Genomic DNA, 55,786 nt, shown 5'->3' with positions numbered 1-55,786 from the left:
GAGCAGGCTTCGCGTGCGCTTCGCAGGGCGTCGGGTTCGCTCGGAGCTGACCATTCGATGGCGGCGATCGTTGGTTGATAGGACACCGCGGCGTTGCAGTACATCGTCTTCAGCTTGGCGTTGGACCAGTGGTCCGTCGGGTTGTTGTTCAGACGTCCGCAGGCCTCCCGGAACCAGTTCCGAGCCGCCTCGGTGCAGCCCGAATAGCGTGTGAGGTCCTGTCGGAGGTCGGCGCAGACGGTGTCATCCAGGATCTTCCACAGGCGATGCTGAAAGGTGATGGAATACCCTTCATGCTCCACGACGTGAGCTTGCACATCGTAATTGTTTTGGGCCTGCATCGAGTCGGTCACGGTCGTGGAAAAGGTGTTGAGATAGGCCGCGAAGGCGGCGGAAAGCGGATCCATCGGCTTCTCCGTGTTGGATGGTCGGGGTGCAGTCGACGCACCTCGCGCCCGAGCAGTTTACCAACCTCGCCGTGTCGTCGAGGTCGGAGTCGTCGGTATCTCGCGCCTGTTTTTCCTGTCGAGTCTGTCCCCAAGCTCGCATGACGGTCGAGCATAGCTTACACTTGCGGTGCTCGCGCAACCGCATACTCCCACCAAGAAACCCACGGTCATGGATCCGACGCTCGTCCTCGCGCCACTCTTGAACGCCCTCTGGTGGCTGATTCCGCTCGCGCTCCTCGGTGCGCTGCTGAAGTCACCGCGGGTGAAAGGCATCTTGGGCGAGCAACTCGTTCGGTTTGCACTCCGGCTTCGGCTGGATCGCGCGACCTATCGTACCGTCCACGATCTCACCCTGCCGACACCCGACGGCACGACTCAAATCGATCATGTCGTCGTCTCGCCCTACGGGATCTTCGCGATCGAGACCAAGAACATGAAGGGCTGGATCTTCGGCGGCGAGCGCCAGGCGCAGTGGACGCAGAAGATCTACCGACACACGATCCGGTTTCAGAATCCGCTGTTGCAGAACTACAAGCATGTGAAAGCCTTGCAGGCGCTGCTCGACGTGCCTCCCGAGACGATCCACTCGGTCGTGACCTTCGTCGGGGCCAGCACCTTCAAGACCCCGATGCCGGAGAACGTGACGCAAGGGGGCCGCTTCATTCGCTACATCAGGTCGTTCCGCGAACCGGTGTTCAGCGCGGCGGCGGTGGAGGCCGTCCTGCGGCGCATCGCCATGACCGGTTGAAGCCGGGGGCGGCAACGAATCGAGCACACGTGCGCAGTCTTCAAACGCGCGCGGATCCGCTGGCGCAGCGCCGCTGTCCGAAGTGCGGCAGCGCGCTCGTCCTGCGCACCGTGAAGAAGGGGTCGAAGACTGGCGATCGGTTTTGGGGATGCTCGACGTATCCGCAGTGCCGGGTGATGCAGCCGCTCGGGTGAAAGGGGCTGCGGTCTGGTTGTTCTGCCTGCAATCGGCGCGCTCTGCTAGAGTGCCCGGCCGCCGCGCTGTAAAGTCGACCCGCCCCGATGCCCCGTCGCCCGTCTCCGAAACGCCCTCCACCGCGCCAATCTCCGCGGCTCTCGGGGCTCGCCCGTCTCGTTCCGGTCCTTCACGGCAGTCTGCACGGACTGCGAAATCTCGGTATCGGGCTGGCCCTCATCGGTTCGGTCTCGTTCCTGCCCGAGTCGCTGGTCCAGACCTGGCCCGAGCATGGCCAGCGCGCGATCCAGATCACGCGCGACATCCGCACGCTGCTGTTGGATGTCGTGCGTGATACGACCGCCGGCGTCGGCTCTTGGCTGTCCGATCTGGACGGGGTGGACATCCATGCGCTTGGTCGCGTCGTGGCCGAGCAGGTGCCGGAATGGTTGCCTCGCGATCTCTGGCCGTTCGACCTGCCCGGCGCATCGAACACCGATCAGACGGGAATTGCGCCCAGCTTTAGTGCGGCGAGAACAGCGCTCTACGACACCGTTTACAGCGGCCACCGGGTCACCTTCTACTGTGGCTGCGGGTACGATCGCGATGGTCGAACCGATCTCGATGGATGCGGGCTCCGCACCTTGGACGGCAGCAGCCGCGCGCAACGGGTCGAGGCCGAGCACGTCTTCCCGGCATCTCAGTTCGGCAATTTTCGGCGCTGTTGGCGTGAGCCCGCCGCCTTCTCCAAGTGCCGAGGCGACGACGGCAACACCCTTTCGGGACGCGCCTGCTGCGAGCGGGTCGACCCGACGTTCGTCACGGCCCACAACGATCTGCACAACCTCGTTCCGGCGGTCGGTGCGATCAACGCGGCGCGCTCCGATTTCAACTGGAGCGAGCTGCGCTCCGGGCAGCGTTTGGGCGACTGCGCGATCCGCTTCGATCCGATCCTGCGCCGCGTCCAACCCCCCGATGCGGTGCGTGGCGAGATTGCCCGGACCATGTTCTACATGCGCGATACCTACGGCTTTCGTCTGAGTCGGCAGGACGAGAAGCTCTATGCGGTCTGGAACAACGCCGATCCGCCCGATGCGTGGGAGATCGAGCGCAACCGGCGGATCCGGCGTTTGCAGGGCAAGGGAAACCGCTATGTGGAGGACTATCGAACGTTGTGACGGGTTTGATGAATCGGATGGTTCGAGCACTCCGTCGCCGAGGATCGGGGGCGTGCTCCTCTCAACCTGCCCAGGATTCATGCGCGATACGCGGCTCGATCAGAGCACTCCGGTACGGCTCGGCAAACAACGCCGGCTGCCCTCCGGTGTGCCAGAACAGGATGCGTGCATCGCTCGGGAAGAAGTCCCGACGGATGAGATCCAGCAGACCACCGGCCGCGCGCCCGGTGTAGACCGGATCCAGCAGGATGCCTTCGGTGCGGGCGAAGATCCCGATCGCCTCGCGCTCCAGATCGGTCAGCACCCCGTAGCCGGCTCCGCAGTAGCGATCATCGACGTGCACGTCCGCAGCATCGAAGGCGATGCGTGGGCCCAGCGCCCCGCTTGCGTCGCTCGCCAGGGCGGCGACGTGTGACGTCAGCGCGGATGCCGGTTCGTCGATGCTGACCCCGAGCAGTGTCCCGCCGTACCCGAAGACACGCTGCCCCAGGACCAGTCCGGCCTGGGTGCCGCCGCTGGAGGTGGCGAAGGCCATCCAGTCCACATCGCTCCCCTGCGCGAGGACCTCCTGCATCGCAAAGGCATAGCCCAACGCTCCGGTCGGGTTGCTGCCGCCGTAGGGCACCAGATACGGGGCTCGGCCCTGCGCTGCGGCGGTCTCGACGGTCTCCGCGAGGAGACGATCGCGGTCGCCGCGATCGGGTGTCGCGACGATCCGCGCACCCAGCAGGTGATCGAGAAGCAGATTCCCGGTTGCCTCGGCGGGACGATCGCCGGTCAACACCAGGATGCAGTCCATCCCGCACCGGGCCGCCGCGGCGGCGGTCTGGCGACAGTGGTTGGACTGCCAGGCACCCGCGGTGACGAGGGTCCGGGCACGCTGCGCCTGCGCTTCGGCCACCAGGAACTCCAGCTTGCGGGTCTTGTTGCCGCCAAGCGCGAGGCCGGTCTGGTCGTCGCGCTTGATGAAGAGCCGAGGACCGCCGAGCAGGTCCGACAGCCGCGGCAGCGGCTCGATGGGCGTGGGCAGGTGGGCCAGGTTCAGGCGGGGAATGCATGGGGCTGTCATCGGGGACTTCTCCGAAGAATGAGAGGGTGATCGCGGTCCGCTCCGATGTGCTGCCGGTCTGCGGCGCGATCCTGACCAGCTGGTATCCGAATCGGGTCAGGTCCCGCGAGGCGCACGCCCGGCGCGACTGGCCAGATTTGCAAGGCGTCGATGCTCTGGATTAAGACGTATACCGACTCACCGATGCGCGTGAGGGCGGGTGTTGCCCGAAGCATCCGTCCGGTCGTGCGACGAGGTTCCGAGCTGACAGTGGCTCGGCCGGATCCCGCGGGCGCATGGATGATCTGGGAGTGCTGGGAGCGCTGGGAGCGGCGGCGTTCAGCGACACTCCGCGGCGGCGGCCCGCAATTCCACCGACGGGAGTAGTAGAATGTCTGCTCCACCTGATCGCTTATCGTCAGGGTCATTCGCCCGAGCCGAGGTCATGATGCAGTCATTCATTTCAGGTCTGGCGATGACAATCGTCATCATGTTGAGTGCTCGAAGCGCTTTTGCGTTGCCCAACGGTGCGCGGATGATTGCAGAAGCACCGTTATCCGATGAGCTCGTCGTGCAGTTTGTCCTGCGTACACCGAAGGAGCGGCAACTCGAGCAAGTCGCGCTGGACGCGGGCGATCCGGACTCCAACCACTATGGCCGCTACCTGTCCATGGAAGCGGTGCTCGACAGCTTTGGCCCCTCGCCTGACGCCGCGCAACAGGTCATCCGTTATCTGGCCCAACAGGGCGTGGACTCGCGACTGGATCCAACCGAGCTCTATGTTGAGGCGCGCCTGCGCGTCGAGGAGGCCGAACGCCTGGCCGGTGTGACCCTGTCCCGGTACGAAACGGCCGATGGTCGCCAACACTTTCTCGCGCCGACGTCGCCCGCTCAGGTTCCTGAAGCGCTCGCACCGTACGTCGAAGCCCTCATCGGTCTAGATCAGACCCCTCTCCGGGTAGCGGCCGAGTCCGCGAGCCAAGCCGTCTTTGGCGCAGAGATCTCGCCGAAACGCTCCCTGACTCCAACGCTCATCCCGATGCCACATGATTCGGGGCCTTACAACTCCGCCCTTTCCAATGCGGGGTCTCCGGAAGGCTGCCCCGAGGGGGTGAGCGGAAATGGGCGCAACCCCTACACGCCAAACCAATGGCTTCACGCCTACGGCCTCGATCAGGCACACGCGCTGAGCTTCGATGGTCGGGGCGAGCGTCTAGCCCTGATCGAGATCGATGGCTTTTCCCAAACCGACCTCGATGGATTCACGGACTGTTTCGGGTTGCCCAGGCAAACGCCCCGCGTGATTCCGGTGCCGGGCGGGCCGCCGCTGCCGGGGCCGGGTCAAGAGACCATCTTGGATTTACAGGTACTGGCAGCCGCAGCCCCGGGGCTCGACGAGATTCAGGTGTTTCAAAGTACGAACGGACAAGGTGAAGCGGCCACGGACGGCGCAAGTCTGGGGCGAACCCTGCTGGCTGCTATCGCTCAAACGTCGGCTCAGCGCCCGAGCGTCGTCTCCATCTCGCTAGGAGGATGTGAAGCCGAAGGCAATCTGGCCGAAAACATCTTGTCGGAACGGGCACTACTCAGGGCCGCCGCCACCGGGATCTCGGTCTTTGTGGCCAGCGGCGATTCCGGGGTGACTGCCTGCCGTTTCGAGCAAGGGCAGATCCTGACCAACGCCGCCGGCGCCGTCAGTGCGGGGTATCCGGCCACATCGCCCTGGGTCACGGCCGTCGGCGGCACCAACCTTTGGTTCGACCTGGACAACTCGGTGCGCATGGAAGTCGTTTGGAACGATTGGCAGAAGCTCGCCGAACTGTCGCTCTTTGGGCAAACCGTCGATATGATCAGTATGGGCGCCGGAACCGGCGGCTTGAGCGCCTGGTTCGCACAGCCCAGATGGCAGCGTGCAACCGCAATCGCGGGCGACGCCTTTGGTCCGTTCAAACATGCGCGGGCTGTTCCCGATGTGGCACTGCTGGCCGATTCCGTCCCTGGTTATGCCTACTTGAACGATGGTGCATGGGGTGCGATCGGAGGCACCAGCGCTGCCGCGCCGCTTATGGCCGGTGCGGTGGCCGTCATGAATCAGGCGCTACGGACGATCGATAGAAGGCGTCTGGGGTTCTTGAGCCCCTTGCTCTACAGATTCGGAAACGACGAGCAGGTCCGCAGCCAGGTGTACCGCGACGTCACCTACGGCGACAACGATACCACTTGGCAGGTCTTTCCCTGGGGCAGCCAGCCCCCGAGCTTCAGCGCCGAAGCGAAACCCGGCTACGATCTGGCAACCGGTTGGGGATCACCGAGATTCCCGCAGTTCTTCATGCAGATCAGAAAACAGCGCAATAACCTCCCCTCCGAGGACATCGGCGCGTCGAGATAGCAACCCGAATGCCATCTTGACGTCTTGGCCCGTTTCCGCGCGGGACTCCGATGGGCAGGAGTCGGCGGGTACGCGCCGGATTCCGGGAGATTCCTTGAGACTCGGCGGGGGGCGCCAGGCTGTCAGTGGACGCGGACGTCACGCGTGAGGCCTCGATGTTTCAGGACGTCCCGACGATTGCCATCCGCTTGGCTGCCGAGAAGTCTGTCTTGCCGCTGCCCCTGCTGCGTCGGCCTCGAACGTCCGCTCCCCGGCCCGCTGTCTCTGGTCAATGTTGCAGGTACGACTTTTGAGTCGATGCCGCTAACCTGCCCCAAGTGAGGCCCCGACATGCGCATCATCGCCTTCGTCACCGATGCCGCACCCATCGACCGGATTCTCGACCATATCGGCGAGCCGGTCCGATCTTGTACCCGCAACGCAGAAAAGGAGAGTCCATCGCCACCGGGATAAGGAACCGTTCGATGGCCGGTCTGCGATGCATACATAGTCGCCGATGGCAGTCGAAGGCGAGATGCCTCTTAATGGCCGATTGCTGCCGTTAGGGTCGCCTGAGCCGCCCCAAGACCAGCTAGACCGCACAGCCGCAAAAGCGGCGGACGAATCCGGCAGGGTCAGCGCGGATTACTCTGAGGAATTCCAGTTGAATCGAGTGACCGACAACACCCGCGGAGCGGGCGAAGACCCAGATGACCTCGCTTATGAGGTTGGTCAGCACAAGGATGCAGTCCATCCCGCAGCGGGCCGCAGCCGCGGCTGTCTGGCGACAGTGGTTGGACTGCCAGGCACCCGCGGTGACGAGGGTCCGGGCCCCCTTCGCCTGCGCTTCGCCCACCAGGAACGCCAGCTTGCGGGTCTTGATGCCGCGCAGTGCAAGGCAGGTTTGGTCGTCGCGCTTGATGAAGAGCCGAGGACCGCCGAGCAGGTCCGACAGCCGCGGCAGCGGCTCGATGGGCGTGGGTAGGTGGGCCAGGTTCAGGCGGGGAATGGTTGGGGCCGTCATCGGGGACTTCTCCGAAGAATGAGAGGGTGATCGCGGTCTGCTCCGATGATGCAATGGCGCGGCCGGGGCATGCTAGGCCGTGCCGGGGGTTCCTCTTCCCGGCCGGTCGGCGACCGCCGAGCCGATCTAAACCACCATGCGCCGTGTTGATAGAATGTGCAGTCACTAGGCTATACACACGACATGGAATTTCCGGGATGTCTTTCTTCAGACTCTTGCTCGCTTTTAGCCCCTGGCTGGCGTTCATGGTGATCGCCCACGAGGGTTTGTTCCGTCTTCAATTAGGCCTGGGCGTCGCCTTGGCCATCTCCGTGATCCTCGGTCTGACCGGGATTCACCGCGGGGTCATCCTCTGGGCGGGCCTGGTCTTCTTCTCGCTCGCGGGCATCGCCGTCATCGGCTTCCAAGACCTCTGGACCATTCGTCACATGGGGGTGCTCGCCGCCGGGATGCTCGCGACCGCCACCTGGTTCAGCGTGCTGATCCGCAAGCCCTTCACGCTGGACTATGCCCGCGCCCACACGGACCCGTCGCTCTGGAACGATCCGGTGTTTCTGCGCACGAACTTTATCCTCACCTCGGCCTGGGGCACGATCTTCACGCTCAACGCGCTGCTGGCCTTCGGCAAGATGGAATCCGTCCTGCTCCAGCCCTGGCAGTACGAGACCATCAGCTATGTGCTGCTGGTCTGTGGCGTGATCCTGACCACCTGGTATCCGAATCGGGTCAGGTCCCGCGCGGCGCCCACCGCGCCAGTGCGGGGGAGCGAGGAGTCCGTTCGATGAACAACGCGGATCTCGCCGACCCGGCGAGCGGCCCGCTCGAAGCGCTCTCGCTCGCGGGTTGGCGGCGCTGGCTGGACGGTCACTTCGGGTAATCGCAGGCGATGGTCTCCCCGGGGCTCAGATCCTCGGCATCCGGATCCAGACCATCGGTCGCCGGCACGAACTTGGCCTTGGCCCGTGCCGTCGTCGGGCTGGCCTTGAGCGCATCCAGTATCTTGTTGGCCTCGCCCACCGCTCGGGATCGGGTCTCGCTCCATGGCAGGCGTATGAGGTCAGTCATCCTTTCTTCGACATTGAGCACGGCAAGAGCACCTGGGCACGCCGCACGCCCGTCGGGCGTGACGCCTTGCCATTTGGAGATGAGGTCCTCCGGGGACATACGTGGATCATCCTTGAGTCGACGCTCGGCCAGTTGGTCGATCCGCGGGCGTTGCCCGATCTTGTGCGAGGCTGCCGACGAGGCGAGCATTCCAGGCGCAGCTTTCGAACAACGGAAGAAACAGGCCTGCGTCTAGTCGGCAGACCGGACCACATGACGCCGCTCAAGGAGCGACCAAGAAGGGCAACGGATAAGTTGGATCAGAAGGTGGACAGGGGTAAGACTTGACTGGAATTTTCTTTCTAGTGTAGCTACTTAAAAAATAGTGGCGGAGAGAGAGGGATTCGAACCCTCGATAGGGGATTAGCCTATACTCCCTTAGCAGGGGAGCGCCTTCAGCCACTCGGCCATCTCTCCGACGAACGCGTAGTTTATCCTGCCTACGCGTCCTTGGCTACAGACTCAGTCGAGGCGAGTTCCGGGCGGAACCGCTCCGGCGATCGGGCCACCTTCGGCTTGCTCACGTTTGATGCGCTCGTAAATCTCCTCCCGATGCACGGCGACATCACGAGGTGCATTGACCCCGATCCGCACCTGGTTTCCTTTGACACCGAGGACAGTCACCGTGACCTCGTCGCCGATCATGAGGGTTTCGCCAACCCGGCGGGTCAGAATCAACATCGCTTAATCTCCCTTACGTTCCCTTTTCCGATTGAATGATATTACCCGAACCGTCAACCCAACGTTTCGGGGGGGGTCGGTTGTCTTAAAGGCACTGCCGGCCACCGATTGGGTGTAAGAAACCAAGCCCCGTTGGAGGATTTTAGCACCTGCGAGCAAGAACCCAAACGTTTCGCGCGCTCCGCAAGGATAATTGTCCTCGAAAATGCAATTCCAAGTGAACGCGGCAGATTCGAGCCGACCGACGGTCGATGCTCGACTCGACCAGGCTCAAGAGGATGCCTGCCCGCCCAGACCGAACGCATCATGCAGGGACCGCACTCCCAGCTCGAGATACTTCTCGTCGACCACGACCGAGATCTTGATCTCGGAGGTCGATATCATGCGGATATTGATTCCTTCCTTTGCCAGGGTCGAGAACATGAGGCTTGCGATTCCGGCATGACTGCGCATCCCGACGCCGACCAGCGAGATCTTCACGATCCGGCTGTCGCCGAGCACTTGACGCGCTCCCAACTCCTTCGCCGTTCGATCGAGAATTTCCAGCGCGCGCGGGAAATCGTTGCGGTGAACCGTAAAGGTGAAGTCGGTCGTCGCCTCTTGGGCGGCGATGTTCTGGATGATCATGTCGACTTCGATGTTGGCGTCGGCAATCGGGCCGAGGATCCTGTAGGCCACACCGGGCTGGTCCGGGACGCCGAGCACGGTCAGTTTGGCCTCGTCTCGGCTGAAGGCGATTCCGGAGATCTTGGCGTCTTCCACGATGTCTTCCTCGAACGTAATGAGCGTGCCCTCGCCTTCCTCGAAGCTGGAAAGCACGCGCAGTGGCACCCTGTATTTGCCGGCAAACTCGACCGAGCGTATCTGCAGCACCTTGGACCCGAGACTCGCCATCTCGAGCATCTCCTCGAACGTGATGCGATCGAGCTTGCGCGCGTTGGGCTCGACACGCGGGTCCGTGGTATAGACGCCGTCCACATCGGTGTAGATCTGGCATTCGTCGGCCTTCAGGGCCGCCGCGATTGCTACGGCGGAGGTGTCGGAACCGCCGCGCCCGAGCGTGGTGATATTGCCTTCGGCGTCGACACCCTGGAAACCGGCGACGACCACGACCCGACCGGCTTCGAGATCGGCACCGACCCGAGCGCCGTCGATGTCGTGGATGCGGGCCTTATTGTGGACGCTGTCGGTGAGGATGTGGACCTGCCCTCCCGTGTAGGAGCGGGCGGCACAGCCCATCGCGTCGAGCGCCATGCTCAGCAAGGCGATGGTCACCTGCTCCCCGGTGGACAGAAGCACGTCGAGCTCCCGCGGGAGGGGGCGCTCCTGGATCTGCTTGGCGAGCCCGACCAGTCGATCGGTCTCGCCGGACATGGCCGAGACCACGACCACGACCCGATGACCCTCGTCACGCCAGCGCTTGACGCGCTCGGCAACCGCCTTGATCCGCTCGGCATTGGCCACGGATGTGCCGCCGTACTTCTGGACGATCAGCCCCATCGCATTCTCCCGGCACCCACGTCTCGATCTCTCCCGGTGTATTAGCTCCGATGAACCGTAAAGGCGCAAAGGACGTAAAGTAAACGTTTTTCAATGGTCCCGATGCCTCGCCGCGCGAACCCACGCAACCCCGGGCACGTCGGGATCGGCCGGATCCACGCCTGCGTCACTTGACATGCAGACTAGACCCGCTGCCGCACCCAGCCGTCCACGAGCGCCAAGGCTGCGGGCAGACCCGCCGGGTCGTTGCCGCCGGCTTGGGCCATGTCGGGACGTCCTCCGCCCTTGCCGCCGACCTTCTCCGCAAGCTCTCGGATCAGATCGCCGGCCTTGAGACGGTCGGTCAGATCCTTGGTGACGCCGGCAATCAGGCTGACCTTCCCGTCGCCCTCGGTCGCGAGGACGACGACAGCCGAGCCGAGCTTGTCCTTGAGCTGATCGAGCGTGACGCGCAGGGCCTTGGAGTCGGCCCCCTCGAGACGCGCGGCGAGCACCTTGATGCCGTCGATCACGACCGCCTGCGACGCCAGATCCTGACCGGCGGAACTGGCGAGCTTAGCCTTGAGCTGCTCGAGCTCCTTTTCGAGCCGGCGGCTGCGCTCGAGCAGCTGGAGTACCCGCTGGTCGACGTCTTCGCGTCCGCCCTTGAGCAGCCCCGCGGTGCGGATGAGACGGTCCTCGTCCGCCTCGATCCAGTCGAGCGCGCCCGCACCCGTGACGGCCTCGATGCGCCGCACCCCGGAAGCGATGCCGCTCTCGCCGATGATCTTCACCAGGCCGATATCGCCGACGGCCTTCACATGGGTGCCTCCGCACAGCTCGGTGGAGAAGTCCCCCATGCGCAGCACGCGGACCTGATCGGAATACTTCTCGCCGAAGAGCGCCATGGCACCGGATGCCTTGGCATCGTCGAGGCTCATGATACGGGTCTCGACGAGATGATTCTCGCGAACCTCGCGGTTCACCATCCGCTCGATCTCCAATACCTGCTCGCGCGAAACCGCCTCGTAATGGGAAAAGTCGAAGCGTAGTCGTTCCGGACCGACGAGCGAGCCCTTCTGCTGCACATGCTCGCCCAGAACTCGGCGCAAGGCCGCATGCAGCAGGTGGGTCGCGGAATGATTCAGGGCGGTGGCGCGCCGCCGCGAGCCGTCGACACGGGCCTCGACCCGATCGCCGACCGCCAGGATACCCTCGGCGACACGCCCGAGATGACCGACGGCACCCTCGCCTTTCTTCTGGGTATCCAACACCTCGAACCGGCCGCCCTCGCCGAGGAGCCAGCCGCGATCGCCGACCTGGCCGCCGGACTCCGCGTAGAAGGGCGTCAGATCCAAGACGACCAGACCCTCCTCTCCTGCGGCGAGCTGGTCGCAGGAGCCGCGCGCGGAGTAGAGGGCGACGACCGTCACCTCCTCGTGAAGCCGCTCGTAGCCGCAAAACTCGGTCTCGCCCTTGACGTCGATCTCGAGACCGGCCGGGCCTCCGAACTGACTGGCGGCACGTGCGCGCTCGCGCTGCTGCGCCATGGCCTGCTCGAATCCGTCCATATCCAGCGCCAAGCCACGCTCGCGGGCGATATCGGCGGTCAGGTCGGTCGGGAAGCCATAGGTATCGTAAAGCTTGAAGACGGTCTCGCCCGGAATGCGCGTATCGCCGAGGCCCGCGATCGCCTCGTCGAGCAGACGCATACCGTGCTCGAGGGTCTCGGCAAAGCGCTCTTCTTCGAGCAGGATGATGCGCTCGACATGCTCGTGAGACGCGACCAGCTCGGGGTAGGCGGCTCCCATCTCGGCAACGAGCGCCGGCACCAATCGATGAAAGAATGGCGTGGTGCAACCGAGCTGGTAGCCGTGCCGAATGGCCCGGCGCATGATGCGACGCAGGACATAACCCCTGCCCTCGTTGCCCGGCGTTACCCCGTCGGTGATGAGGAAGGCCGCGGAGCGGATGTGGTCGGCAATGACCCGCAGGGATTTGTTCTCGCGATCCGCACAGCCGGTCGCGCGCGCCGCCGCGTCGATGAGCCGCACGAACAGATCGATCTCGTAGTTGCTGTGCACGCCCTGCATGACGGCTGCAAGCCGCTCCAGACCCATGCCCGTATCGACCGATGGACGGGGCAGCGGGGTCAGGTTGCCCTCGGCATCGCGGTTGTACTGCATGAAGACCAGATTCCAGATCTCCACGTAACGGTCACCGTCCTCGTCCGGCGAGCCGGGCGGCCCCCCGGGGATCTCGGGGCCGTGGTCATAGAAGATCTCGGAACAGGGACCGCACGGACCCGTCTCGCCCATCGACCAGAAGTTGTCTTTCGCCCCGCAACGCGAGAAGCGCGAGGCATCGGCGCCGATCTCCTTCAGCCAGATGTCGGCCGCCTCGTCGTCTTCGGTATAGACGGTGATCCAGAGCCGCTCGGGCGGCAGGGCCAAGACGCGGGTCAGATAGTCCCAGGCAAAGGCGATCGCCTCGCGCTTGAAATAATCGCCGAAGCTGAAGTTGCCGAGCATCTCGAAAAAGGTGTGATGCCGGGCCGTGTAGCCGACGTTCTCCAGGTCGTTGTGCTTGCCGCCGGCGCGCACGCACCGCTGCGAGCTGACCGCACGGTTGTAGGCGCGCCGCTCGCGCCCGAGGAAAACCTCTTTGAATTGCACCATCCCGGCATTGGTGAAGAGCAGGGTCGGGTCGTTGGCCGGCACCAGCGGGCTGGACGGCACGCGTTCGTGATCGCGTTGCGCGAAATAGTCGAGAAAACTCGCTCGAAGCTCTGCACTCGTGGTCATGGGTATGCTCGGTTGGACTGCGGACGCCGGCCGATCAATCGGGCCGGCGCAGGAAGCGGCGGATCATCTCGGAGGGAAACCCACGTTGTTCGAGAAAACGACCGCGCCGCGCGTACTCGGTGCGGTCGGACGGCGGCTCGGTCCCGAATCGGCGATCGTAGATCTCTGCCATATAGGCGACCCAGTCATCCCGCATGGTGTCGAGATGAGGGTCGACGAGGGTATCGGGTAGGCCCTTTTCATACAACTCGGCGCGAATTCGCAAGGGTCCGAACCCTTTGGCTGCGCGCTCGGCGACATACTGCTCGACCATACGGTCTTCATCGAGCGCGCCCTCGACCACCAGACGGTCGATTGCCTGCGCTATCCCTGCGTCATCGAACCCACGCGAGCGCAGCTTACGCGTCAGCTCCAAGCGCGAATGCTCGCGGATGGCGAGGAGCCGGCGGGCGCGATCGACGATCTCCGTTAAGGGGTCCGGTTCTGCCATCGCTCGAGGGGGCTTCGGCCTAAATCTCCGCGGGCGCCTCGGCGATCGGCTCGACACCGGCGCCGTGCAGGGCATCACCCACCCTGGGGAGAAGCTTGTCGCGGATCTTCGTCTCGATCGCCTTGGCGATTTCCGGGTTCTCGCACAGGTAGACACGCGCGTTGTCCTTGCCTTGTCCGATGCGATTGCCCTCGTAGCTGTACCAGGCGCCTGACTTTTCGATGAAGCCCTCGTTCACCCCCAGGCTGATGATCTCGCCTTCGCGCGAGATGCCTTGCCCGTAGAGGATGTCGAACTCGGCCTGTCTGAAAGGCGGCGCCACCTTGTTCTTCACGACCTTGACCTTGGTCTCGTTGCCGATGACCTCGTCACCCTTCTTGATGCTGCCGATGCGGCGGATATCGAGCCGGACCGAGGCGTAGAACTTGAGCGCGTTGCCGCCGGTCGTGGTCTCGGGCGAGCCGAACATCACGCCGATCTTCATCCGGATCTGATTGATGAAGATGACGAGGCAGTTCGACCGTTTGATGTTGCCGGTGAGCTTGCGCAGCGCTTGAGACATCAAACGCGCCTGCAGACCGACGTGGGAGTCGCCCATCTCGCCTTCGATCTCCGCCTTCGGGGTCAGCGCGGCGACCGAGTCGACAACCACGACGTCGACCGCGCCGGAGCGCACCAGCATATCGGTGATCTCGAGCGCCTGCTCCCCGGTGTCGGGTTGGGAAACCAGCAGATCGTTCATGTTCACGCCGAGCTTCTCGGCGTATCCCGGATCCAGGGCATGCTCGGCATCGACGAAGGCAGCGGTACCGCCGGCCTTTTGGGCCTCGGCGATGATGTGCAGCGTGAGCGTCGTCTTACCCGAGGACTCGGGTCCGTAGATCTCGACCACGCGCCCCTTAGGCACGCCGCCGATCCCGAGCGCGAGATCCAGGCCGAGCGACCCGGTCGAAATGGCCTCGACCTCACGAATGACGCCGGTGTCGCCCATGCGCATCACCGAACCTTTGCCGAACTGTTTTTCGATCTGGGTCAGCGCGGCGGCCAGTGCCTTTTTGCGGTTGTCGTCCATTGGGTCTCCGTTGAACCTGATCGGCTTGATCATTCGTAGGGGCTTCTGCTGCAACGTCCGGATCCGACACGAGCGACGTCGGAACCGCAACCGGCGAGCTACCGGCATCCACCGAGGATTCCGTCGCCCGGCGCGGCAAGTTGCGGATTATCGCATAGCGAATCGGCAAACGTCACAAGGCATAGCGCCCATCGGGGCGTGCAAGGCATTCAAATTGCGCACATCGCACGCGCGCCGCGCTTGTGCGGAGTGCGGCCGGCGGCACGCTAGATCAACGCCCATCGACGACGCACCCGATAACGCGGCCCGGGACCACCGGTTCCGGCCGCCAACACGAGCTCGCGGACCGACCAATGTATCGCTGCGGACCACTCCGACACCGGAGGCGCCACCGCCTTGCGTGCGAGCGTAATGTGCGGCCGATACGGACGCGGATCGGCGACAAGACCGCATGTGGAGAGCTGCTGCCGAACCTCCGACACCAGCGCAGACAAAGACGCGGGCGGCGATGCGGGCCCGCACCACAGCACGCGCGCCCGAGCGAAATGACCGACCCGATCGAGCTCGAGATCGAATCCAGGGGCTCGAATCCGATCCGCAACCCGCTCCGCACATGCGAGCACGTCGGGTGCGAGCGGGCCGAGGAAGGCGAGCGTCAGATGAAAATCGCTCGGGTGGGTTGCCCGTGCGCCGACGCACAAGAGCTCGGGGACGCGTACAGCCAAGGCATCGCGGACCGCGGCATCCGGCCAAAGGGCGAAAAACCAGCGCTCAGCCAAGGTTGCCGAGCCGCTCGACCAAACCGTCGATCGCCGCCTGCACCGAGCACCGCCGCACGGAATCACGATCACCGTCGAAATGGAACCGTCGAGTCGCGACTTGGCCCTCCGGCCAAGCCCAGGCCAGGCAGACGGTCCCGACCGGCTTCTCGGGACTACCGCCGCCGGGACCGGCAACGCCGCTGATGGCAACCGCGACCTCGGCTTGGCTGTGCCTGAGCGCGCCCAAGGCCATCTCGGCAACCACCGCCTCGCTCACGGCACCCTGCGCGACAAGCGTCTCGGCTCGTACGCCGAGCATCTCTTGCTTGGCCGCGTTGCTGTAGGTGACAAAACCGCGATCGAGCCAGGCGCTGCTCCCGGCGAGATCCGTCGCGACCTTCGCCAACCAACCGCCGGTACAGGACTCCGCGACAGCAAGCCGCAGACCCGAGCGCAGCATCAACTCGGCAAGCCGTGCAGCGCTCGGCTCTTGATCGCAGGGGGGGCAGGGGTCATTCATGGCCGAATCAAATCGCAAAGGCGCGGAAGACGCAAAGGTTTTTCGGGCACCAGGGCGGACGGCGGCCCGCCGATCGGTCTCTCGGGTGGAAAATCCAACGGAATCGCTCCACAATGCCGACGCATCAAAGCGAGACCCGCCGATCGCGGCGGCCGACCCCGGAGCCGATGGATGACCGACCTTGAGATTTACTGCGAGCATAAACCATCCCCCGCCAAGCTGGATGTCCTCGGCGTCGAGGACTGGGCGGTCTGGAAGAAAGAGCCCTCGACCTTTCCCTGGCGTTACGATCGTGCCGAGACCTGCTATGTGGTACGCGGGCGTTTTCATGTCACCCCGGCCGGCGGCGAGCCTCAGACCTTCAGCCGCGGCGACCTCATCACATTCCCGGCCGGCATGGAGTGCACCTGGGAGGTCGTCGAGCCGGTCGAGAAGCACTACCGATTCGATTGAGCACAAGAACAATTCATTCACCGGAGAGATGCGACAATGAGAAAGATCCTGCTGTCCCTGCTGATCGCCCTGCTGCCCTTGACCTTCCTCGCCTCGCAATCCCATGCCGAAGGCATGACGATCGCCGATACGGTGCTCAAGATGCCGCTGGCCGAAGACGTCTCGATGGACGACGCCGTCGAATCGATGAAGCTTCGTGCCAACTCGCTGAACTTCAAACTCGTCGCTCACCTGCCGCTCTACAAGGAGTTGGAATCGATGGGGGTCGAGACCAAACGCATCGAGATCTTCCAGTTCTGCGACGCACGGATCGCCAACGAGATGATCAAGGAGAACATCGACTTCTCTGCGTATCTGCCCTGTCGAATCACCCTGATCGAGGATCAGGACGGCAAGGCGTGGCTGACGACGCTCGATCTCGACAAGGTCATCGGGATGGCCGACCTGCCGCCGAACCTGATGGAGCATGCCGTGAAGGTGCGCGACACCATCGAAGAGATCATGACCGCGGGCGCCACCGGGGATCTCTAACACACGGCCACGCCGCCGATTCGGAGCGCTCGGGTAGACAGGCGGAAGGCTGGACAAGCGCTGTAGGGTGAACAAGCGCAGCGCAGTCCACCAACGCCGGCGCTGGTCTGGGTGGACTTCGCTCTCGCTCGTCCACCCTACGTGCCGGCATTGTAACCACCTGCGCTACCCCGAGCGCCTAAGCCTTTCCACCGTGGCCGCTCACGAAGGCGTGCAAGGGCTGAGTCTCCTCGAACAGACGCGCCTGCTCCTTGGTCGCCTCCTGTTGATAGCGGGTCTTCCACTCCGCGTACGGCATCCCGTAGATCGCCTCGCGCGCCTGGTCGTAGGACATCTCGATGCCGCGCTCTGCAGCGGCATTCATGTACCACTTCGAAAGGCAGTTTCGGCAGAAGCCGGCCAGGTTCATGAGGTCGATGTTCTGCACGTCGGTGCGGCGTTGCAGGTGCTCGATCAGACCGCGGAACGCGGCGGCCTCGATCTGGACCTTGGTGTTGTCGTCCACGTCGTCTCTCCTTACGAAGGGCGGGTTGAGCCGATGGATTGAAGTCGCACCCTAAGGCGCGGATACTCGTGGATCTAGGATATCAGGGCAGCAAGGCGGTTTTGCGCCCTCGACCCGCGTCAACGCCTTGCGTAGAACAACCCGACCTGCCGGCCACATCGGAGACTCACGCCCGTGGACTACCTGAGCCTGTCCCGCGCCGCCCGCCTGGCCGGCGTCAGCCGCGCCGAGCTGCAGCGGCGCATCAGACGCGGCGAGATCGCCACTTTCGAGGGATCGGTCGCGGTCAGCGACCTCCTGCGCGCCTTTCCGTCCGTCAGCCTCACGGATGACGCGGCGCTCGAACGGGTCGAGCGCATCAAGTCCGATGCGCTTCCCAAGACCGAGGGGCACGACTCAGCGCTGCCCAGCCCGCAGGTCCTGGTCGCACGGCTACGGGCGATGAGCCAGACGCTCGTCGAGCGCATGTCGGCCTTGAGCGCCGCGGAAGACCTCTTGGACCGGGTCGGCGAGCGCCTTCAGACGCTCGCCGATTCCGCCCCTCCCGGCAGCCGGGAACAGGCATACGAGACACGCGACTGGTTCCTCGGCGCCCGCGCGTCGCTGAACGCCGGCGCGGCGACGGACGAACGTGCACGACTCTTCGCCAAAGACACCTTTCTTCGGATCATGGCAGCCAACGTCAAACTCATCCCGAGTGGTCACGACTACTTCGTCGAGGGCAACGAGTCGATTCTCGACGCCTCCGTCCGCGCCGGAATCAACCTCAATTACGGTTGCGCGAGCGGTAACTGCGGCGCCTGCAAGGCGCGCTTGATCGGCGGGGAGACGCGCCGAATTCGCGAGCACGATTATGTCTTGAGCGAGCGCGAGAAGGCGATGGGCTATCTCCTGACCTGCTCCCACACCGCCGTGACCGACGTGATGATCGAAGCCGCCGAGGCGCTCTGCGTGACCGATCTCCCGCATCAGGAGATCAGAGCCAGCCTACGCAAGCTCGAGCAGATCTCGGAGGACTTGGTCGCGCTGAACGTCCAGACCCCGCGGACTCAGACGCTGAGGTTCATGTCTGGGCAGCGCGTGCGCCTTACGCTCGAAGACGGCGCGAGCCGCGAGCTGCCGATCGCAAGCTGTCCCTGCAACGCCCGAAATCTCTGGTTTTACGTCAGACTGGGTGGCGATACCTTCTCCGAGGCGGTCTTCAAACCACTGCGTCCCGGCCATCTGATCACGGTCGAGGGGCCGTACGGGCGATTCGTCTTGACCGAGGACGCGCCGGAGCCGGCGGTCTTCATCGCCTTCGGCGACGGCATCGCGCCGGCGAAGAGCCTGATCGAGCACGCCGTCTCGATCGACGTCATAGAGTCCTTCCACCTCTACTGGGACACGCAGTATCCGGAGGGGCACCACCAAGGACGTTGGGGGCGCGCCCTCGCCGATGCCCTGGACAACTTCCATCTAACCCCGCTGATGAGCGGCCGGGCGGACGATGTCTTCGCGGTGATCCGCGCCGATCATCCGGATCTGCGCGGCCTGCGTTTCTATCTGGCCGGTCCGGAAGCGCCTATCGGACGGCTGGCGGAATTGCTCCGCGGCGAGGGAGCTCCCGATGACCGGATCGCGTGCGAGATCACCGAGACTTAAACCGCGCCTGACGGCGGTATGCGATGTTCTTGGACGGGATCGACCCCGGCAGATTTAACAACCGTCGGAGAAGGCGCGGTTTAAGATATTAAAAAATGGATAATTTTAAACCGCGTGTCCGCTAAGGGCCGTGGATGCAGCAAACGTCGAGCTCACTCGAAACGTAGCATCTCGCTCTGGACGCGGTTTAAACCTCGAGCAGCCCTGCCATGGTCCGATAGAACCCGTCGAGCCAAGGATCGGGCTGGTCGAACTGCCACAGCAGAGGTCTCGATCCGTTGGTCTCGCGCGAGCTCACATAGGTGATATTGCCGTCCCAGCTCTCGCGCACCTCGAAGGAACAAAGACCGCCGGGAACATGCAGCATGATGCCGCAGGGGTGGGCTTCTCCGCCGAGGACAGCTGCCACTAAGCCGTGAACCCGGTCGGGTCGCCGATCGTAGTCCCGAGGCCAGATGCGTTTGAGCACATCGATCTTGACGAAGTTGTCCTGAACGTCGGCGAACGCCTTCAGCAAGGGCAGCGCCGCTTCGTGTCGACGCTGTGCCTTCTCCAGCGACGTCTCCTTGACCTCCTCGTGCGAGGTTCGGGCACGCTCTGCCTGAGCCTTGATCTTGCTTAAGGTATCGTTCACGGCGTTCATCCCTTCGTGACCAAAACGAGTGACCTCGACGGACGCGCGAGCAACCGTTCATCCCGCGGGCGAGCGGCCTCGGATCATCCCATCAACACAGCCCCGTTAAGCGCCCTGCTCCCCCTCCTCCCGAAGATCCTCCAACAGGGTCTCGGGCGCAATGACCACGCCCGAGCCATCGGGAGCGGGGAAGACGGCGACCATCCGGCCATCCTTCGCCATACCGGTCAACCAACGGGTCATGAAGACCTCGAGCGCCAACGGCTCGGCGCGGCAATCGGCCCAATCCTGCGTCGCCAGCGCCGTGGCACATGCCGCGTCGGGCCAGAAAGGAAAACAATCCCGTCCTTCATCGTCTGAGAAGGCGATGAAGCCATCATCCCCCTTCAACGTCCAGACCTGGCCCTGCTGTGTGACCCGTGCAAGAAACGCGATATAGCGCTCTTCACCCGGCATGTCGAAACTGCCCGTGAGATCCTCTTCATTCGGAAATGCATTCATTGCGAGGTCGTGTCCTAGGTTGTCGTCAGCCGAAATCCTGCTCGAGGATCGCATTGACCCGTCGGCAGATCTCGCGTCCGTAATCGGTCCAAAGACCCTGTCCCCAGTAGCGATAGCAGCTGGTTTGGGAGGCCATCAGGTGGAAGAGCGCGTTGCGGTAACGCGGGTCGTTGGCGGGGACGCCGGGGATCAGGACCTTTTGGTTGAAGTTGGCGCTCGCCTCCTCCATCGGACCCAACACGTCGTCGTAGCCTTTCACCCAGGACAGATCGGATGTCCAGCTGCCGCCTTCCATATGGAATCGACCGTCTTCCTGCTTGAGCTCGGCGATCGCCTTTTCCAGTTTCTCCGGCCCGTCGCCGGGCTGGATGCGCGCCCAGATGCGATCGTGGAACAGGGGTTGGATCTCGGGGAGATCGGACTCCTTGATGCCGAGCGCGAACAGGTGCTCGAGGTATTCGCTGGCGTTCATCATCGGCGTGTCGGTGTGGCTCGACGCCCCGACCACCTCCATGAACTTCCCCGGGAACTCGTTCATCATGACGCCGCCGTTCTCGCCGTCTGCGATCTGGGTGACCAGCGGCGGGATCGACTTGCCGGCGAGCGCAACACGCTGCAGCCCTTGCGCCTCGTACCAGGGCTGCATCTGAGCAACCAGCTTGGTGTCCGACCCCTGGGTCTTGACGATCGCGATGATGCTCGCGGTCTCGCCGTGGGAGTTGGTGACGACCAGGCGATGCGGGATGTGCGGGCGCTCCGGATGCCGACCGGTGTCGAGCTGTTGAACCGTGTGCTCTTGAACCAGGACCCATTGAAAGCCGCAGTCCACCAGCGTCTTCACGAAGGCATAGGCGACGTCGGGATGATTCGGCAGGGCCATCTCGGAGGGCGAGAAACCGCGTACTCGCTCCAGCGCTTCCCAGCCGAAGATGGCGGCGAAGTGATGCTGGAACGCCTTCACGTGCAGACGGAAGTCCTGCACCGGCGTGGACGGCGCGACCGCGTGGCCCCACGGCATGCCGAGCCACTCCACCGCCCAGTTGTAGTCCGGGTTGCAGGTCATCCCCTTGAGCGCATCGATCACATGATGCTCGCCCATCTTGCGCAGACCGTGCAGCAGCGTGCCCGAGTACTCGAGCATGCAGCGCGGTGACTTGCCCTCGCCGATCAACTGCGGGATGAATTCGCCCATCCGCTTGTAGCACCAGACGAAGGCGGGGGCGTTGTAATTGTCCCCGATGTGCTGGTTCTCCATCATGTACTGGAGGTTGCTGATCAGTGCGGCGCTGTGCAGATCCCCGCCGCCGGCCGGGATGAGCGGCTGGTGCTGGTGCAGGGCGATCGCGGTCGCCGAGCGGATGGAGCCGAAATCGATGCCGCCGCGATCGGCGAAAAGCGTACGCGTGCGCGCGTCGGCAACGACGGCCTCGACCTCCGACTCGTGGCCGCAGATATTCGGAAGGTCATCGACGTACTCGGAAAGCGGTTTCACGCTGAACTCCTGGAGGAAGGTGGTTCCGGGGTTACCGGAGTGGATCAAGAGGATTTCGATGCATCGGTTTCCGAGACATCCGGCCCGCCGGGCTCAGGTCTCGGCGCGGCGTCGACGACCGCTTCGGAGCGGACAGGCGTTGCGACTGCTCCGGTTGCGGGAACCGAATCGGACTTGGGTTCGGACGTCTGCACGGACCCGGGTAGGGATGTGGGCTCGGTCTCGGGAGCGGTTGCATCGTCCTGCGGCGCATCCGCTCGGATCCCGATACGCTCGAGCGCGGTCCGACTGGCCTCGAGATCCGCGTCGGCGCGCGGCACCCAAGCCTCGCCCCAGTAGAGATGGCAACTGGTCTCGGCGCGCAACAGACGCCACATCGCCTCCTCGATCGCCTCGGCCTCGGGGCCTTCTCGGACGCCCCGCTCGGTGGCGTACCAACGCGCATCGTGGACCATTCGGCTGGCTTTTGCGAAGGCCTCGATCGCCTGCTTCTGCCGATCCGAGCCGGTCCATTGCGTGAAATCGCGTCCATGGTGCCAGCCGGTGTTCCAGGCGCCGGTGCGCACGCGCACCTCGCCGTGGGCGCCGTAGGTATCGAGATAGCGGCTGATAAAGGTGGGCGCGATCGCGGCCTCGCCGGCGGCGACACGCTCAAGCAACGGCAGATAGAAGGCGCTCCAGAAGTTGGCCCCTTCGGTTACGTTACGAAACCAACCGCCGTTCTCCCCGTCGGTGCAGGTCGTCACCAGCGGCGTGAAGTCGCACCACTTGGTCCGCTCGGCGACCTCGGCGAGGAACCAACCCAGCTCCATCCCGGATTCCTGAGCGTCGGAGAGGTCGCGATCGCGCACGATGACCGTGATCGCCTCGCCGCCGAAACGCGCGATGTGCGGCCGGTAGCGAAGCTCCTGCCAGCTCATCGGCGAGATCGGCTCGACGTGCTCGCTGTCGACCATGACGTACCGATAGCCGAAGGCGCGCAGCAGCGGGATCAGCTCCATCGAGAAGCCCATCTCGGGCGGCCAGAACCCTTGGAAGCGCGGACGCCAGAGCAGGTGGTGTGCGATGCCGAGCCAACGGCGCAGCTGCTCCTCGCGATCGGCCTCCGGGATCAAGGGTAGCACCGGGTGATAGTAGCCCGTGCCCAAGACCTCGAAGAGCTTCTCGTTCTGGAGGTGCCACAGGAGCGACCCGCAATCCACGGTGCCGTAGACACGCTCCTGGAACTCGGGATTGGACAGGGTCTCGAGCAGGGTGCCGGACAGGGAGATGTGGACGCGGGCCAGGTCTTCGTGGCCCCACAGGCTGCGCGGGATGCGATCCAGGGCGAAGAGGATCTCCTTCGCCTCCCAGCTCTGGTTGTCGAGGAGCTCCTCGAGATTGCCGGCGGGCTGATGCAAGTTCAGAACGAGTGCATGCTGGGCGATCACGGTACGACACTCCGAGATGTCATGAGGCAGATTGCATTAGGGGGACAGCATTCCGGGACGGCACGAGGAGCGAATCGTCGAAGTTGGGCAGGATAACAGAAGCGCGACCAACGCCCAAAAACCCGACGCAACCTGTCGATTCGCACTTGAGCACGCCGAGCGAATGCACCACTTGACCCGAAGGGCAAACCATTTTCGCCTGCCCGGCGATTGCTCCGGACGCACTCGCGGACCCAAGCCTCCGAGACCTTAGACCTCATGCCCAAGATTCTCATCGACCCCGAGTCGACGTCTCTGGACCACAGATACGCGATCGTGAAGACAAAACGGACTGACCGTGCGCGCTACCCGGAGGGTTGCGTGACGGTCGTGGACGACGAAGCGACGGCGCTCTCCGGGGCACATGCCGAGCGCGGTCTCCATCCGGCGCTCGTCTACGGGCCGTCGAGCTCATCGGAGGGTCAGCGGCTCTATTATCTGGTGCGTTGGCTCGCATGAAGGCCCCGGCGTTCGAGTCACCGCCTGCCGACCAGCCGGTGCTGCGCATCCGTGACCTGCACAAGTTTTATCGCGAGGGCGAGGGAACGACCGAGCACCGCGTCTTGGAAGGGATCGACTTCGATGTGGGCCGCGGCGAGTGCGTCGCCCTGCTGGGGCGCAGCGGATCGGGAAAATCGACCCTGCTCAACCTGCTCGCCGGGATCGATCGGCCCGACCAGGGACATGTCGAGGTCATGGGGTATCGCCTGTCCACTCTCGGCGAGCCCGGCCTGACGCTCCTGCGAAGGCGCCAAGTCGGATTCATCTATCAGTTCTTCAATCTGATCCCGACCCTCACGGTCGCCGAGAACCTCGCCTTGCCGCTCGAGCTGAACGGCACCTCGCTCGCCCGGGGCATGCCCTGGATCACCGAGATGCTGGAGCGCCTCGGACTCGCCGGTCGCGCCCGTGCATTTCCGGATCAACTCTCCGGCGGCGAGCAGCAGCGCGTCGCCATCGGTCGGGCACTGATCCATTCCCCTGCCTTGGTCCTCGCCGACGAGCCGACCGGCAACCTGGACGTGGAGACCGGCGAGCAGATCCTCGCGCTCCTCGCCGAGCTGTTCGCGGATCGGCGCCGGACCCTCATCCTGGTGACGCACAGCCTGGCGGTCTCGCGCATCGCCGACCGGGTGCTCACGCTCGACAAGGGACAGTTGGTCGACTCGGCGCGAGATCTCGCCTGGTGATTCCGGTCCTCGTCCGCGCCAGCCTGCGCTATCTGGCCCGCCATCGCTGGCAGTCCGGTCTTTCGATACTCGGCATCGCACTCGGTGTAGCGGTCGTGATCGCCGTGGACATCGCCAACGAGAGCGCGCGGCGGGCCTTCGATCTCTCGATCGAGCGGGTCGCCGGACGGGCGACACACCGCATCGAATCGGCCTCCGGCGGCATCCCGGATGCGGTCTATGCAGACCTGCGCCGCCACGGCGGACTTGCGGCGATCGATGCCTCGCCGATCATCGAGGCGCCGGTGCGGATCGCCGACGCGACCTTCACGCTGATCGGACTCGATCTGCTGGCCTTTTCCTCCGTCCGAGGCAGCGGTCTCTCGGTCGAAGGTCCGTCGCTGATCCGAATCCTGACACAGCCCGATACCCTGCTGCTGAGCGCGAGCGACGCACGGCGACTCGGTGTCGTTCCGGGCGACACCGTGCCGCTGCGGATCGGGACCCGCGAGCTCTCGGCCGAGCTGGTCGGCATCCTCACCTCGGATCAGACCAGCGGTTTCGAGGGTCTCGCGATCGCAGACATCGCAACCGCACAAGAGGTCACGGAGCGCATCGGCACCATCGACCGAATCGATCTGGTCATCACGCCCGAAGACGCGTCCGTTCTGGCCGAAGCGCTTCCGCCCGGTCTGCGGCTGGTCGCATCAGAACAACGCAGCGAGACCCTGCGTCGGATGACACGGGCGTTCCATACCAATCTGACCGCCATGAGCCTGCTCGCCATGCTGGTCGGCGGATTCATCATCTACAACACCATGACCTTCGCGGTATTGCAGCGACGCAGCCTACTCGGCTCGCTGCGGACGCTCGGCTGCACGCGCACCCAATTGTTCGCCTTGGTCCTGTCCGAGGCGCTGCTTTTCGCGCTCGCCGGAGCAGTCCTCGGGCTGGCCTTGGGTATCCTCACCGGCTGGGGATTGGTGCAGCTGGTCACCCGCACCATCAACGACATCTATTTCGCACTGACCGTGCGCGAGCTCTTCGTCACACCGCTCTCGGTCGTGAAAGGCATGACCGCGGGACTTCTGATTACCTTGGTCGCCGCACTCGGACCTGCAATCGAGGCCGCACGGGCTCAGCCGCGCGACGTGCTCCGCGCCAACAGCCTGGAGCGTCGCGGACAGCGCTGGGTGCTCTGGCTGGGGGCGTTCGGTTTTACCCTGATGATCATCGGATGGGGCGCGGCCCAGATCCCGAGTCGCTCGCTCGGTCTCGGCTTCCTGGCGATTCTGATCCTGATCCTCGGCTTCAGCCTTTGTGTGCCCGCCCTACTCCGCGCGATTGCACTCGGCTTGACCCGCGTCGTGGGGCCGATCGGCGGAATCCCCGCCGTGCTCGCGGCGCGCGGTGTGGCCGCATCCATCACCCGTACCGGCATCGCCGCAGCAGCTCTGACGGTCGCCATTTCCTCGACCCTCGGGGTCGGCGTCATGATCGACAGCTTTCGCAGCAGCCTGATCGTCTGGCTCGACACGACCCTGCAAAGCGACATCTATGTCTCTTCGCCATCCGAGACAGGCAATCGCGCCGATGGCGACCTGCCGTCCGGGCTGGCCCAGCGGCTGGCCGGCCTTCCCGGCATCGCTGAGATCAGCATGGGTCGCAGCGTGCGGGCCGAGTCGGACACCGGCTCGGTGCTGCTGCTCGGACTGACCTCCTCGTCGGTCAGCCCGAGCGGTTTCAGCTTCGAGGGCAGGGAAGCCGCGGATCTCTGGACGCGTTTCGAGGCCGGCGAGCTGATTCTCGCCTCCGAGCCTTACGCCTATCACCAGGACGTCGGTGTCGGCGACCGGATTGCCCTTTTCACCGAGCAGGGGTGGCAGTCCTTCGAGATCGGCGGCATCTTTCGCGACTACGGCTCGGATGCGGGCATGCTGGTCATGACCGGCAGCCATTACGCCGCGCTTTGGAACGACGACACCGTCTCATCCATCGGCATCATGGTGGACGACACGACCGATCGAGCCGAGGTCTTCGAACGCGTTCGCGACTTGACCGAGACGTTCGATGCCCCGGTCCTCGTCAGCCTGAACGAGCAGATCCGCGAGCAATCGCTCGACATCTTCGACCGCACCTTCGCCATCACCCATGTCCTGCGTCTACTGGCGATCGGTGTAGCCTTCATCGGCGTGCTGAGCGCATTGACGGCGCTCGAGCTGGAACGGCGTCGCGATTACGCGGTGATGCGCGCGACCGGCATGACCCGACGCGAGCTGACCCTGTTGATCTTGACCCAAACCTCTATCCTGGGCCTCTCGGCGGGCATACTGGCGATTCCCCTCGGACTCGTCATGGCGGACCTCCTCATCGAGGTCGTCAATCTGCGATCCTTCGGCTGGACCATGGAGATGCAGATCCCGCCCATGACCCTGATCCAGGGTGTCGTGCTCGCTTGGAGCGCCGCCTTGCTGGCGGGCCTCTACCCGGCTTATCGTTCGGCCGACACGGATCCGGCGCAGGCGTTGAGGTCGGAGTAAGCAGGTTGAAATCGATGCACCCATTCTTGCCACGGAAGCGAGAATCACGTGTATCCTTATCGGCGATGACGAGAACAAACCGCCGGTCTTGAATCAACGACGTCGAATGACCGACGGGGTCTCAGTAAAAACCCCGAAGAGACCACACCGGAATCCAAGAGGCGAGCGAGCGACATGGCCGACGACAAAACGATCGTAACCAAAAAAACGGCCCCGAAGGCGGCCGTCGACAGCAAGAACACGGTCATCAAGAAGACCGTGGCGAAGAAGACCGCCAAGAAAGCGGATGCCGTCAAACCAACCCCCGGCTCGGCGAAAACGGCGCCGCCCAAAGCCGCTCCCGCTCCTGCAAAGGCAGCCGCTGCGAAGAAGGCAACGCCGGCGGCAACCAAGACGACCGCGGCGAGCACCGGAGCGAAAAAGACACCCGCCAAGAAGGCACCCGCAAAGCCCGCAGCCAGCGCGCCGCGCGCCGCCCCGAACACTCTCGAAGGGAAATCCATCAGCCTGAAATCGCTCGCCACCGTCTCGGACGAAGAGCGGATGCACATGATCCACGAGGCGGCCTATTACCGTGCCGAAAAGCGCCGTTTCGCGCCCGGGCACGAGGTCGAGGACTGGGCCGAAGCCGAGCGCGAGATCGACGACCTGATCGCCAACGCCAAGCGGATCTCGGGACGCTGATTCCGGCGGTGCTCATCACCACCGCCACTGCGGTGATTTGGCGCTGCAGGGTGGACAAGCGAAGCGCCGTAGGGTGGACAAGCGAAGCGCCGTAGGGTGGACAAGCGAAGCGCAGTCCACCAGCGCCGTCGCAGGATTCGGTGGACTTCGCTCGCGCGCGTCCACCCGACGACCGCCAGGTTGGACAACGCCCTGATTCCAATCCGCGCGCAACAGAACAACCGGCGTCACGTCACGACGGTGTGATCGTACGAGCACAGGCTCCAATCATCCAAGAGAGCGGGGTCGGCGCTGCTCGACCCGGACGGGCTTGAATTCGGCGGCGTATCAGACCCCGCCCGAGTGGACCACCTCGTAGTAGACCTTTTCCAGCTCTGTCTTGTGCTTGGTCTCCTCGTCGGCGAGATAGCCGAAGAGATCATGGATCGGTCCAGGTTCGGTGCCCTCGGCCAGCGAGCGATAATGCTCCATGGCGATCTGCTCGCGCCCCATCGCATACTGGAGCACCGCCTGATCGTCGGGCTTGGCGCCCAAGTCGGGCAGCTGAACGGCATCGGAGAATCGGGTGTCGGTCGTCGGGATTCGAACCTCCGCCTTGATCTGCTCGGCGATGTCTTCACGGCTCGCCAGTCCATTCAATAGATCGAAATGCTGCTGCTCCTCGGCGGCTAGCTCCTCGACCAACCAACGCATGTTCTTGCCGACCTTGGGAATCAGGTCGGTGTAAAAATCACGCGCGCTCGCCTCGAAGCTGCAAGCGACCTCCAGGATCTCGCGCAGCGAGGTCTTGGACTTGATCTTCTCGTAGCTACTCACGGCCCCTTCGATCATGCCGCGTCCTCCCGAATCGATAAAACGCCATTGATGCTCAAGGCCACCCGGTGTCCGTCGGCCACCGCGGAGACCACATCGGGACCGCGCACCATGTCTCCGGCGGCCCAGAGCCAGGACAGATTGGTCCGGCCCTGATCGTCGATCTCCAGTCGACCGCGGTTCCAGTCGAGCCGCTCGGTCAGCTCCTCGCCGAGTACTTCGACCTCGGCGGCCTGACCGATGGCCTCGACGACCATCTCGCCCTCGTGGATCTGCTCGTCGGCTTCATCATGTCTCGGTGCAAACCGCCCTTGTGCGTCGAAGATGGAGAGCACACGCCAGGTCCGCAAGCCATGGATCTTGTCGACCTCATACTTGCGCGGCTTGAAGAGGATCTCCTGCGGACCGCGGGCAGGCAGGATCTCGACGCCCTCCTCTCTGGCCTCTTTGATCTCTTCGGGATCGGCGAGAAAGTGCTCCAGATCCTCCAAGGCGGTCACCGTGACCTTGACTTGGCCGTAGGTCTGTTTCTGGAGGCGAGCAATCGTCCGGGCGACGTCCATCGCCACGTTGCCGCCGCCGATCACGATCGCGGAGGCCGGCACCGAGACCTTGACCTTCTCGGCCACGTCGCGCAGCAGGGTCACCGCGCGCTTGACCCGCGGGTGATCGGAGCCCGGAATGCGGGTCGAGCGGCCCATCCAGAGACCGATGGTCAGGATGACGGCGTCGTAGTCGCGCTCGAGCTCGGCCATCGTGATGTCTGTTCCGACCTGCGTGCCGTAACGGATCTTCACGCCCAGGGAGGCGATCACGTCGACATCGCGGTCGATGCGATCCTGCGGGAGGCGATAGTCCGGGATCCCGTAGCGCACCATGCCGCCGGCCTTGGGTCGGGCCTCGAAGACGGTGACCTCGTAGCCCTGCTTGATCAGGTCGAAGGCGGCGGTGAGTCCCGCCGGACCGGCGCCCACCACGGCGACACGCTTGCCGGAGAGGAACCGCGCCTTGCCCTCGGCGGCGATCCTCTTCACCCGCTCGTGATCCACGGCGTCCATGGCGTACCGTTTGAGCCAACGGATGGCGATCGGCGTGCCGCGGTGCCCGACCGAGCAGGCATCCTCGCAGCGATGCGTGCAGACCCGGCCGCAGGTGTGGGCGAATGGATTGGTCCGATAGATCTCGCGCACCGCCTGCTCGAGGTCGCCCTTCCAGATGGCGCGGATGTATTCGGGCGCGTTCATGTGGGTCGGGCAGGCATCGAAACACATGCCGCACTGCACGCAGCGGGAGGCCTCGATGATCGCCTGGTTGGCGTCGTATCCGGCGACGATCTCATTGAAGTTGCCGATCCTCTCGGGGGGCGGGAGCTCCTCCATCCGCGCGCGTTCGAGCGCGACCAGGTCGGCATCCTCGGACTTGGCCCAGCCTTTCGGATACGGCGTGCCGTGGATGCCGTTGGAATCCGGCAGCACGAAATAGCTGTCCAGCTCGCTGTCGAGACAGGTATGGACATACTCGCGCGACAGCGAGATCGATCCAGTCGGACAGAGATCGACGCAGAGTGCGCACCAGCAGCAGCGTCCGTAGTCGATGGCCGGACGCAGGTTGCGGATCCCCTTCGCCGGATCCTGCGGCAGATCGGGGATGCTGACCATGGTGATGGCCGCGTTGTCGCAGACCTTTTGACAGGTACTGCAACCGATGCAGGCCTCCCAGTCGTTGAGATGGAAGCCGCGATAGTTGGCCGACGCAGCGCGCGGCTCCAACGGCACGGTGACCGAACTGCGACCGAAGAAGGAGAGACTCTTCAGCGGGTTCAGTATCCCGCCCTTATCCTTGTAGTCGATGTCGCGCATCAGCGATCCACCTCCGGGGGACAGGCGTCGAGCGAAAACATGGTTTGGGCAACGTCTTCGAGTCGGCAACCGACTGAGAGCTTTTCGAGCACCTGCACCGCATGCATCTGCGAGGGGCCGCGCACGTGGGTGCGATAGGGTCGCTCGCCACCGTTCGACACCACGTACCAGGCCAACTCGCCCTTCGACGACTCCACACGGGTATAGACCGAGCCGGCCGGGACGTTCCAGGCCAATGGGTTCGGGATCGGACAGCGGATGGGGCCAGCGATGGACGGCAACGCGGCGATGACCTGACGCGCGATCCGGATGCTCTGCACCAGCTCCTTGCGCCTTACCAGGGTGCGCGCCCAGGCGTCTCCGGCCTCCTCGGTCGGGATGTCGAAGTCCAGATCGTCGTAGACCAGGTAGGGATCGTCGCGACGCACGTCGAACTCGAGTCCGGTTGCACGCAGGTTCGGGCCGGTCACGCCCCATTCGAGCGCCTGCTCGCGACTCATGGTGCCGACCCCTTTGGCCCGGTGCACGAAAACTTGATTGGTGAACAGCAGGTTGTCGTAGTCCGGCAAACGCGAGTCCAGATAATCCAGCGTACTCCTCACGCGATCGAGAAAACCGTCCGGGGCGTCGCGCCGCACGCCGCCCGGGATGTTGTAGATGTGGTATACGCGTCCGCCGGTGAGCTCCTCGAAGAGATCCAGAACCAGATCACGGTCGGCGATCCCCCAGAACATGGGGCTGTACATGCCGGTCGTTGCGGCATGTCCGCCGAAGGTGAACAGATGCGCGGCGATGCGCGAGAGCTCGAGCTGGAGCACCCGTAACCATTGGGCACGCTCGGGGATCTCAAGACCGCAGAGCTCCTCGACGGCCAGGCAGTAGCTGACCTCCATCGGGACCGGGTCCGGAACACAGATCCGCGGGGTAATGGCGAGGTTCTGGATCCAGAGCCGACCCTCCATGAGCTTCTCGAACCCACGGTGCAGATAGCCGGCGTCGGCCTTGCCTTCAAGCACCCTGTCGCCGTGGAGTCTCAACTTAAAGGCATAGTTGCCCTCGATGCCCGGATGATTGGGGCCGATATTGAGCTCGTACTCGTGGCTCGGCGGCTGGCGTTGGGCCTCGTAGTTCTCAGGACGCATCGACGTCCCTCCGGCTGAAACGCTGCTCGTCGGGACGCACGGCGACGCCGCCGCCCTTGGCCTCGATCTCCTTCAACCAATCCGGTTGGTAGTCCTGAAAATCGAAGTGCGCATTGACCCAGGCCTCCGAGTCGAAGTCCTTGCGCATCGGCGGCGGTCCATCCCATTCGGTCAGAATAAACTTGCTCATGTCCGGACTGCCCTCGAAGAAGACACCGAACATCTCGTGGATGTCGCGCTCGAAGAAGGCTGCGGGCGTGTAGATATCGTAGACCGAGATATAGACGCCGGGATCACGTGCAATCCGGGTATGCGCCGAGACCAAGGATCCGATCTCGTACGACCAGACGTGGTAAACCAGCTCGAATTCGTTCTCCTCGATCCAGTCCACGCAGCTGATCGCGGAGAGATGGACATAGGAAGCCCGCCCGCGCAGAAGCTCCAACAAGGCAGGAAGGGCATCCGGTTGCACATCGACACGAATCCGCCGACTGCTTTTGCGCCGCACCTCGATGCCTTGCAGCTCGTCGAGCAACGTATCCAGCCAGGTCGAGAGGTCTTTAGTCATTCGGAACCCCAATCAAAAATCGCAGGACGGGCAGATCGAAGCAAAACCTATCCTCGCCACGAAGACATCTCGTCCGAATCGCGGTTCCATTACCGCCGCGCCATCAACTCCGGAATATCCACCTTCATCTCGAGCGCTTCCAGCGGCCTCTGGTGTTGCTCCAAGAGCGCGGTATGGGTACCCAGTGTATCGGGACCGAAAAGCCCATAGTGTCTGGCCTCCGCGATCACGTCGGTGGGCGTCTGCCAGGTCTCGCCGAACAATCGCTGCTGGTGACCGAGGTAGTGATCGTAGTGCCTGTAGTAGTCCTTCCAGGAGTCGGCCTTGCCCTGCCGAATGTTCTCCATCAACTCGCGAAGCCCGGCGATCACGGCCTCGGGACGCGGCATACAGCCCGCAATGTAGATATCCACAGGCATATAGTCGTTGAGCTTCTTGGCCGTCGCATAACTCTGCCAATACATACCGCCATTGACCGTGCAGGAGCAGATGCCGATCACATATTTCGGCGAGCCCATCTGCTCGTAGGTCAGAATGATTCGCTTGAGCGTCTTGACCGAGACATAGCCGGTCACGAGCAGGATGTCCGCTTGTCGCGGCGAGACCATCGGCTGGATTCCGAGCCGCTCCATGTCGAACCGCGAGGTCATGGACGGCGGCAGCTCGATCGCACCGCAGCCGGTGCAATAATGCAGCATGAAGAGCGAGCGCGACTGTGCGAAGCGCACCAGCTCGTCGAAGACATTCGCAAGCGGATTGGTTCGCTTCCCGGCCTTCACCGGCAGCGTCTCGCCCGTGCGCGGGGTCTTGATCAGCTCAGTCATAATGGATACCCCATCGGCAATCGAGTCGCGTTGGAACGATTGTGGCCCAACGACAAACCAAGCTTGTAACGTCTGTATTGATCATCCTAAACCGCGTCGGCTTCAACGCGGATCGATGCGCTCGACAACACCCAAGCCAAAAAAGTGCATGTCGCATCGAACGCGGTTTAATACATCAGAAAGGCGATGCCCAGTAAGCCGATCATCGCCGGCCATTTCCAAACCAGCCGGACCACATCCTCGGTCCGATACCGCGGAAAGAGAAAGGCGATGCTCATCGGGATGGCGACCACGGCAAAGACTTTGATCAGGAATGTCAGCCAATTCTCCCCTCCCCCGAGGAACAGAAGGGTATAGAGCGCGCCCGCCGCGTAGAGCTGGAAGCACTGCATGATGAACAGACCGCCGAGGAACTTGCCGCCCATCTCGACCATCGGCCCGGTCGCGATCTCGGCCGGAGCGACGTAGATCTCGAACGGCTGCTTGCCCAGCATGGCCTGCATCGCGAAGAGTCCGGCGAAGGCGAGCAGCGGCATCTCGGCGATGCCCCAGGTCGCGAAGCCGCCCGCCTGCTGGGCGTCGATGATCTGCACGAGACTCGTCGAGCCGTAGAAGAAGGCGACCCCGAAGACAACGATTACCATCGGGATGTCGTAGGCCAGCATCGCGGTCAAGGCGCGCGAGATCCCGATGGACCCGTTCGGGTTGGCGCATTGGCCCACCCCGAGCGCGAGCCCGAGCGACGGGATCATCATCATGTAGACAAGCGCGATCAAACCGCCCTGCTCCGCCAGGCCGTTCATGCCCGGCAAGGGCATGAGCGTCACCGCGGCCACGAATCCGCCGATCGCCATCACGATGCCGAGCTCGTGGATCAGACCGTGCGAGGTCTGTGTCTCCTTTCCGTGCAGCTTGATGATGTCCCACAGTGGCTGAAGCAGCGGCGGCCCGACGCGCCGCTGCAAACGCGCGCCGATCCTGCGCATCATCAGCACCATGGCAAGCCCGATGACGAAGGCCGCCAAGGGCATGAGAATCAGCTCGATCATCAATCCGATCACCTTTACCACCTTCCGGAAAAACGGTTCGAATCGGCGCTCATGCGGTCGTCAAGGCGAGCAGTGCGACCGCAGTCGCCAGCACGAAAAGCGCAGGCTGCGCATAGCGATAAAACCCGTTCATGACCGCCGAGAGAAAGGCTACCGTCGCCGTCAACGCCTTCTCCAGCCACAGGAAGGCGCCCCGATACCAGGGACCGATCAAGTGCATGAGTCCGGCATAGAAGTTGTCGCTGTATTGGTAGCGCACATCCGCGGTCAGGAAGTGGCCCCCGGCATAGTTGTCGAGCTGATGGACGCGCTTGGACCTGCCGCCGAGGCCGAAGAAGATCAGGGCACCGACACCGAAGCCGGCCATGAGGATGCCGACCAGCCAGAGCATGTCGAGACCGCCGCGCGGATCTTCGATCCCGCCCAAGGTATAGGGCACCGGCGGCAACCCGAGCGAGGCCTGAACCGCCGCGACCCAGCTGAGCGCCGGGCCGGGCGTCACCCCGACCAGAAAGATCAGTGTCGAGAGACCCAGCATCGGCAGCAGCATGCTCAGCGGCGCCTCGCGGACCTGCTCATGCTCGATGCGCAATTGGCCGAGGAAGATGTTGTGGATGAGCTTATAGACCGACAAGATGGTGCCGAGCGTTCCGACCACGGCGGCGACGAACAGAAGCGGCATGCCCTCCGCGACGAGCGAGCGATAGACCATCCACTTGGAGACGAAGCCGGCCATCGGCGGCAGCCCGGCCAGGCTGATGATGCCGAACAAGAGCACCAGGAACGTCAGCGGCATGCGTGCGACGAGCCCGCCCAGCTTATTGAGGTCCGCCGTGCCGGTGCGGTGAACCACGGCGAAGACCGCCATCAGCAAGGCGGCCTGGGTGATGCCGTAGGTGAAGACATGAAACAGACCGCCCGCGGAGCCGACGGCATTGCCGACCATCAGACCCAGCAACATGTAGCCGCCCTGTCCGATGCCGTGCCAAGCGAGTAGATAACGGGCGTCGTGCTGCTGCAGCGCGATATAGGTCGGAATGATCACCGTCAGGGCGGCGATCCAGGCGATCAGGTCGCGCGCGCTCAGAAAGGTGAAAGGGACCTCCATCGCCGTCAACCGCCCGATGCCGAGCATGGCGACGAGGAGCATGATGAGGGCATAGAGACCCATGCGCGCCGAGATGGCCCCGAGAAAGCTCGATCCCGGACCGGGCGTCTCGGCATAGGCCGCAGCCTGCCACAGATGAAAAGGCAAGAGCCCCATCTTGACCGCGAAACCGCCGCCGATCAGCAGAAGCAGGAGCCAAACCTGGCCGTCGGACAGCTCGCCGAGCAGGCTCAAGACGCGCGCATAGTCCAAAGAGCCGGTCTGGGTGTAGATCAGCATCAGACCGGCCAGGATCGCCATCCCTCCGGAGAAAGCATAGACCAGATAGCGCAGAGCAGCCCGTCCGGCCGGGCCGCCGCCGACGGCCATCAGCAGAAAGCTCGCCCAGCTCACCAGCTCCCAACCGATAAAGAGCGAGAGAAGGTCTCCGCTGCCCAGAAGGATCAACATGGTCAAGACATTCGCCGCGAGCGCGACATGGAAGAGTCGCGGACTGTGTCCCTCTTCGCGATAGCGCTCCTGCCACACCCCGGCGGCATACCAGGCACAAAAGAATCCTGCCCCGATGGTGATCATGGCGAAGAACCACGAGAGCGCGTCGTAGCGCCAGTGCATCTGGAGATCCAAAACCGAGAGCGTCAGCGAGGAGGCGACCGGCTCGCCGAGGAGTGCCCCGGTCTGCATGAGCAGCAGGAATTGGACGGCGTAGAGGACGACCGCAAGCCGCCCGGCGATCCGCATCCGTCCGAACAGCAGCATCAGAGCGAGTGTCAGCGCCGAGACCAGCACGAGGTGATCGAGTGACGTCATGGTCAATCCTTACCGGCGACGTGAGACGGAAAAACGGTCTCGATATAGCCCGCACGGTCGCCGAGTTGCGCAGCGCCCGCACCGAGGACATCGGCGACCGGCCGAAGACCCAGGGTCGCTGCGACCAGAACGGCGCCGAGCAGCGCGGAGACGCCGAGGTCTCGGCGTGCATGCCGGGCGACCGGATCCGGATTGTCTTGATAGAGCCGGATCGCGACCCGGAAGAGATAGCTCGCTTCCACTGCCGTCACCAGCAGGATCGACATCAGCGCCGTGATGTCGAGCGGCGTTCCCCGCTCGGCCAGACCGACGATGACCGTCAGCTTGGCCCAGAATCCAGGCAGCGGCGGGACCCCCACCAGCGACAGGGCAAACAAGACAAACAGGGCCGCCCCGAGCGGCGAGGTGCGCGCGGCACCGGCAAGGGCCTCCAAAGAGCCGTTCCAACGCACCGCCAGCCCGAACAAGGCGGATTTGACGATCAGGTGGTGCAGCGCGACGGCAAGCCCGGCCAAGAGACCGATCTCGCCGCCGATCGAGAAGGCAACAAAGACGATGCCGAGCTGGCCGATCGACGAGAAGGCCAGCATCCGCGGGAAGTCCTTGGCGCGCCAAGCGGCAAACTCGCCGGTCAGTACCCCGAGCACACCCAGCACGAGCAGCATCTGAGCGGCCTCGGGCTGAGGAAAGATCAGCACCAGCAGACGGACGATCACCAGGACCGCGAGCTTCGACACCAGACCGGCCAGCAAGGCGGAGACGCGCGCCGGCGCGCCGGCGTAAACCTCAGGCACCCAGGTGTTGACCGGAAAGAGCTCCGCCTTGACGCCGAAGCCGATCAGCATGAGCGCGAAGGCCGCCGAACCGATCGGGTTGTTCAGGGTCTCGGGCGCCAGCTGCGCGAGCTGGCCGAGGTTCAAGGTGCCCGTCTGCATGTAGAGGATCGCGATGCCTGCGAGTGCAAGCACAGACCCGAAGGCACTGATCATCAAGTAACGGAAGGTCGCGACCTGCGCACGGCCGGTGCCGGACAGCGCTACCAAACCGAAGGAGGCCACGGCGGCCAGCTCGTAGAAGACATAGAGATTGAAGAGATCGCCGGACAGGGCAAGTCCGGTCGTCGCCGCCACCAGCAGGAGCACCAGTGCATCGCGACGCGCGGCCTGATCGCGGTCTGCCTGATCGGAGCCGGGGCGCGAATCGGCACCCGCGCCTCCTCCCGATTCCGATCCGGGCCAAAACAGGAGCGCAAAGACCGGCACGGCGAGTGCGAAGAGCAATGCGATCCCGTCGGCATAAAAGAGGATTCCGAGCGGCGGGGCAAAGCCGCCGATCGCCAGCGTAAAAGGCGCGTCCCCGAGCTGGATCCAGAGCTGCGCAGTGATCCAAGCGCAGAGGATCAGGACCAACGGGCCCAGTCCACGCGCCAGGGCGGTGGACACTCGCGCCAGCGGCTGCATCAGAAAGGCGGCCAAGAGCGGCAGGACCACCGGCAGGACCAGTTGGCCGGCCTGCGCGACGAAGAGATTCGGGACTGCGAGATCCGAGATCATGGGCGCCGCTCGTCGGATTGGGGCGGGAAAGGGACCGGACCGCGGCGTCCGAACCCTCCGGATCCAACCGAGGCATGCGCCGGAACCGGCGGCAAGGGACGCTCGCCCGCGGGCGCATCCTGACTCGCATCGGCCTCGACGCCCGCCGCGGTCGCGACATCGGCGTCCATGCGGTCGCGCAGCTCGCGCACGTTCAGCGTCCCGTAGACCCGATACACCTTGAGCAGAAGCGCGACCGCCAACGCCTGCACGCCGACCCCGATGACGATCGCGGTCAGCACCAAGACCTGCGGAACGGGATCGACCATCGGCGCCGTCGGGTCGCCGAAACCAAGGATGGGCGCGCTCGCGCCGACCCGGTAGCCCGACAGCACGATCAGCAGATTCGCGCCGGACTCGGCAAGGACCAGGGCCAAGAGCATCCGAAAGAGGTGATTCGAGATGGCCATGCCCAACGCGCCGATCACGATCAGCCCGAGCGCGCCGATCAAGACCACGCCCTCCAAGGTCAGGGACATCATGTGTCGGGGGCCTCCGCGTCTGCGATGTGCGCCATGATCCCGGCCAGCTCCGCACCGACCTTCAACCCGATGGCCAGAGACAGCAGCGGCAGTGTCCCGGCGGACAACAGCTCGCCCATCCGACCCGGACCGAGCAAGGGCGCAAGAAAGTCACCGCTCGCTACGAGTGCCCAGATCCCGATCAGGATGAAGGCGGCCCCGGCCAGACCCTCGATCCAAAGGATCAGGCCATGACTGAGGTGACGCGCGGGTTGCGCGAGGAGAGCGACGAAGAAGGCCGCAGCCAGGATGACACCGCCCTGAAAGCCACCGCCCGGCGTGAGATGCCCGTGGGCAATCACATAGAATCCGACAACCACCAACAGGGGAAACAGCAGGTCGGCCCCGGTCCGCAGGACTTCCCCGCCCGGCGGATCGCGACGCGCGTCGTCGCGGCGGCGTCCGAGCACGACGCCTGCCGCCGTGGCCGCGGCAAAGAGGATCGCCAACTCGCCGAGCGTGTCGAAGCCGCGGTAACCCAACAGGATCGCGGTCACCAGGTTGGCGGCACCGACCTCGCCGGGCGCAACCGCCAGGATCTCCGAACCGACCCGCATCGGCGGCGTCCCGAAGGCGAGCTGAGACAGAAGCGTCAGGAGCAAAAAGGCTAAACCGCCGGCGAAGAGAAGCGATGCCAGGTTACGCATCCCCGTCCCCTCGGCCATTGTCCTCGATTCGCCAGAGACCCAGCCGGCGCAGCGCAAGCGCGAGGATGACACCGCTCAGACCCGCCCCGACCGCCGCTTCGGTCATGGCGACATCCGGGGCCCGCATCAGGACGAAGAGCACCGTCAAACCCAGCCCGACGACCGCCGTCGCCGCCACGGCCGCGACGAAGCTTCGCAGGAGCAAGACGGCAAGCGCCGAGGCCAACATCAGCACAACCACCACCAAGGCGACCCAGGTTGTCATCGGCGGCCCTCCGCGGGCTTGGCGGCCTGCGGCGACATCGGGGCCTGCCCGGACGCCTCGGGCGTGGGCGCCCGCCACGGCTTGATCCCGGATAGATGGATTGCACGCGCGATCGTCGAGGAGGACACGGGACTCGTAAAGAGAATAAACCCGAGAATGCAGAGCAGCTTGGCCCACCACTGCGGGAACAGCAGCGCGGCACCGATCAGGAAGGCGAGAGCCCCCAGGGTCACCGCCTTGGTGCCGGCCTGGATCCGCGTGTAGACATCCGGCATCCGCACCAAGCCCAAGGCGCCGAGACAGGCGAAGGCGGCCCCGATCAACAGAAAGACATCGGCGAGCAGCCTCACGAGCGCCCTCCCTCGATCGCCCGGGCGAGCGCGACCACACCGACGAAGGCCAAGACGCCGAAGACGAGGGCCACGTCCAGATAGAGAGGATTTGCGAACAGGAGCGCCAATCCGACGATCGCGATGGTCGTGATCACCGTCAAGGTATCCGCCGCGACCACGCGATCCGGTGCCGACGGCCCCGTGACGAGGCGAAGCAGCGCAATCAGGAGCGCGGCCGCGAGTAGAACGGCCGCGAGGATTTCAAGGGCATTGGGCGTCATTCGAGGAACCCGCGGATATGGCGCTCGAAGGCATCCGAGATGGCGGCGGTCGCCCGGTCCAGATCGGTCCCGGGCGGGCAATCCACCCAGTGGACCAAGATCCGGTCCCCGCGGATATCGACGGCGAGCGTGCCGGGCGTCAGCGTGATGCTGTTTGCCAACAACATCCGCCCGAGCGAAGAGCGCAGCCTGGTCCGCACCTCGACCAAAGCCGGGCGCAGCGGCAACGACGGCGACAAGACTCGGCGCGCCATGTCCAAATTGGCCGCGACCAGCGCGGTGAAGAAGGTCAGGAGATAGCGCAGAAGGTGCCAAGGCGCGAGAGGCGAAAGCCGAACCCCGCTCAAGACGGCCAGGCGCGGTCCGGCGATAGCGGTCACGAGGATCCCGACGGCCAGTGCCGCGATCAGCTCTGCCGTCGCCAGGCTGCCTGCCAGCAAAAGCCAAAGCAGGGCGAGCACCAGGACCGAGAAGAGATAGTGACCGATCGATGGACGAGGATCGGCGGAGATGTCATCCATTCGCAAGCCTCGAGATGACTGGGCTGATGGTGAGGAAGCGCCTCGCCGGGGATCGCGATCGGCCCCGAGCAGACGGATCGAAAAACATCGCGCATCGGAGTCTACGCCGAATCGCTCGGTCGCGCCTACCCCCACCGACACCGATAGACCCCGATAGCCTCCTGAAAGACCACAAAAAAAATTTCCGAAAGGCCACGAGCTGGTCAGGGATAAGGGCGCGTATTACACTTTGATGACTAATCCATGACATTTTCATTTTCGTCCTCGATGCTCCGTCGACCGGTCGGGGAAAGGGGTCTTTGGGATGAGCCGAGCACCGATGAATCAACGCCGTCTTCCGAACCCTCTTCTGCGCGGTCTTCGCCTTGTCCTCGGCTGGATCATCGCGATGATTTTCGTCTCGGCCTGGTATCTGGCTGCCCAGGCGGTGATGGATCTCCTCTTCGAGGTCAGTCCCGGCCCCGAGGCCTTTCAGGCCGACCTGATCGCGCACCTCATGATCGGTACGCTGCTCTACGGCATGTCGAGCAGCCTCGTGCGCTTTGCACTCGCGACGGCCGCCCTGTTCAGCGCTCTGACGCTCGGCAACGCCCTCAAGATGTCGATCCTGGGCGGCCCCTTGATGCCGGACGACTTTGTCGCCGCCAAGAATATGTTTCTGCTGCTCGACGGATGGCAGCTCGCGGGCGCTGCGCTGATGGTGACCGTGCCGGCGATCCTGCTCTGGTGGATGATTGCCTGGCGTCGCGCCCGTGCCTGGGTCAGTCTCGGGATCGTCGTCCTGGCGGTCGGCCTGCTCGGCGCCTTCCCCGAGCCGGCGAGCCGGGCCCTGGACAAGCAGTTCGGTCACTCGGTTTGGAATCAGCGCGGCAACTTCGAGGCTCGCGGTCTCCCCTTACAACTCCTTCAGGAAGGCGTGCGCAGTCGGGCGCGCCGCGAAGCCGCACCGTCTGCCGGCGAGGTCGCCGAGGCGCTCGCGCGACTCGGGGCATCCACCCCGAGCGACGTCCTCAAGGTCGCGACACCCGTCGGCCCGACGCGCAATCTTCACATGATCGTGCTCGAGTCCTTTTGGGATCCGATGCTGCTCGGCGCATCCGAGCTCTCGGCGGATCCGCTCGATCCGGCTTTCCGCGCGCTCTGGGCGGCCTCCGGCAACGCCCATGCGCTCGCGCCGGTCTTCGGCGGCTACACCGCCAATACCGAGTTCGAGGTCCTCTGCGGCTTCCCGGTCGAACGCGACAACGTCTTCTTCGAGGGCGGACTGCGCAACGAAGCCCCCTGTCTGCCGCGCCATTTGGCGAGCGCCGGCTACCGGTCGTTCGCGTCGCACCCCAACGCGGCGTCTTTCTGGAATCGGGTCAACGCGTATCGTCGCATCGGATTCGACACCTATTGGTCAGACGGCGATTTCGAGCTCGACGACATGAACGAGGGCTTTCTGGGCGACGCCTCGCTTTACCGCCAGGTGCTCGACAAGCTCGGACCGCAGCTGCAGGGATCCACGCCCGCCTTCAATTATGTCCTGACCTATTTCGGACATCTTCCCTACCCGTTGAACGCCCGGCGCCCGGCGGTCATCGAAGCGGCCGAGGGCCACGCGACCGTCGAGGCATACGCCAATACCCTGTACTACAAATCACGCGAGCTAATGGCGTTTCTGCGTGAGCTCAGACAGCTCGACCCCGACGGGCTCATCGTCCTTTTCGGCGACCATCTGCCCGCGCTCGGCAATCACTTCGGCGGCTTCAGGGAATCCGGCCTCTTGGCCTCGAATCGCGCCGAGTTCACCGACGCGATGTTTCGCACCGTCGTCTCCACGCCCTTGATCCTGATCGACGGACAACGCGGCGTTGTCAAGACCGGCGACCTGCCCTTCTATCAACTCCCCGGGCTGCTCCTGCGACTCTTGGGCGATGCGCGCCCCTCGATGATGGCCCTCACTGCACCCGAGCCCGGGTCACCGGCAATCCGACCGCTACCCGGCATGCACGTCATCGCCGACCGTGACACGGCGACCGTCTGTCGGAATCCGGAGAATCAACCCGCGGCCTGCGAGGCCTCCACCGCTTGGCTGGCTGCCATCCGCATCCTTGCGCGCGACATCTTCGGCGGCGACCAACACTCTCTGCGCCGCCTGGAGCCAACACCCGGATTCCGGGCAGCCGCCACGGGATCCCGGCTCGAGGAACCGGCGCGCAAACTCTGATCTTTCCGGGCCAGGATGACGAATCCAATCCCTTCGATCACGACACCTTAAGAACGCCGGGGCGCAGACGGCTGATCGGCTAGATCGGACGCGCCTCGGTGCTCATCCTCCGCGATGTGGATTGGTGCCCTTGCTTTCGGCCGCCGCGGGCCGGCAGTAGCGAGACGGATGTCTCCAGCAAGCTGTTCGTCCTGTTCGAGCGACCGATCCGCGAGGACGATCGTCGCCGGCAGGAGCTCGGCGTAATCGTCGTCGAAACCGGATTTCTGTCTGTTCAGCATCTCTCGGAAGCGACCATCCCCCCACCCGCGTCCGATCGTTTGAATACCCCCGGAATTGGCCCGTCTTTGACGAAACTTGCTTTCGACCGTGTCGTCATCGATTCGTGTTATACCTTACAAACTTATTCTTAATTCATAATTTTCTTGCCCTATTGCCACCCACACCTATACCATGGATGTTCGCGGCCGCCGCTTTACCATGGTCATCTCGCTCCAAACATCCGCTGCTAGAGGTTAACTGATGCGACGCTTTGCTTACGCGATCCTATGCTGCTCCATCGGTTCGATTGCAGCGGGGTCTCTGCATGCCGCGACACCGGACAAGGCTTTGCAGGATCTCAACCAATTCTGGCTGCAACAGTATCCGGACGCCCCGACGCCCGATCACGTAGCGCGAGCTGAAACCGCGGCCTTTCCGCCTCGCGAGCGAGAGCCCGTCGCAAACGCCCCGGTGGATGACTGCTTCTACGGAATCGGCGACGCGCGCAACGGAACCGCGGCGCCACCCTGCGAGCCAGGCGGCGTCCCGAAGGTGAACGGCGGTTACGTTTGGGGTATGGCCCAATCGGACGACTCGCTCTGGTGGGGGACGTTGGCAAACGCCATCTGCACCGTTTTCAAGGATACAATCGGTATTCAGCTCACGACCGAGAACAACGCCTACGTGTGCGAAGGCGCGGCCGGCCAAGCCGGCGTGCCGGGCATGAGCGACTGGCGCTTGCCCGAAATCTACAGATACGACCTGATTAAACGGACCACTGTCCAACCGACCTTGTCCGGCTCCGGGCTTGCCGATCTTCAGAAAACGATGGGGCTGCGCGCGGTCGGCGCATTAAACGATGTCGTGTTGTTGGCCGGCCCCGCCCACAGCGAAGACGCCGTGTACGTGTTTGCCTTTCGAGCAAGCACGGGCTCTTTCCTGGGCAGCCGGAAATTTTCCGACTATTACAACGTTCGCGGGATAACACGCATCGGAGATCAGTTATACATGACGGTTGCGAACAATTCCGGCAACGGCAGTATTCTGCGCTGGAGCGGTTCGATGGGCAGCCCTTTGACGTTCGCCCTCGTCGGCACCGTGCCGAGCCAGCAGGCCGCCTTTGCCGCTGCGCATAACGGCTATCTGTACGTGAGTACCTGGCCCGATGTGCGCAACGGCGGTGGGGTCGTGCCCGGTATCTACCGCAGTCCCTCGAAACTCGGCGCGGACGGCAGCTTACCTACCAGCAGCGCCAGCTTCATTCGCGAATTCGGATTCGACGAGTACGAGCCCGATGCCGTCACGGCACGCAGCTATGCGGGCGGCGCAATGGCATCATTCGGGGGATACTTGTACTTCGGCACGATGCATTTTCCGGTCGGCGGCATCTTCGCGGCACTCCGCACCCATGAGCTCTGCCGGGTGACGACCTGCAATCCCGACTATAACCTCGACGCAGATCGCAGCGGCTCTCTGGATGCGACCGAGATCCTAGGGGCATTTCTAGGAACCTACCGCGCAACAAGCGTGTTCCGAATGCGCGGCAGCAGTGTCGAGCTCGTGTACGGGATGCCGATCCTACCCAGTTATGACCCGGTGTCGCGCACCTACGTCAACTTTGTTCCAAACAACATGGATAATCCGGAGCCTCAGCTCGGCTACTCCGGTTTCAACGATTTTTTCAATCTCTACAGTTGGACCATGGCCGTACACGATGGGAGGTTATTCGTCGGGACCTTTGACTGGACCTTTCTCCTGGGCACGGAGTTGTTTGCCTCCGACGCCTTTCGAGACGAGATCAATGCGATCATCGACAGCGGCATTATGGACACCATCGACCCCGAGGACTTGGCTGCCATCCGCTTTCCGCTCATCTTCCCGGGGGCCGATATCTATCGGTTCGACGACACGACCGGCTATGCGCTACCCGAGGCGATCGGCGGTATCGGAAATGTTGCCAACTACGGGATCCGGGCCATGGTGTCGGGCGACGAGCTCTGGATCGGTACCGCAAACCCCATGAACCTCTTGGCGGAACAAGCGGCCCCGGTTGCCGAGGACGACGGCACGGCATCGACGGCGCAAGCGCTGCGCCCGACGCTAGGGGGTTGGGAAGTCATTCTCCTCCGTGGGCGCCACGGGGTGGCGGTTCCAACACTGGGTGTGTGGACGGCGGGTTTGCTTGCCCTGGTCATGTTGCTTATGGGCATTCGACGCTTTGGACATCGGCAGGGCTAGACTACGCAACCCCATGGCTCGCTCTAGGCGATGATAATCTCGCCCAGAGCCAGATCATCCTCGCCCGCGCCACCCAAGATCCGGCAATTGGACGCCCCCGGCGCGTACCGCGAGGGATCGATCCAAGCCGACAGGTGTCGCCGCCACAGGTTCCGGAGAATCGTCGCTCGGAATGGCCGATGGCGATCGCGAACCTCTTTCTGTTGTCGAAGGCAGAGGGACATTCGAAACACCCGTGACATCGACGATGCACTTCACTGCCATTTCGGAGACGTTGGTCCGGGTCAGTCTGCTTGAGCTGACTGCCGAAGCCGCGTTCGCGCAGTTCGGCAAGGCCCGACGGCGCAAGAGCTGCGGCTCCCCTACGCGGATGATCGACGGCGACCTCGTCACCGACCCGTTCGCCCCGACGGGCGCCTAGAGCTAGGTCGACCCATGACACAAGAGGTCCGGATCGGTGTCGGGGGAATGAGCTGCGCATCCTGCGTGGCGCGTGTGGAGCGCGCAATCGCCCGTGCTCCGGGCGTGGCATCCGCGACGGTCAACCTGGCGGCCGGCACCGCAGTCGTGCGCTACGATCAGGCGACCGTACCGGCCTTGCTCGATGCGGTTCGCAGCGCGGGTTACGAGCCGGTGCTCGAGTCGGTCACCTTCGGCGTCGGCGGCATGACCTGCGCGTCCTGTGTGGCGCGCGTGGAACGGGCCATTCAGGCCGTGCCGGGCGTCATCGAAGCGACGGTCAATCTCGGGACCGAATCGGCGACCGTCAGCTATCTCCCCGCGACGGTGAGCCCGGAGCGCATCGCCCAATCAATCCGCGCGGCCGGCTATGAGCCGGCCACGCCCGAGCAACGCACCGAAACGGACGAGACGCGCAAGGCGCAGGAGCTGCGCCGACTCAAAAGCGATCTGCGCGTCGCCGCGTCCCTGACCCTGCCGCTGTTGCTGATCAGCATGGGGCCGATGGTCGTGCCTGGACTCGATGCGCTCATGGCCAAGCTGGCACCGAAGGGCCTGTGGGCCTGGCTCGAGCTGGTGCTGGCCACCCCGGTGCTCTTCTGGTCCGGGCGGCGCTTCCTCGCACGCGGCCTCACCGAGCTTCGGCACCTGAGCCCCGGCATGGACAGTCTGGTGATGCTCGGCAGCGGCGCGGCCTATCTCTACTCGTTGCTGGCGCTGACCCTTCCGGGGGTGTTTCCCGCCGGGACGGTCCATCTCTATTTCGAGGCCGCCGCGGTCATCGTGACCCTGATCCTGCTCGGGCGTTATCTCGAAGCGGTCGCCAAGGGACGAACCTCGCAGGCCATTCGACGTCTGGTGACCCTCCAGCCGAAGACCGCCCGCATCATCGGCCCGGACGGCGAGATCGAGATCCCCGCCGACGCGGTCGTTCCGGGCGACGTCATCCAGGTGCGCCCGGGGGAGCGCATCCCGGTCGACGGCACCCTGACCGAGGGCGGCAGTCGGGTCGACGAATCCATGATCAGCGGCGAGCCGGTGCCGGTGCGCAAGGATCCCGGAGACGCGGTCATCGGCGGCACGCTCAATCAGACGGGATCCTTCCGCTACCGCGCCACCCGCGTGGGTGCGGAGACGGTGCTGGCGCAGATCATCCGGCTGGTCGAGGACGCCCAATCCGGCAAGCCGCCGATCCAGCGAGTCGCCGACCGGATCGCCGCCGTGTTCGTACCCCTGGTCATGCTCGTCGCGCTCGTGACCTTCGCGGTCTGGCTCTGGCTGGGTCCGCAGCCGGCCTTGAGCTATGCCTTCGTCGCCGCGGTCAGCGTGCTGCTGATCGCTTGCCCCTGCGCGATGGGGCTCGCGACGCCGACGGCCATCATGGTCGCGACCGGACGCGGCGCGGCCTTGGGGATCCTCGTGCGCAACGGTGCCGCGCTCGAGACGCTGGCCCGCGTAGACACCCTCGTCCTGGACAAGACCGGGACCTTGACCGAGGGCCGTCCGGCACTCGTCGCGCTCCACGCCTACGGTATGGAGAAGGACACGGCGCTGGCTCTGACGGCGGCGGTCGAGCATCACAGCGAGCATCCGATCGCCGCTGCCGTCGTTGCGGACGCCAAGGCACGGGGATTGACCCTGCCGGAGGTCGCGCAGATCGAAGCCGAGCCCGGGTTCGGCATTCAGGGCCAGGTCGGCGAGCAAAGGATCGCCGTCGGTGCGCGGCGTTGGATGGAGCGGCTGGCGGTGTCTTTGGACGCCGCGAGCGAGGTCGCCGAGCGCCTCGGCGCGGAAGGCCAGACCCCGATCTATGTCGCGGCGGATGGACGCCTGATCGCGGTTCTTGCGGTCGCGGATCCCATCAAGGCCGGCAGCCGAGAGGCAATCGCGCAACTGCGTGCGCTCGGGCTCGAGGTCGGGATGCTGACCGGCGACGGGCGCCGGACCGCCGAGGCAATCGCTCGCCAAGTCGGCATCACGCGCGTCCTCGCCGAGGTGCTTCCGGCGGACAAGGCCGCCGAGGTCAAGCGTCTGCAAGCCGAGGGGCGTCGCGTCGCCTTCGTCGGGGACGGCATCAACGACGCCCCGGCCCTTGCGCAGGCGGATGTCGGCATCGCGATCGGCACGGGTACGGATATCGCGGTCGAAGCCGGCGAGGTCATCCTGATGCAGGGCGACCTGCGCGGCACGGCCGCCGCGATCGCGCTGGCACGCAAGACACTGCGCACTATCCGCATCAATTTTTTCTGGGCCTACGCCTACAACGTCGCGCTCATCCCGCTCGCGGCCGGCGTCTTCTTCCCGCTCACCGGGTGGCTCCTCAACCCCATGCTCGCCGCCGCCGCCATGAGCGTGTCGAGCCTCTTCGTCGTCACCAACAGCCTGCGGCTGCGGCGCTTCGGTCAAGCCACGCAGGGCTCCCGCCAGCTCGCCGCCAAGTAGTCGTACACGACATCGATCTGCTCCGGCGTCAGTGCGCCGAAGTGCCGACTCAGGCGATAGCCGAGGTTGAGCCAGGTCAAACGCTCGAGCTTCTCGGGCTCGTACACCTTTCCCTCCAGCGCGGCAGCCCAGCCCACCCGGAACTTGCTGCTGCGGTGCGCATCCGGCGCCTTGCGCTCGTCACGATCGTAGACGAGCGCAGCGAAGGCCTCGTCGATGGCCTGTTGCGTTGGAATCGGCATGATGGGTCTCTCTGTCCTGTTGTGGCCTGAATCCGGGGGTCGAACGGCCCCTGGAGTGCTTCATGCGGCCGTCCGAGCGTTCAGGGGGCGCATTATAGGTCCACAATGCCGGTAGGGTGCGTTGAGAGATCGCAAGCCTGGGGCAGGCAACCGAGACGGATGCTCCTGAAGCCCAGGTCCCCGGGACCGACAACGCAGGGTGTTGTCGCTCACGCCATGTCACAGGGAGCGCCCGCTCTCATCCGCACTGACCATGCCGAACGATGGCACCGTCGCCAATCCACCAAGCGGTTTCGCGATTCTCGTTCGCCTCGAGGCTTCCCGTGGACCCACAATGCGCACCCACAATCATCCGCGAGCCATCGCAAGTCAGGTCAAGCCGAGCGACTGTTCGACGCTTGGGCGGAAAGTCGAGGCTGCTGTACCGGCGGCAAATAACGACCCGTTGGAGACACCGGTGCCGCGCCAGCCGGGGTCCGCAGTCGACCGGGCAGCGGACACTCGCCGTGGCCTAGAGCGACAGATACTCCCCCGGGAGTCTTGCTCGGCCGATGGTGTTGCCCCTTCGCCTTAGCCCAAAGGCATCAGTCTAGACCTCGTCTCCTGGCAAAAGCTGGTCCATTACCCGTGCGTGGTGGGCCTGCCTTTGAGCAGCTCGCCGCTGCTGCTGAACGAATCCTGGACCATCACCGCCGACATCGAGCTGCCGGAAGGCGGCGGCAACGGCATGATCGTCACCGAGGGTGGCCTCGAAGTCGGCCCCGGCCTCTACCTGCGCGATGGCCGTCCGACCTTCGTCGACAACTTACTCAGCCTGGAACGGCCGACTTTGCCGGGAAGGATTCTCTGCCCAGAGGAAAGTCGCAGATCGCCGTGAAGGTACCCCGGGCCGCTCGCCTGCATGACGATGACGCAGCGAAATGTTGACCCCTTGATCGCGAAGGTGTCAGGCGCGCGCGCCGGCTAAAACTGATAGACGAGCTTGAGCCAGACGTAGTCCCCCTCGAGCCGGTTCTTGGTATCCAACTCCCGGAGCCATCGCACCTCGGTGACGACATTCTGTTGACCCAAAGGGAGCACATAGCCAAGCACCGGCCCAAGTCCGGCCGTGCGGCCCTTGAAGTCGCCGAGGATCGGACGCTGTCCGCTGTCCGCGGTCACCTGTTCCACCCAGAAGCCTTCGAGGCCCAGGGTGAGAAAGCCTTTCCCCGCGGGGATGAGCTGCTGGACGCTGCCCTCCAGATGCATCAGCGTGCCGCTTCGGTAATCGGTGTCCGGGTTCTCCGTGTTGAACATGACTCCGCCGTGCAGGGCCGCGTTGAAGCCGGTCTTGGGGTTGCCGTAGGCGACGCCGGCGATGGGGTTGATGCTCCAGTAGTTGAGCCCGGGATTGGCGAGGCGGCCGACTTCGTATTTCCCGGTCGGGGCATAGACCGAGAGCGCCAGATCGTATTGCCAGGAGTCCTCTTTCCAGCCGAGCATGACCGGAATCAGTGTCACATCGCCGAGCCCCTCCTCGGTGTCCCGCACCCGCGGGTTCCCGATGACGGTCTCGATCTTCGCTTCCGCCGTGATCCAGATGTAGGGAAGCATGGCGCCGACGCTGTAGTGCGCCCCCAGAACCTTTTGATCGAGGGTATAGAAGCCGCCGATCAACAGGGCGTCGAGGTTCGCCTTAAGGCCGAGGGCATCGAGGCCGGCGACCGGAAGGGTTTTCTTGGTTCCCGCCTCACCGTCGTAGTGGAGGTACACCGGCTCGACCACCCAGCCAGGCTGGGTGGGCGCCAAGTCGATCAGCGTCGCCACCGCGCCGGGCAGGTAGTGACTGGTGCCGCCTTCGGTGGCTGCCGCGCTCAAGTGGACGAGCGCGCAGACGACGAGGGCGAGGCCGCCTGCCGTGTGGCCCAAGAACGTGCTTCTCTGATGCTTCATGGTACCGGGAGCCTTCGTTTGGTGAGCGGATCGACGCTCAATGCAGTCGCTTCTCAAACCCTCAGGGGGAGCACTGAGCAGTCGCGCGTTCCCCCCCGAGCAGGGAAGCCGATTTCAGTCGCCCGAAGCGAGCAGGACATGATGCGATCCGCAGGCTGCCCTGCAGATCGCATGCTGAGTTTCGCCGGGGAGGGATGGCGCGGGCTATCGCACTTGTATGTCGACCTCTTCGATCTGGCCGGTGAAGGGGAACGGGGGCTGGTAGTCGAAAGTGACAGGCTGGCCCGTGTCCTCGCCGATACCAAAGGTGTCGATCCCGAAGCGGCCCGGCACCGTGGCCTCCATCCGGCCTTCCGCGACCTGCTTGCCATCGACCTTGAGCCGCAGCATCGCGCCCTTGCCGACGCCGCCGCCCGCGTAGTCGAAATCCAACGCGACAGTGGTCGCGCCGACGGGCAGCGGTGCCTGGCCCTTGAGCACGGTGTGCTTCTCGAAGTAGTTGTAATCGAAGATCGGGACCCCGTCCTTGAGATAGAGCGACAGGCCGGCGGCGACCCCGCCGAAGGCCATGATGACCCCGTCGGTGTTGGCCCCGTCCGTCTTCACCTTGGCGGTCAGCGTCCAGGAGCGGTTCTTCATCGGTGGCGCGGCGGGCTCGGCGATCCGCGTCGCGCCGGTGAAATAGGTGAAGCGGGTGGCCCGGGGATCGGCGCCGGGCGCGAGGGGCTTGGGGATGGCGATACGCGCCGCCCCGCGGTCGTCGAGCGGATAGACGTCATAGCGCTGCGCCGCCGCGTCGAATTTCGTCTTCATCTCCGCGAGCTTGTCCGGCATCTGGCCGGCGAGGTCGTTGGCCTCGGAGAAGTCGGCCTTCAGGTCATAGAGCTCCCAGCGGTCCTTGTCCCAATTGCCGGGGGCCAGGTCCTGGCGCCAGGGCAGGGTGTGCTGGGCATTCGCCTTCCAGCCGTCGGCGTAGATGGACCGATTGCTGAGGACCTCGAAATACTGCTCGGGGCGGCCCTGAAAGCCGGGGTCGGCGAAGCTCGCGAGGAAGGACTTGCCGGCCAGCGGCAGTTGCTCAATACCGTTGACCGTCTTTGGCATCGGAATCTGCGCGGCATCCAGAATCGTGGGGACGACATCGACCAGATGGAGGAAGGCGTCCCGCGGCTTGTCGTCGTGTTTGATCCGCGCCGGCCAGGAGACGACCATCGGGTTGCGGGTGCCACCCAGATGGGAGGCGACCTGCTTGACCCACTGGAAGGGGGTGTTGCCCGCCCAGGCCCAGCCGACGGGATAGTGCGGCTCGGACTCTGGGCCTCCGAGGGTGTCGATGTGGGCAAGGATCTCTTCGATGGTGGTCGAGAGGCCGTTGAGTCCCTTGATCTCGTTGAGCGTGCCGTCCGGACCGCCTTCGGCGGAGGCGCCGTTGTCGCCGACGATATAGATGACGAGGGTGTTGTCGGCGTCGGGCAGCGCCTTCACGGCATCGAGCAGGCGCCCGATCTCGTGGTCGGTGAAGGCAAAGAAGCCGGCGAAGTTTTCCATGAAGGCGGTATACAGCCGCTTTTGCTCGGCGCTGAGGCTGTCCCACGCCGGTACCCAATCCGGACGCGGCGTCAGCTGGGTGCCGGGCGGGATGATGCCCATCTCGATCTGCCGCTTGTACACCAGCTCCCGGTACTGCTCCCAGCCCATATCGAACTCGCCCTTGAAGCGGTCGCGCCACTCGGCGGTGACATGATGGGGGGCATGCATGGCGCCGGGGGCGAAATACATGAAGAATGGCTTGTCCGGAGCGACCGACTTGGAGAGCTTCATCCGGGCGATGGCCCGATCGGTCATGTCGGTCATGAAGTGGTAGCCCTGCTCGGGGGTCTTGTCGGGCTCCACCGGCACCGTGTTCTCGAAGATTGACCGGGTAATACTGGTGGGTCTCACCGGCGTTGAAGCCGAAGAAGTAGTCGAAGCCCATACCGGTGGGCCAGCGGTCGAAAGGACCGGCAACGGTGGTTTCCCAATCCGGGGTGTTGTGGTTCTTGCCGTACCACCAAGTGGTGTAGCCGTTGTCCTTGAGGACCGCGCCGATGGTCGCGGTGGTGCGCGGCATCATCGTGGAGTAATTGGGAAACCCGGTGGCCCACTCCATGAGAAAGCCATTGCCGGTGTCGTGATGATTGCGCCCGGTGAGCAGCGCGGCGCGCGACGGGCCGCAGATGGCGGTGGTGTGGAAGCGGTTATAGCGCAGTCCCTCAGACGCGAGCTGGTCGAGGTTCGGCGTCGGAATCAGGCCGCCGAAGGTCGAAGTCTGGCCGAAGCCCACGTCGTCGAGCAGGATGACGATCACGTTCGGCGCGCCCACGGGGGCGGCCGGCGGATGCTGCCAGGCGGACTCGGAGTCCTGGTAAGTCTTGCCGATCTTGCCTTCAAACGGCGACAGGGGCATCGGCAGGACGCTGCGGTCCTCCGCGGTGGTGTCGCCCTCGGCGGGCGGCTGTGCGAGTGCGAACGCAGACGCCAGCAACAGCGTGCCTGCGCCAAGCGCCTTGATCGCATTGACGGGTTCGAACCTCGGGACAGCAATCGCGCGGGCTCCGATCGGCCATCTCATGGGGAAGCTCCTCTATGGTTGGCAAAGGGGGTGGCAAAGTGGGGTCGGAAAAGCGTCCGGACCTCGGGCGCCGCTCGGCATAAACGGTCGCCTAGGCATCCCTATGTCGGAAACAACAGCACGACATTGAATCGAAGGGCCCAGCCCTCGGGTCCCGTGTCCGTGCTCGCTGCGTAATAGCGCGGGCCGGCCTGTAACTGGACCAATTGTCCGCCGATCTTGGTCAACTTGGCGACCTGGGCGGCGATCGGCACGTTCCATTGATCTCCCTGCCAATCGTAGGTGGACTCGGTCTGGAGGGAGAAGGTCCAGGCGTTGGGTGTGGTGTAGGTTACAAAGGGCTGGAGAAAAGTGGCGTTGATATCCGCGCGATCGCTCGGCCCGGCGAATGGACAGCTCCTTGGCGAGGGCCGCCGCATCGTCGGCGTGGGCAGCGGGAAGCGCCAGCACGAGACCGGTGGCCAAGGCGATGTCGAAGACGGCAATGCGCTCGGCCGGGGGCACGAAGCTCGGGCTGCTCGCGGTCGTCACGCCGTCGACGAATGCGGTGATCACGGTCTGGGTCGATCCGTCCGTCCGCCCGTCAAGGATGGGAGCGGCCCGGCGCTCGCGAATGGACTGAAGGCGAGTATGGCAACAAGGGTCAGCAGATGGCGCATGATCGCTCCTCGGGAAAGTCGTTGGCTGGCTGCCGAGCAGGTGACCTGCGGCGAAGACCCGTTACTGATCCCTTCGCGAGATGGCTTGACATCCCTGTCCGCCGCTCAACCCCGGGATCAGTGCACGCCTGGACTCGTCAATTGCTCCATCACTTGGTCCAGGTTGAAGCTCCCGGCCTTTTGCCTGGGCGGGAAGTCCTTGAAGGTCATGAGGAACTGGCCAACGTAGTCCTTGGCCGCCGACAGCAGGAAGACCCGATCCAGGAACCAGTCGTCATAGGTGTTGGAGGTGACCATACCGCGCTCGTAGGGGTCGCGACGCAGGTTCTCGAGCAGCGGCACGCGCAGGTGCACGAAGGGCTCGCGCCAGGACTGGAAGGTCGCCTCCGCGCGCTGTTCCAGGAAGATCGCCTTCCAGTCGCCGTAGCGCAGGGCGGTCATATCGCCGTCGTCGGAGAAGTAGAAGATCTCCTTACGCGGGCTGTCCTGCACCGCGCCGGTCAGCATCGGCAGGATGTTGTAACCGTCGAGGTGGACTTTGTAGTCGCGCCCGTTCGCCTGGTAACCGGTGAGGAGCTTCTCCTTGATGTTGGGCTCGCCCGCGATGGCCAGGAAGGTCGGCGTCCAGTCCATGTGGTGGACGATCTGGTTGTTCCAGGTGCCGGGCTTGATGTGCCCCGGCCAGCGCACCATCGCGGGCACGCGCCAGCCGCCCTCCCAGTTGGTGTTCTTCTCGCCGCGGAAGGGTGTCATCGCCGCATCCGGCCAGGTGTTCATGTGCGGGCCGTTGTCGGTGGAGTAGAAGACGATGGTGTTGTCGGCGATCCCCAGTTCGTCGAGCTTCTTCAGGAACTTGCCGATGTGCATGTCGTGCTCGACCATGCCGTCGGAGTATTCGTCCTGCCCCGAGATGCCGCGCAGCTCGTCCTTGACGTGGGTGCGAAAGTGCATGCGGGTGCCGTTCCACCAGACGAACCAGGGCTTGCCGGCCTTGGTCTGCTCCTCGATGAAACCGAGCGCGCGGTCCGAGGTCTCGTCGTCCACCGTCTCCATGCGCTTCCTGGTCAGGGGGCCGGTGTCCTCGATCCGCTGGGTGCCGTCCGGCAGTGCCCAGGAATGGATGACGCCGCGCGGGCCGTAGCGCTTGCGGAACTCGGGATCCTTCGGATAGTCCTCGTTCTCGGGCTCTTCCTCGGCGTTGAGGTGATAGAGGTTGCCGAAGAATTCGTCGAAACCGTTGTTGGTCGGCAGCATCGAATCCTGGTCGCCCAGGTGATTCTTGCCGAACTGCCCGGTCGCATAGCCTTGTGCCTTCAGGAGGCCTGCGATGGTCGGGTCCTGGATCTGCATGCCCTCGGCGGCGCCCGGCATGCCGACCTTCGAGAGCCCGGTGCGGAACACACTCTGGCCGGTGATGAAGGACGAGCGCCCGGCGGTGCAGGACTGCTCGCCGTAGTAGTCGGTGAAGGTCATGCCTTCAGACGCGATGCGGTCGATGTTGGGGGTTTGATAGCCCATCAGCCCATGGGTGTAGGTGCTGATGTTCGACTGGCCGATGTCGTCGCCCCAGACGACCAGGATGTTGGGTTTGTCTGCCGCCCCCGCTAAGGACAGGGCTCCGAGCGCGGTCAGGGTCAGGCCGAGGGCGCCGAGTAAGCGGTGACGGCGGTGCCGCTGCGGATCCTCTGTTTGCATCATGTGAATCCTCTCTGGGTTCAGGTTGAGCACGGTTGCGGTTGAGATTCGCCAGCGGCCGAGCTCGGTCACATTCGATCGTCAACTTTCATGAGGGAGATCGGTGGGCCTCCCTCCGGGTGCTTGAACGACAGCACTGGTTGGGAGAGTCTCTTGTGTACGAAAACGAAGAGACTGGATTCTCGTGCCACACCTCGGCAGGGCTCGCTTTCTGCTCAGCGTTGACGCCGGTGCCCATGAAGGGGCTGCGATGCCGTCGGTTTCGGCATCGTCCGGTTCTATCTCGGATGTCGGGAGCTGCTGAGCAGAGTGCGCCAAGGTCGCGCTTGCGGGCTTGTTGACCGATCCGACGCGGCACCGGGCAGTCTCCGCAGGACACCGAGGCGGAGAATAGGCTATCGTTTCGCTGGGCCGCTATTCGATTTGCGAAGAGAGAAGGAAATGGGCGCAGTGCTTTCGGGCACAGCTTCGGCTGGGATCGATCTGAAGGACAGGCGGGGCACCCCGTTGGCGTTGGCCGGCATCCAGGACAGCGACGATCCCTGCTGCTGGGAGCGTAGCGCCCAGCCCTGGGAGGTCATCGGCACCCCGATCGGCAGCGGACCCTTTCGGATCCGCAAGGTCTTCCTCGCTACGCCCAACTGCATTCTTTACCGAGAGTCGTGCGCGACCCGGATTCGGGTTCAGGCGCTCTCGCCCGAGGGGATGCTCGCCTGCGCGGTACCGGTCAAGCTTGGCGGTCAGACCTCGTACTTCAGACGGCCATTGCACGAGCGCGGGTTGCCCGCCACCCTGCCCACGGGGCTGGAGGCGGTGCTCGACGAGGGCCAAGAGCATCTGCTGTTCCTGGTGCAGCGGTCGCTGCTGCGCCAACACCTACCCCCGGAGCAGGTGGAGCTGCTGGAGGCCAGGGCCGCGGCACGCGTGCTGCCCGCCTGTGCCGAGACAGTCCGGGGCCTGGGCCTTTGGATGAACGGGCTCCTGGCGCGCGTGCATGGGTCGCCGGAAATGCTCCGGTATCCCGCCGCCGTGCTCGCCCTGGAGCGGGAGCTGGTGCGGGGATTTGCGGCGCGCGTCCTGCCGACGGAGTGGCGCACCTTGCCGAAGCCGAAGACCCAGCGGTTGCGCGGCTACGACCGCGCGATCGAGGCGATTCGCTACGCCGACCTGACGACTTTGGAGCT

General features: G+C 64.4%; 55 protein-coding genes, 1 tRNA gene and 1 pseudogene (2 of these 57 cut by a window edge). 20 read left to right on the top strand and 37 right to left on the bottom strand.

All coding sequences use genetic code 11. From position 1 onward, the window contains the following. Positions 1 to 407: the 5' portion of a hypothetical protein gene (locus tag THIMADRAFT_RS08780; RefSeq protein WP_007192657.1), read on the bottom strand. It extends 118 nt beyond the left edge of the window; 407 of the gene's 525 nt are visible here — the first part of the coding sequence; it begins with the start codon at positions 405 to 407; the stop codon falls past the left edge of the window. Positions 408 to 618: 211 nt separating this feature from the next. Here THIMADRAFT_RS08780 and THIMADRAFT_RS08775 point away from each other — a divergent pair, with 211 nt between their 5' ends. From THIMADRAFT_RS08775 to THIMADRAFT_RS08770, 3 genes are all read left to right on the top strand, one after another. Further along, positions 619 to 1,197, top strand: a complete 579-nt coding sequence (locus THIMADRAFT_RS08775) for a nuclease-related domain-containing protein (protein WP_007192656.1) — start codon at positions 619 to 621, stop codon at positions 1,195 to 1,197. Between the two features lie 29 nt (positions 1,198 to 1,226). After that, complete coding sequence (locus tag THIMADRAFT_RS28385) at positions 1,227 to 1,391, top strand: topoisomerase DNA-binding C4 zinc finger domain-containing protein (protein WP_324603133.1); 165 nt, start codon at positions 1,227 to 1,229, stop codon at positions 1,389 to 1,391. Positions 1,392 to 1,478: 87 nt separating this feature from the next. After that, complete coding sequence (locus tag THIMADRAFT_RS08770; protein ID WP_007192655.1) at positions 1,479 to 2,549, top strand: endonuclease; 1,071 nt, start codon at positions 1,479 to 1,481, stop codon at positions 2,547 to 2,549. A 61-nt stretch (positions 2,550 to 2,610) separates the two neighbouring features. On the opposite strand, the gene THIMADRAFT_RS08765 is transcribed toward THIMADRAFT_RS08770, so the two are convergent. Beyond that, the gene (locus THIMADRAFT_RS08765; RefSeq protein WP_007192654.1) at positions 2,611 to 3,618 is read right to left on the bottom strand and encodes a D-cysteine desulfhydrase family protein; all 1,008 of its coding nucleotides are present in this window, start codon (positions 3,616 to 3,618) and stop codon (positions 2,611 to 2,613) included. Positions 3,619 to 4,042: 424 nt separating this feature from the next. On the opposite strand from THIMADRAFT_RS08765, the gene THIMADRAFT_RS08760 reads away from it, so the two are divergent. Then, on the top strand, positions 4,043 to 5,986 hold the full coding sequence (locus THIMADRAFT_RS08760; protein WP_040730471.1) for a S53 family peptidase: 1,944 nt from the start codon (positions 4,043 to 4,045) through the stop codon (positions 5,984 to 5,986). 330 nt (positions 5,987 to 6,316) lie between these two features. Continuing rightward, positions 6,317 to 6,439 (top strand): hypothetical protein, encoded by a 123-nt coding sequence (locus THIMADRAFT_RS28230; protein ID WP_007192652.1) that lies wholly within the window; start codon positions 6,317 to 6,319, stop codon positions 6,437 to 6,439. Between the two features lie 118 nt (positions 6,440 to 6,557). Here THIMADRAFT_RS28230 and THIMADRAFT_RS08755 read toward each other — a convergent pair whose 3' ends face one another. Next, positions 6,558 to 6,989: a pyridoxal-phosphate dependent enzyme gene (locus THIMADRAFT_RS08755; protein ID WP_007192651.1), complete on the bottom strand. Its 432-nt coding sequence runs from the start codon at positions 6,987 to 6,989 to the stop codon at positions 6,558 to 6,560. A 197-nt stretch (positions 6,990 to 7,186) separates the two neighbouring features. On the opposite strand from THIMADRAFT_RS08755, the gene THIMADRAFT_RS08750 reads away from it, so the two are divergent. Then, a complete protein-coding gene (locus THIMADRAFT_RS08750) occupies positions 7,187 to 7,774 on the top strand; it encodes a hypothetical protein (RefSeq protein WP_007192650.1) in 588 nt (195 codons plus the stop codon). A 79-nt stretch (positions 7,775 to 7,853) separates the two neighbouring features. Here the strand turns inward: THIMADRAFT_RS08750 and THIMADRAFT_RS27410 are convergent, their stop codons facing one another. From THIMADRAFT_RS27410 to THIMADRAFT_RS08705, 9 genes are all read right to left on the bottom strand, one after another. Next, the gene (locus THIMADRAFT_RS27410; RefSeq protein WP_040730469.1) at positions 7,854 to 8,243 is read right to left on the bottom strand and encodes a hypothetical protein; all 390 of its coding nucleotides are present in this window, start codon (positions 8,241 to 8,243) and stop codon (positions 7,854 to 7,856) included. 176 nt (positions 8,244 to 8,419) lie between these two features. Continuing rightward, positions 8,420 to 8,510, bottom strand: a tRNA-Ser gene (locus THIMADRAFT_RS08740). Between the two features lie 45 nt (positions 8,511 to 8,555). Beyond that, positions 8,556 to 8,774 (bottom strand): carbon storage regulator CsrA, encoded by a 219-nt coding sequence (gene csrA / locus THIMADRAFT_RS08735; protein ID WP_007192647.1) that lies wholly within the window; start codon positions 8,772 to 8,774, stop codon positions 8,556 to 8,558. Between the two features lie 270 nt (positions 8,775 to 9,044). Continuing rightward, positions 9,045 to 10,274 (bottom strand): aspartate kinase, encoded by a 1,230-nt coding sequence (locus THIMADRAFT_RS08730; RefSeq protein WP_007192646.1) that lies wholly within the window; start codon positions 10,272 to 10,274, stop codon positions 9,045 to 9,047. A gap of 182 nt (positions 10,275 to 10,456) precedes the next feature. After that, on the bottom strand, positions 10,457 to 13,057 hold the full coding sequence (gene alaS / locus THIMADRAFT_RS08725; protein WP_007192645.1) for an alanine--tRNA ligase: 2,601 nt from the start codon (positions 13,055 to 13,057) through the stop codon (positions 10,457 to 10,459). A 34-nt stretch (positions 13,058 to 13,091) separates the two neighbouring features. Beyond that, positions 13,092 to 13,547: a regulatory protein RecX gene (locus tag THIMADRAFT_RS08720; RefSeq protein ID WP_007192644.1), complete on the bottom strand. Its 456-nt coding sequence runs from the start codon at positions 13,545 to 13,547 to the stop codon at positions 13,092 to 13,094. A 19-nt stretch (positions 13,548 to 13,566) separates the two neighbouring features. Then, positions 13,567 to 14,619 carry a recombinase RecA gene (recA, locus tag THIMADRAFT_RS08715; protein WP_007192643.1) on the bottom strand — a complete coding sequence of 351 codons (1,053 nt, stop codon included), beginning with the start codon at positions 14,617 to 14,619 and terminating at the stop codon, positions 13,567 to 13,569. 266 nt (positions 14,620 to 14,885) lie between these two features. Then, complete coding sequence (gene thpR / locus THIMADRAFT_RS08710) at positions 14,886 to 15,398, bottom strand: RNA 2',3'-cyclic phosphodiesterase (protein WP_040730467.1); 513 nt, start codon at positions 15,396 to 15,398, stop codon at positions 14,886 to 14,888. Further along, positions 15,391 to 15,900 (bottom strand): CinA family protein, encoded by a 510-nt coding sequence (locus tag THIMADRAFT_RS08705; RefSeq protein WP_007192642.1) that lies wholly within the window; start codon positions 15,898 to 15,900, stop codon positions 15,391 to 15,393. Before THIMADRAFT_RS08705 ends, thpR begins: the two co-directional genes overlap by 8 nt. A 171-nt stretch (positions 15,901 to 16,071) precedes the next feature. Between THIMADRAFT_RS08705 and THIMADRAFT_RS08700 the strand changes: the two genes are divergently transcribed. Beyond that, positions 16,072 to 16,353, top strand: coding sequence for a cupin domain-containing protein (locus THIMADRAFT_RS08700; protein ID WP_007192641.1), 282 nt, complete (start codon positions 16,072 to 16,074; stop codon positions 16,351 to 16,353). 36 nt (positions 16,354 to 16,389) lie between these two features. Beyond that, complete coding sequence (locus THIMADRAFT_RS08695) at positions 16,390 to 16,884, top strand: DUF302 domain-containing protein (protein WP_007192640.1); 495 nt, start codon at positions 16,390 to 16,392, stop codon at positions 16,882 to 16,884. Between the two features lie 178 nt (positions 16,885 to 17,062). Here the strand turns inward: THIMADRAFT_RS08695 and THIMADRAFT_RS08690 are convergent, their stop codons facing one another. Continuing rightward, the gene (locus THIMADRAFT_RS08690) at positions 17,063 to 17,389 is read right to left on the bottom strand and encodes a DUF1244 domain-containing protein (protein WP_007192639.1); all 327 of its coding nucleotides are present in this window, start codon (positions 17,387 to 17,389) and stop codon (positions 17,063 to 17,065) included. Positions 17,390 to 17,563: 174 nt separating this feature from the next. Between THIMADRAFT_RS08690 and THIMADRAFT_RS08685 the strand changes: the two genes are divergently transcribed. Continuing rightward, positions 17,564 to 19,033 carry a 2Fe-2S iron-sulfur cluster-binding protein gene (locus THIMADRAFT_RS08685; RefSeq protein ID WP_007192638.1) on the top strand — a complete coding sequence of 490 codons (1,470 nt, stop codon included), beginning with the start codon at positions 17,564 to 17,566 and terminating at the stop codon, positions 19,031 to 19,033. Between the two features lie 187 nt (positions 19,034 to 19,220). Here the strand turns inward: THIMADRAFT_RS08685 and THIMADRAFT_RS08680 are convergent, their stop codons facing one another. The 4 genes from THIMADRAFT_RS08680 to THIMADRAFT_RS08665 all read right to left on the bottom strand — a co-directional run bounded on the left by THIMADRAFT_RS08680 (position 19,221) and on the right by THIMADRAFT_RS08665 (position 23,090). Next, on the bottom strand, positions 19,221 to 19,667 hold the full coding sequence (locus THIMADRAFT_RS08680; RefSeq protein ID WP_040730667.1) for a hypothetical protein: 447 nt from the start codon (positions 19,665 to 19,667) through the stop codon (positions 19,221 to 19,223). A 105-nt stretch (positions 19,668 to 19,772) separates the two neighbouring features. Further along, entirely contained in the window at positions 19,773 to 20,168 is a 396-nt protein-coding gene (locus tag THIMADRAFT_RS08675; protein ID WP_007192636.1) for a DUF2750 domain-containing protein, read from the bottom strand. Between the two features lie 25 nt (positions 20,169 to 20,193). Next, the gene (locus THIMADRAFT_RS08670) at positions 20,194 to 21,660 is read right to left on the bottom strand and encodes a glycosyl hydrolase family 57 (protein ID WP_040730665.1); all 1,467 of its coding nucleotides are present in this window, start codon (positions 21,658 to 21,660) and stop codon (positions 20,194 to 20,196) included. Positions 21,661 to 21,704: 44 nt separating this feature from the next. Further along, positions 21,705 to 23,090: a polysaccharide deacetylase family protein gene (locus tag THIMADRAFT_RS08665; RefSeq protein ID WP_007192634.1), complete on the bottom strand. Its 1,386-nt coding sequence runs from the start codon at positions 23,088 to 23,090 to the stop codon at positions 21,705 to 21,707. Between the two features lie 258 nt (positions 23,091 to 23,348). On the opposite strand from THIMADRAFT_RS08665, the gene THIMADRAFT_RS08660 reads away from it, so the two are divergent. The 4 genes from THIMADRAFT_RS08660 (at position 23,349) to THIMADRAFT_RS24625 (ending at position 27,522) form a co-directional block, all read left to right on the top strand. Further along, positions 23,349 to 23,588, top strand: coding sequence for a hypothetical protein (locus THIMADRAFT_RS08660; RefSeq protein ID WP_007192633.1), 240 nt, complete (start codon positions 23,349 to 23,351; stop codon positions 23,586 to 23,588). After that, positions 23,585 to 24,319, top strand: a complete 735-nt coding sequence (locus tag THIMADRAFT_RS27050; RefSeq protein ID WP_007192632.1) for an ABC transporter ATP-binding protein — start codon at positions 23,585 to 23,587, stop codon at positions 24,317 to 24,319. Before THIMADRAFT_RS08660 ends, THIMADRAFT_RS27050 begins: the two co-directional genes overlap by 4 nt. Beyond that, a complete protein-coding gene (locus tag THIMADRAFT_RS08650) occupies positions 24,316 to 26,838 on the top strand; it encodes an ABC transporter permease (RefSeq protein ID WP_007192631.1) in 2,523 nt (840 codons plus the stop codon). Before THIMADRAFT_RS27050 ends, THIMADRAFT_RS08650 begins: the two co-directional genes overlap by 4 nt. A gap of 174 nt (positions 26,839 to 27,012) precedes the next feature. Further along, positions 27,013 to 27,522: a DUF2934 domain-containing protein gene (locus THIMADRAFT_RS24625; RefSeq protein ID WP_007192630.1), complete on the top strand. Its 510-nt coding sequence runs from the start codon at positions 27,013 to 27,015 to the stop codon at positions 27,520 to 27,522. Positions 27,523 to 27,849: 327 nt separating this feature from the next. Here THIMADRAFT_RS24625 and THIMADRAFT_RS08640 read toward each other — a convergent pair whose 3' ends face one another. The 14 genes from THIMADRAFT_RS08640 to THIMADRAFT_RS08575 form a co-directional block, all read right to left on the bottom strand. Then, complete coding sequence (locus THIMADRAFT_RS08640; protein WP_007192629.1) at positions 27,850 to 28,353, bottom strand: ferritin family protein; 504 nt, start codon at positions 28,351 to 28,353, stop codon at positions 27,850 to 27,852. After that, the gene (locus tag THIMADRAFT_RS28380; RefSeq protein ID WP_007192628.1) at positions 28,350 to 30,194 is read right to left on the bottom strand and encodes an FAD-dependent oxidoreductase; all 1,845 of its coding nucleotides are present in this window, start codon (positions 30,192 to 30,194) and stop codon (positions 28,350 to 28,352) included. Before THIMADRAFT_RS28380 ends, THIMADRAFT_RS08640 begins: the two co-directional genes overlap by 4 nt. Beyond that, the gene (locus THIMADRAFT_RS08630; protein WP_007192627.1) at positions 30,194 to 31,336 is read right to left on the bottom strand and encodes an NADH-quinone oxidoreductase subunit D; all 1,143 of its coding nucleotides are present in this window, start codon (positions 31,334 to 31,336) and stop codon (positions 30,194 to 30,196) included. The genes THIMADRAFT_RS28380 and THIMADRAFT_RS08630 overlap by 1 nt, the downstream gene beginning before the upstream one ends. Next, the gene (locus tag THIMADRAFT_RS08625; protein WP_007192626.1) at positions 31,326 to 31,904 is read right to left on the bottom strand and encodes an NADH-quinone oxidoreductase subunit C; all 579 of its coding nucleotides are present in this window, start codon (positions 31,902 to 31,904) and stop codon (positions 31,326 to 31,328) included. The genes THIMADRAFT_RS08630 and THIMADRAFT_RS08625 overlap by 11 nt, the downstream gene beginning before the upstream one ends. Before the next feature lie 89 nt (positions 31,905 to 31,993). Beyond that, positions 31,994 to 32,728 (bottom strand): NADH-quinone oxidoreductase subunit B, encoded by a 735-nt coding sequence (locus tag THIMADRAFT_RS08620; protein ID WP_007192625.1) that lies wholly within the window; start codon positions 32,726 to 32,728, stop codon positions 31,994 to 31,996. A 167-nt stretch (positions 32,729 to 32,895) separates the two neighbouring features. After that, a complete protein-coding gene (locus THIMADRAFT_RS08615; protein WP_007192624.1) occupies positions 32,896 to 33,777 on the bottom strand; it encodes a respiratory chain complex I subunit 1 family protein in 882 nt (293 codons plus the stop codon). A gap of 49 nt (positions 33,778 to 33,826) precedes the next feature. After that, complete coding sequence (locus THIMADRAFT_RS08610; protein ID WP_007192623.1) at positions 33,827 to 35,695, bottom strand: proton-conducting transporter transmembrane domain-containing protein; 1,869 nt, start codon at positions 35,693 to 35,695, stop codon at positions 33,827 to 33,829. Between the two features lie 2 nt (positions 35,696 to 35,697). Continuing rightward, positions 35,698 to 37,248 (bottom strand): complex I subunit 5 family protein, encoded by a 1,551-nt coding sequence (locus tag THIMADRAFT_RS08605; protein ID WP_007192622.1) that lies wholly within the window; start codon positions 37,246 to 37,248, stop codon positions 35,698 to 35,700. Beyond that, positions 37,245 to 37,769, bottom strand: a complete 525-nt coding sequence (locus THIMADRAFT_RS08600) for a sodium:proton antiporter (protein WP_007192621.1) — start codon at positions 37,767 to 37,769, stop codon at positions 37,245 to 37,247. Before THIMADRAFT_RS08600 ends, THIMADRAFT_RS08605 begins: the two co-directional genes overlap by 4 nt. After that, positions 37,766 to 38,455 carry a hydrogen gas-evolving membrane-bound hydrogenase subunit E gene (gene mbhE, locus THIMADRAFT_RS08595; protein ID WP_007192620.1) on the bottom strand — a complete coding sequence of 230 codons (690 nt, stop codon included), beginning with the start codon at positions 38,453 to 38,455 and terminating at the stop codon, positions 37,766 to 37,768. Before mbhE ends, THIMADRAFT_RS08600 begins: the two co-directional genes overlap by 4 nt. Then, the gene (locus tag THIMADRAFT_RS08590) at positions 38,448 to 38,720 is read right to left on the bottom strand and encodes a Na(+)/H(+) antiporter subunit B (protein ID WP_007192619.1); all 273 of its coding nucleotides are present in this window, start codon (positions 38,718 to 38,720) and stop codon (positions 38,448 to 38,450) included. The genes mbhE and THIMADRAFT_RS08590 overlap by 8 nt, the downstream gene beginning before the upstream one ends. Further along, complete coding sequence (gene mnhG / locus THIMADRAFT_RS08585; RefSeq protein WP_007192618.1) at positions 38,717 to 39,070, bottom strand: monovalent cation/H(+) antiporter subunit G; 354 nt, start codon at positions 39,068 to 39,070, stop codon at positions 38,717 to 38,719. Before mnhG ends, THIMADRAFT_RS08590 begins: the two co-directional genes overlap by 4 nt. Then, a complete protein-coding gene (locus THIMADRAFT_RS08580; RefSeq protein ID WP_007192617.1) occupies positions 39,067 to 39,333 on the bottom strand; it encodes a monovalent cation/H+ antiporter complex subunit F in 267 nt (88 codons plus the stop codon). The genes mnhG and THIMADRAFT_RS08580 overlap by 4 nt, the downstream gene beginning before the upstream one ends. Next, positions 39,330 to 39,854, bottom strand: coding sequence for a Na+/H+ antiporter subunit E (locus THIMADRAFT_RS08575; protein ID WP_007192616.1), 525 nt, complete (start codon positions 39,852 to 39,854; stop codon positions 39,330 to 39,332). Before THIMADRAFT_RS08575 ends, THIMADRAFT_RS08580 begins: the two co-directional genes overlap by 4 nt. A gap of 319 nt (positions 39,855 to 40,173) precedes the next feature. Between THIMADRAFT_RS08575 and THIMADRAFT_RS08570 the strand changes: the two genes are divergently transcribed. From THIMADRAFT_RS08570 to THIMADRAFT_RS08550, 5 genes are all read left to right on the top strand, one after another. After that, the gene (locus tag THIMADRAFT_RS08570) at positions 40,174 to 42,063 is read left to right on the top strand and encodes an LTA synthase family protein (RefSeq protein ID WP_007192615.1); all 1,890 of its coding nucleotides are present in this window, start codon (positions 40,174 to 40,176) and stop codon (positions 42,061 to 42,063) included. A gap of 98 nt (positions 42,064 to 42,161) precedes the next feature. After that, positions 42,162 to 42,476 (top strand): hypothetical protein, encoded by a 315-nt coding sequence (locus THIMADRAFT_RS08565; protein WP_007192614.1) that lies wholly within the window; start codon positions 42,162 to 42,164, stop codon positions 42,474 to 42,476. A gap of 424 nt (positions 42,477 to 42,900) precedes the next feature. Continuing rightward, positions 42,901 to 44,562 carry a hypothetical protein gene (locus tag THIMADRAFT_RS08560; protein ID WP_139052760.1) on the top strand — a complete coding sequence of 554 codons (1,662 nt, stop codon included), beginning with the start codon at positions 42,901 to 42,903 and terminating at the stop codon, positions 44,560 to 44,562. A 172-nt stretch (positions 44,563 to 44,734) separates the two neighbouring features. After that, positions 44,735 to 44,983 (top strand): hypothetical protein, encoded by a 249-nt coding sequence (locus THIMADRAFT_RS26570; RefSeq protein ID WP_139052759.1) that lies wholly within the window; start codon positions 44,735 to 44,737, stop codon positions 44,981 to 44,983. 14 nt (positions 44,984 to 44,997) lie between these two features. Next, on the top strand, positions 44,998 to 47,463 hold the full coding sequence (locus THIMADRAFT_RS08550) for a heavy metal translocating P-type ATPase (protein WP_007192611.1): 2,466 nt from the start codon (positions 44,998 to 45,000) through the stop codon (positions 47,461 to 47,463). Here the strand turns inward: THIMADRAFT_RS08550 and THIMADRAFT_RS24620 are convergent. Then, on the bottom strand, positions 47,424 to 47,705 hold the full coding sequence (locus THIMADRAFT_RS24620; RefSeq protein WP_007192610.1) for a hypothetical protein: 282 nt from the start codon (positions 47,703 to 47,705) through the stop codon (positions 47,424 to 47,426). The genes THIMADRAFT_RS08550 and THIMADRAFT_RS24620 overlap by 40 nt on opposite strands. A gap of 646 nt (positions 47,706 to 48,351) precedes the next feature. Here THIMADRAFT_RS24620 and THIMADRAFT_RS08540 point away from each other — a divergent pair. After that, complete coding sequence (locus tag THIMADRAFT_RS08540; RefSeq protein WP_007192609.1) at positions 48,352 to 48,582, top strand: hypothetical protein; 231 nt, start codon at positions 48,352 to 48,354, stop codon at positions 48,580 to 48,582. Between the two features lie 86 nt (positions 48,583 to 48,668). Here THIMADRAFT_RS08540 and THIMADRAFT_RS08535 read toward each other — a convergent pair whose 3' ends face one another. The 5 genes and pseudogenes from THIMADRAFT_RS08535 to THIMADRAFT_RS08515 all read right to left on the bottom strand — a co-directional run bounded on the left by THIMADRAFT_RS08535 (position 48,669) and on the right by THIMADRAFT_RS08515 (position 54,605). Next, a complete protein-coding gene (locus tag THIMADRAFT_RS08535) occupies positions 48,669 to 49,637 on the bottom strand; it encodes a SphA family protein (protein WP_007192608.1) in 969 nt (322 codons plus the stop codon). 204 nt (positions 49,638 to 49,841) lie between these two features. Then, a complete protein-coding gene (locus THIMADRAFT_RS08530) occupies positions 49,842 to 51,482 on the bottom strand; it encodes a sulfatase-like hydrolase/transferase (RefSeq protein WP_324603134.1) in 1,641 nt (546 codons plus the stop codon). Between the two features lie 133 nt (positions 51,483 to 51,615). Next, a pseudogene (locus THIMADRAFT_RS28375) lies at positions 51,616 to 52,083 on the bottom strand (sulfatase-like hydrolase/transferase); the annotation flags it as partial. 266 nt (positions 52,084 to 52,349) lie between these two features. After that, positions 52,350 to 52,733 carry a hypothetical protein gene (locus THIMADRAFT_RS08525; protein WP_199484226.1) on the bottom strand — a complete coding sequence of 128 codons (384 nt, stop codon included), beginning with the start codon at positions 52,731 to 52,733 and terminating at the stop codon, positions 52,350 to 52,352. Between the two features lie 291 nt (positions 52,734 to 53,024). After that, positions 53,025 to 54,605 carry an arylsulfatase gene (locus tag THIMADRAFT_RS08515; protein ID WP_007192605.1) on the bottom strand — a complete coding sequence of 527 codons (1,581 nt, stop codon included), beginning with the start codon at positions 54,603 to 54,605 and terminating at the stop codon, positions 53,025 to 53,027. A 438-nt stretch (positions 54,606 to 55,043) separates the two neighbouring features. Here THIMADRAFT_RS08515 and THIMADRAFT_RS08510 point away from each other — a divergent pair, with 438 nt between their 5' ends. After that, positions 55,044 to 55,786, top strand: the 5' portion of a protein-coding gene (locus THIMADRAFT_RS08510) for an AraC family transcriptional regulator (protein WP_007192604.1). Its footprint extends 340 nt past the window's final position; only the first 743 of its 1,083 coding nucleotides appear in the window; its start codon is at positions 55,044 to 55,046; its stop codon lies off the right edge, out of view.

It is taken from the genome of Thiocapsa marina 5811, from assembly GCF_000223985.1.
Classification (GTDB): domain Bacteria; phylum Pseudomonadota; class Gammaproteobacteria; order Chromatiales; family Chromatiaceae; genus Thiocapsa; species Thiocapsa marina.
Note: the sequence above shows the minus strand (reverse complement) of the source record. Positions and strands in the feature narration are given on the sequence as shown.

Coding starts and splice junctions, on each gene's coding strand:
- THIMADRAFT_RS08605 (WP_007192622.1), bottom strand. CDS start 37,248: ATGATCTCGGATCTCGCAGTCCCGAATCTCTTCGTCGCGCAGGCCGGC.
- mbhE (WP_007192620.1), bottom strand. CDS start 38,455: ATGCGTAACCTGGCATCGCTTCTCTTCGCCGGCGGTTTAGCCTTTTTG.
- THIMADRAFT_RS08660 (WP_007192633.1), top strand. CDS start 23,349: ATGCCCAAGATTCTCATCGACCCCGAGTCGACGTCTCTGGACCACAGA.
- THIMADRAFT_RS08625 (WP_007192626.1), bottom strand. CDS start 31,904: ATGACTAAAGACCTCTCGACCTGGCTGGATACGTTGCTCGACGAGCTG.
- THIMADRAFT_RS08630 (WP_007192627.1), bottom strand. CDS start 31,336: ATGCGTCCTGAGAACTACGAGGCCCAACGCCAGCCGCCGAGCCACGAG.
- THIMADRAFT_RS08610 (WP_007192623.1), bottom strand. CDS start 35,695: ATGACGTCACTCGATCACCTCGTGCTGGTCTCGGCGCTGACACTCGCT.
- THIMADRAFT_RS08695 (WP_007192640.1), top strand. CDS start 16,390: ATGAGAAAGATCCTGCTGTCCCTGCTGATCGCCCTGCTGCCCTTGACC.
- THIMADRAFT_RS27410 (WP_040730469.1), bottom strand. CDS start 8,243: ATGCTCGCCTCGTCGGCAGCCTCGCACAAGATCGGGCAACGCCCGCGG.
- THIMADRAFT_RS08770 (WP_007192655.1), top strand. CDS start 1,479: ATGCCCCGTCGCCCGTCTCCGAAACGCCCTCCACCGCGCCAATCTCCG.
- THIMADRAFT_RS08590 (WP_007192619.1), bottom strand. CDS start 38,720: ATGACAACCTGGGTCGCCTTGGTGGTGGTTGTGCTGATGTTGGCCTCG.
- THIMADRAFT_RS08700 (WP_007192641.1), top strand. CDS start 16,072: ATGACCGACCTTGAGATTTACTGCGAGCATAAACCATCCCCCGCCAAG.
- THIMADRAFT_RS08560 (WP_139052760.1), top strand. CDS start 42,901: ATGGCCCAATCGGACGACTCGCTCTGGTGGGGGACGTTGGCAAACGCC.
- THIMADRAFT_RS08760 (WP_040730471.1), top strand. CDS start 4,043: ATGATGCAGTCATTCATTTCAGGTCTGGCGATGACAATCGTCATCATG.
- THIMADRAFT_RS24620 (WP_007192610.1), bottom strand. CDS start 47,705: ATGCCGATTCCAACGCAACAGGCCATCGACGAGGCCTTCGCTGCGCTC.
- THIMADRAFT_RS08765 (WP_007192654.1), bottom strand. CDS start 3,618: ATGACAGCCCCATGCATTCCCCGCCTGAACCTGGCCCACCTGCCCACG.
- THIMADRAFT_RS08615 (WP_007192624.1), bottom strand. CDS start 33,777: ATGATCGAGCTGATTCTCATGCCCTTGGCGGCCTTCGTCATCGGGCTT.
- THIMADRAFT_RS08570 (WP_007192615.1), top strand. CDS start 40,174: ATGAATCAACGCCGTCTTCCGAACCCTCTTCTGCGCGGTCTTCGCCTT.
- recA (WP_007192643.1), bottom strand. CDS start 14,619: ATGGACGACAACCGCAAAAAGGCACTGGCCGCCGCGCTGACCCAGATC.
- THIMADRAFT_RS08600 (WP_007192621.1), bottom strand. CDS start 37,769: ATGATGTCCCTGACCTTGGAGGGCGTGGTCTTGATCGGCGCGCTCGGG.
- THIMADRAFT_RS08530 (WP_324603134.1), bottom strand. CDS start 51,482: ATGACCGATCGGGCCATCGCCCGGATGAAGCTCTCCAAGTCGGTCGCT.
- THIMADRAFT_RS08705 (WP_007192642.1), bottom strand. CDS start 15,900: ATGAATGACCCCTGCCCCCCCTGCGATCAAGAGCCGAGCGCTGCACGG.
- THIMADRAFT_RS27050 (WP_007192632.1), top strand. CDS start 23,585: ATGAAGGCCCCGGCGTTCGAGTCACCGCCTGCCGACCAGCCGGTGCTG.
- THIMADRAFT_RS08575 (WP_007192616.1), bottom strand. CDS start 39,854: ATGGATGACATCTCCGCCGATCCTCGTCCATCGATCGGTCACTATCTC.
- THIMADRAFT_RS08620 (WP_007192625.1), bottom strand. CDS start 32,728: ATGACTGAGCTGATCAAGACCCCGCGCACGGGCGAGACGCTGCCGGTG.
- THIMADRAFT_RS28380 (WP_007192628.1), bottom strand. CDS start 30,194: ATGCGCGACATCGACTACAAGGATAAGGGCGGGATACTGAACCCGCTG.
- THIMADRAFT_RS08755 (WP_007192651.1), bottom strand. CDS start 6,989: ATGACGGCCCCAACCATTCCCCGCCTGAACCTGGCCCACCTACCCACG.
- alaS (WP_007192645.1), bottom strand. CDS start 13,057: ATGACCACGAGTGCAGAGCTTCGAGCGAGTTTTCTCGACTATTTCGCG.
- THIMADRAFT_RS08550 (WP_007192611.1), top strand. CDS start 44,998: ATGACACAAGAGGTCCGGATCGGTGTCGGGGGAATGAGCTGCGCATCC.
- THIMADRAFT_RS28230 (WP_007192652.1), top strand. CDS start 6,317: ATGCGCATCATCGCCTTCGTCACCGATGCCGCACCCATCGACCGGATT.
- THIMADRAFT_RS08535 (WP_007192608.1), bottom strand. CDS start 49,637: ATGAAGCATCAGAGAAGCACGTTCTTGGGCCACACGGCAGGCGGCCTC.
- THIMADRAFT_RS08750 (WP_007192650.1), top strand. CDS start 7,187: ATGTCTTTCTTCAGACTCTTGCTCGCTTTTAGCCCCTGGCTGGCGTTC.
- THIMADRAFT_RS08775 (WP_007192656.1), top strand. CDS start 619: ATGGATCCGACGCTCGTCCTCGCGCCACTCTTGAACGCCCTCTGGTGG.
- THIMADRAFT_RS26570 (WP_139052759.1), top strand. CDS start 44,735: ATGGCCGATGGCGATCGCGAACCTCTTTCTGTTGTCGAAGGCAGAGGG.
- THIMADRAFT_RS08675 (WP_007192636.1), bottom strand. CDS start 20,168: ATGAATGCATTTCCGAATGAAGAGGATCTCACGGGCAGTTTCGACATG.
- THIMADRAFT_RS08730 (WP_007192646.1), bottom strand. CDS start 10,274: ATGGGGCTGATCGTCCAGAAGTACGGCGGCACATCCGTGGCCAATGCC.
- THIMADRAFT_RS24625 (WP_007192630.1), top strand. CDS start 27,013: ATGGCCGACGACAAAACGATCGTAACCAAAAAAACGGCCCCGAAGGCG.
- THIMADRAFT_RS08720 (WP_007192644.1), bottom strand. CDS start 13,547: ATGGCAGAACCGGACCCCTTAACGGAGATCGTCGATCGCGCCCGCCGG.
- THIMADRAFT_RS08640 (WP_007192629.1), bottom strand. CDS start 28,353: ATGATCGAAGGGGCCGTGAGTAGCTACGAGAAGATCAAGTCCAAGACC.
- csrA (WP_007192647.1), bottom strand. CDS start 8,774: ATGTTGATTCTGACCCGCCGGGTTGGCGAAACCCTCATGATCGGCGAC.
- THIMADRAFT_RS08580 (WP_007192617.1), bottom strand. CDS start 39,333: ATGACGCCCAATGCCCTTGAAATCCTCGCGGCCGTTCTACTCGCGGCC.
- THIMADRAFT_RS08515 (WP_007192605.1), bottom strand. CDS start 54,605: ATGATGCAAACAGAGGATCCGCAGCGGCACCGCCGTCACCGCTTACTC.